Raw genomic sequence first — 57,453 nt, forward strand, 5'->3', positions numbered from 1 at the left:
CTCGGCGCCAATCCGCCGTCGCTGTCCGCGGAAGCGATCAAGCTCGCGGTGGACATTCTCGATACCGGCAAGAAGCCGACCGACACGACCGTGCTGTTCAACTCGCCCGGCCTGACCACGGATATGGTCGACGCTAAATACGCGCCGAATTCCTCGGCGGTGAAGATCGAGCTCGGCAAGACCGTGTTCCCCGACCTGGCGCCGGGCCTTTCGCTGCCGGTATCGCCGAGCTGGGTGGAGATCACGCCCAAGGAGGCCTCGGGAACCTGATTTGAGGAGTGCGGGGGCGCCGCAGTGGGCGCCACGATTTCGAAACTAAAAAACGGGAGGAGAAAATCATGAAATTATTGAGCCGTTACACCGGCCTCGCAGCGCTTGCCGCCACGATGATGGCGGTTGGCATGCAGGCGGGCCATGCCGAGGACAAGAAGCCTTACACCATCTATCTCTCCAACAATTTCGTCGGCAACGACTGGCGCCAGCAGATGGAGCGCGTCGCCACGGTGTCGGTCAACAAGGGGCCGCTGAAAGGCCGCGTCGACCTCAAGATCGAGAATGTCGAGAACACCGTCCAGGCGCAGATCAACTCGCTGAACAACATCATCCGCCAGAAGCCGGACGCGATCCTGGTCGATGCCGGTTCGGATTCGGCGCTCAACCCCACGATCAAGAAGGCCTGCGACGCCGGTATCGTCGTCATCAGCTTCGACCAGGTGGTGACCGAGCCTTGCGCCTATGCCGTCGCTTCCGATTGGGACCGCATTCCCGCCGTCATGGCCGAGTGGATGGCCACGCAGCTTGGCGGCAAGGGCAACATCATCCTCGACCGCGGCCTCGCCGGCGCGCCGATCTCGGCGCAATTGCAAGGCGGTTATGAGAAGGTGCTGGCGAAATATCCCGACATCAAGGTTGTCGGCTATTACAACGGCAACTATGCGCTCGGTCCGGAACAGTCCGGCGTGGCGGCACTGCTTGCCGCCAATCCGAAGATCGACGGCATCATGACGCAAGGCTACGGCTCAGGCGCCATCCAGGCGCTGAAGGACGCCGGCCGGCCGATCGTCCCGGTCGTCGGCTTCTCCTACAATGTCGCGGCCGTCACTTGCGCGCAGACGCAGGGCGCCAAGTGCATCCTCGGCTCGAATCCGGCCTATCTGTCCTCGGAAGCGATAAAGCTGGCGGTGGATATCCTGGACACCGGCAAGAAGCCGGCCGAACGTTCGGTGTCGGTCAAGGGCGATTTCGTGACGACCGATCCTTTCGAGTCGAAGCTCTATCCGGGCACCAAGATGATCAAGATCGCGGTCGGCGAGAATGCCTTTCCCGACCAGGCGCCCGGCCTGACCCTGCCGATCACGCCCGACTGGGTCGAGATCACCGCCGCGGAAGCGGCCGGCAGCAAGTAACATCCTGTTCCACGATCCTGTCTCCCGGCATCGAGCGGTGCCGGGAGACCTTTTCGAGCAATTCCAGGAAAAGTGTGAGCGGTTTTCCGTCCGGAATTGCGTAAAAACAGGGAGATAGAGCGTTTCGCCGTTTCCGTGAAACGGTGAAACGCTCCAGAAGGCGGCCCATGGATCTCATCACCGTCAATGGTTTGTCAAAACGCTATGGCGGCATCGTCGCGCTGAGCGAAGCCGCATTCAGCGCCCGGGCCGGCGAAGTGCACGCGCTGCTCGGTGAGAATGGCGCTGGCAAAAGCACCTTCATCCAGATCCTGTCCGGTGCCGTGCAGCATGACGGCGGTTCGATCCTCATCGACGGGCAGGACTATCGCCCCGCCAATCCGGATGCCGCGCGGGCGCGCGGCATTGCCGCCGTCTTCCAGGAACTGTCGCTCATTCCCGATCTCAGCGTCGAGCAGAACATCTGGTTTCGCCACGAACCCCGGACCCCGCTTGGCACCGTCAATCGCGGCGAGATGCGCCGCAGGACGCTGGCGCTGCTCGAAGAATACGATTTCCCGGCGCTGCGCCCCGAGCAGGAATTGCGGCGGCTGACGCTGGCGGAGCGACAGATCGTCGAGATCGCCAAAGGGCTCGCCAAGGATCCGCGCATCCTGATCCTCGACGAGGCGACCTCGGCGCTGCCGGCGCGTGAAGCCGAATGGCTGTTGAAGCTGACCCGCCAACTAGCCGCCGAAGGCAGGCTGGTCATCTTCATTTCGCACCGCATGGCCGAGGTGCGCGCCATCGCCGACCGGCTGACCATCTTCCGCAATGGCAGCACCGTCGCCGCGCATGAGGCCAATGCCGTCTCCGACGACGAGATCGTCACCCAGATGATCGGCCGGCATCTCGACCGGCTCTATCCCGAGCGCGTGCCGACCATGACCGATCGCATCGCGCTCAAGGTCGCGAACCTCGCCAGCGGCAGCCGGCTTTCGGGCGTGGACTTTTCGCTCCGCGAGGGCGAGGTGCTCGGCGTTGGCGGTCTGCAGGGCCACGGCCAGCGCGAGCTGTTCCAGGCGCTGTTCGGCGCCACGAAAGCAAACGGCACGATCGAACTTTGGGGCAAGCCCACCGCGATCGGCAATCCGCGCCAGGCCCTGACCGGCAAGGACGGCATCGCGCTGGTGCCGGAAGACCGGCGCGGCCAGGGTCTGCTCCTGACCAAGAGCGTGCGCGAGAACCTGACGCTGTCGGTGATCAAGCGTTTCACCGAAAACGGCCTGCTCAGCCGGCAGAAAGAAGCGGCCCTCGTCAAGGAGATGGTCGATTTCCTGCGTATCAAGGCCGGCACCCCGGAACAGCTCGCCGGCACGCTGTCCGGCGGCAACCAACAGAAGGTGATCTTCGGCAAGATGCTTCTGACGCAAGCGCGCGTGCTGCTGCTCTACGATCCGACGCGCGGTGTCGATGTCGGCACCAAGGGCGAGATCTTCCAGCTGATGCGCGACCTCGCCGCCAAGGGCTACGCGATCCTGTTCCATTCGAGCGACATGCCGGAGCTCGTCCATGTCGCAGACCGCGTGTTGGTCATGCGCAACGGCCGTGTCGCCGCGACGCTCGAGGGCGATCATATTTCGGAGGAGGGAATCCTGCGCGCCGCCATGCTTGAAACCAGGGCTGCCTGAGGCATGGTGATGTCCGCGGAGCAAACTGTGGAGACGGCGCAGATGCCGGCGCAAACGAAGGACACCAGGCCGGGCGTCGATTGGCGCGGCCGCGCGCTCGACCGCGCGCCGCTCCTGGTCGCCTGCCTGATGCTGGCCTTGATTGTCGTCATCTATGGCAGCCTGCAGTCCGGCGTGTTCACGCTGGACGAACTCAATCTCGACACGGCGGCGGCGATGACGCTGATGCTGGCGGCGACAGGACAGACCATCGTTCTGCTGCGCGGCGGCATCGACCTGTCGATCGGCGGCATGATCAGCCTCGGCACGGTGATCGCGGCGACGCGCTTCACCGACGATCCTTCGACCACGGCGTTCTGGGCGCTGACAATACTGGCGCTCGGTTTCCTCATCGGCGCGCTCAACGGCTTGCTGATCTCGCTGCTCAAGCTGCAGCCTTTCCTGGTGACGCTCGCCACCTGGTCGATCCTCAACGGCGTCGCCATGATCATCCTGCCGACCGATGGCGGCAGCGTTCCCGGTTGGTGGGTTGGCTTCGCTTCCGCGCAGCTCCTCGGCCTGACCAGTCCTGTCTGGATGCTGCTGGGGCTGCTCGTGTTCTGGTGGTGGTTCCGCGCGACGCGCGTCGGCATCACCATCCAGGCCTCCGGCTCCAACGAGAAATCGGCCTTCCTGTCGGGTGTTTCCATCACCCGCGTCAACATCGTCACCTACGGTCTGTCCGGCCTGTTCGCCGCGGGCGCCGCGCTGTTCCTGATAACGCAGACCGGCGCCGGCTCGCCGACCATCGGCAAGGACTATATCCTGCCTTCGGTGGCGGCCGCGGTGATCGGCGGCGTCAGCCTGTTCGGCGGCCGCGGCCATCTCGCCGGCACGCTGATCGGCGCTTTCGTGCTCACCCTCATCGGCAACCTGGTCTTCGTCCTGCACGTGTCGAGCTATTGGCAACCGGTCGCGTCCGGCGTAATCCTGCTGCTCTCGGTGCTCGCCAGCTCGGTCGCCGAGAAAGCCGCGCGGAGCCGCGTGCAATGAGCGCTTTCCTCGCCCGCAATCGCCTCATCGTGCTTGCCTATGCCGGCATGGTCGTGCTGCTCCTGGTCACGGCGATTTTCTCGCCAGGTTTCCTCTCGGTCTCCAACATGCGCTCGACCGTCGTGCTGGCGGCTTTCGTCGGCATCGTCGCGCTCGGCCAGACTTTCGTCATCATCGGCGGCGGCATCGACCTGTCGGTGCCCTGGGTTCTGAATTCTGCCGCGATCGTCATGGCGCTGCTCTGCGGCGGGCAGGATTTGCCGCTGGTCTGGGTGATGCCGCTTTTGCTCGCCGGCGGCGCCTTCATCGGGCTTGTCAATGGCGTCGGCGTCGCCCAGTTCGGCGTGCCGCCGATCATCATGACCTTGGCCACCAACGTCATCCTGCAGGGCCTGATCCTGGTTTTGACCGGCGGCTCGCCGACGCCGTCGGCGCCGGCGCTGATCCAGTTCCTGTCGGTCGGGCGACTCGGTGGCTTTCCAGTCATCGCGCTGATCTGGCTCGCGCTGACGTTGATCGCCACGCTGCTGCTTTCCAAGGCGGCATTCGGGCGCCACCTCTATGCGCTCGGCACCAGCGCCACCGTCGCCGAATTCTCCGGCGTGCCGACGGCGCGCACCACCATCCTGACCTATGTCGTCTCGGGCCTCACCGCCGCTTTCGCCGGCATGCTTTTGACAGGCTATTCTGGCCAGGCCTATCTCGGCATGGGCGACGCCTATCTGTTCACCTCGATCGCCGCGGTCGCCATCGGCGGCGCCTCGATCCTCGGCGGCAGCGGGCATTATCTCGGCACCGTCGCGGGCGCCATGGTGCTCACCATCCTCACCGGGCTCTTGCCGGCGCTCAACCTGTCGAGCGGCGCGCTGCTCGTCGTCTATGGCGCGGTGATCCTGATCACGGTGTCGATCGGCAGCGAGACCTTCGCCGGGCTCGGCGGCAGAATTCGCGGCAGAAGGGCTTGAACATGGTCGAAATCACTTGCGTCGTCGATGCGGGGGCAGAGCTTGGCGAAGGCACGCTCTGGGATCCGAAGGCCGGCGTGCTGTGGTGGATCGACATCTGGAAGAAACTGATCCACCGCTACGATCCCGCTACCGGCAAGGACGAGGTGTTCGAGACGCCGGAATATCTCGGCTGCCTCGGCCTGCGCGAGAAGGGCGGCCTGGTTCTGACCATGGCCGACGGCTTCCATTTCTTCGATCCTGCGACCGGCAAGTTCGAGGCAATCGTCGACCCGGAAGCGCATATGCCGAAGACCCGCTTCAATGACGGCAAGCCGGACCGGCAGGGACGGTTCTGGTCGGGCTCGATGTTCGAAGCCCCGGGCCAGCTCGAATTCATCGGCGCGCTTTACCGGCTCGACGCCGATCTTTCCGTGCACAAGATGATCGACGGCATCGGCTGCTCCAACGGGCTCGCCTGGAGCCCGGATTCGAAGACCATGTATTTCTCCGACAGCCATGCCGGCGCGGTGTGGGCCTATGATTTCGATCCCGCCACCGGCGGTATCGAGAACCGCCGCACCTTCATCGACATGACGGTCACCGGCGGCGTCGCCGATGGCGCCACGGTCGATGCCGAGGGCTGCTACTGGGTGACCGTCCCGGTGACCAGCAAGGTCTGCCGCTACGATCCGAAGGGTAGGCTGATGCAGACGGTGCTGCTGCCGACCGACCTGCCGACCTGCTGCGAGTTCGGCGGCAAGGACCTCGACATCCTCTATGTCACCTCTGCCGTGCTCAAGCGTCCTGCAAGCCATTTCGTCGGCCAGAAGCAGCCGGGCGGCCTGTTCGCGCTCGACGTCGGCGTCAAGGGCCTGACGCTGCCGGCATTCAAGGGATAACGCCGGCAATCGAGGCCGACGATATCACGGGCGGTGTCTCGACCTTTCGTAACGAGGCAGTCCCGTCGCCATCGAAGCTGCCGCCATTGCATCAAGCAAAATGCGATCGAAGGCCGGCGATGGTTTCGTTGATCACGGCCACCACTTTGGCCTTTTCGCTGTCTTCGATCGGCAGGCGGGGCCTGCGGACGTGCTCCGGGGCGCCGTAGACGAGGTGCTCGGCCATCTTGATGTACTGGACCAGCTTGACATCGGTATCGAGGTGGAAAGCAGGGGTCATCAGGCGGTACAACGGCAGCGCGGTCTTCAGGTCGGCCGCGCGGCCTGCGTTGAACAGTTTCACGCATTCGTCCGGCCAGGCGTTGGTCATGCCGGATACCCACCCGACAACGCCCAGCGCAAGGCTCTCCAGGATCAGGTCATCGACGCCGCAAAAGATGTCGAAGCGGTCGCCAAAGGCATTGAAAAGATCGGTGACGCGGCGGATGTCGCCGGTCTCTTCCTTGATCGCCACGATGCCGGGAACGTCGGCCAGGCCTTTCAAGGTCTCGACATCGACATCGACCTTGTAGGCGATCGGATTGTTGTAGATCATCACCGGCAGGTCGCTGGCTTCGGCGACTGCCTTGTACCAGGCTACGGTCTCGCGGCGATCGGTACGGTAGGCAAGGCTCGGGAAGGTCATCAATCCCTGCGCGCCGAGCTTCTGGTAGTTGCGCGCGGCCCAGACGGCGTTGTCGGTGGACAATTCCGCAAGGCCGGAAAGCAGCGGCACTCGTGCGGCCACCACTTCCCTGGCGGCCGAGACCACCGAATCGCGCTCCGGCTGGGTCAGCGTGGCATTCTCGCCAAGCATGGGCAGGACGATCACGCCCGACACGCCGTTGTTGATCAGCCGGTCGATACTGGCTTGCGTGGCTTTCAGGTCGATGGCGCCGGAAGCATCCATCTTGGTGGTCACCGCGGGAAATACGCCGCTCCAGGTCATGAGGTCTTCTCCTTGGTTGGGATGCGGCTGTCGAGCGGCATCGAAGATGAATCGGTAGTTCGCATCGCGCCAGGCGCCGACGGAACGTTCGGCGGAACTGCGTCATCGTTGCCGTAGTCGGTTTTGGCCCGTTCGGGCGAAACCTTGCCGTTGACCAGATCGGCGAGAAGGGCGGCGCGGTCGCGCAGGCCTGGATCGCCCCATCCGCCGCCACCGGCTTGCTCGTGACGCAGCACCGTGTCCTTGCCTATTTCGAGCGTGACCTTGGCCGGCAGCTCCCGCCAGTCGCCACCCTGCTTGATGCTATTGCGCGACAAAGCGCCGGGCGCTCCGCCGAAGAGGCCGTAGGGCGGGTGCTCGTGGCGATCCGCGCGCAGCTGGAGAACGGCGTGGTCGGCCATCAGCCGGTACTGGCGGTTGAGCCCCAGACCGCCGCGAAACTGCCCGGCGCCGCCCGAGTCCGGCCGCAGCGAGTATTCCTCCATCAGCAGGGGATAGCGGGCCTCGATCGTTTCGATCGGCAGGTTCGACATGTTCTGGCTGGGATTGGTGACGCCTTCGATGCCATCCTTGTCGGCGCGGCCGCCCCATGCTCCGTTGATCATGTCGACCAACACGAAGGGACGTCTGGCATCGCCATGATAGCCGCCGATGGCCACGACCGTGTTGCCGCCTTCGCCAGCCGCCATCAGTTTCGCGGGCGCGATCCGGGCCAGCGCACCGAGCACCGTATCCACTACCCTGTAGCCGGTCAGGGCGCGCGCCGCGACCGGCGCCGGCATGGTCGGGTTGAGGATGGAACCCTCGGGCGCCGTCACCGTGATGCAGCGGTAGACGCCGGCGTTGTTCGGCACGTCATGGTCGAGCGCGCAGCGTATGCTGAGATAGGTGGACGATTTGGTGAAGGACAGCGTCGCGTTGATCGCGCCCTTGACCTGCGGCGACGAGCCGGCGAAATCGACCCACAGATGGTCGCCCTTCACCGTGATCTTGCAGGCGATCGGGATCGGTTCGGTCGAGAAGCCATCGCCGTCGATATAGTCGGTGAAGGTGTAATCACCGTCCGGCCAGGACGAAATGGCCTTGCGGGTCAGCGCTTCGCCATAGTCGATCAGCCGGTCGAAATAGATCTCCAGGTCGTCGCCGTAGCGTGCGAACAGGCGCAGCATCTCCCGCTCGCCGATGTTGCAGGTGGCGTATTGCGCATCGAGATCGCCGAGCACCAGATCGGGCAGCCGCACATTCCTCTCGATGATGGTCAGCAGCGTCCGGTTGGGCGCGCCGCGCTCATAGAGCTTCATCGGCGCGATGCGGATTCCTTCCTGGAAGATTTCGGTGGAATCCGACGCGTTCGAGCCCGGCACGCGACCGCCGACGTCGCAATGGTGGGCGATGACCACCGAAAACCCGAGCAGCCGCTCGGAGGCGAAGATCGGCTTGAACATGAATATGTCGGGCAGGTGCATGCCGCCGTCGTAAGGATCGTTGAGGACGATCACATCGCCGGGGAAGAGATCGCCTTGGAACCGTTCCAGCACGACGGCCATCGCGTCGGGAACCGCGCCGAGATGCAGCGCCACGGTCTTCGCCTGCGACAGGATACGTCCCTGGCGGTCGCAGATGGTGACCGAATAGTCGAGGACGTCGCGCACGATGGGAGAGCGGGCCGTGCGCATCACGGCATAGGCCATGTCATCGACGATGGTGTCGAGACCCGACTTGATGACGGCGAAGGTGATGGGGTCGACGGTGTTCATCGCGTCGCCCCCGATGTCGCCACGAGGCTGCCCGTATTATCCGGTCCGACGGTGAAGCCGGGCGGAATGACGATGGTCGTGTCCGGGCAGTCGATGACGAGCGGCCCGCTTGATTTGCCTAGCACTGCGTCGCGGCGCACGACCGGCGTATCGAGCGCCATGGCTGGACCAAAATGGATGAGGCGCGAGGATGGCGCACCGGAGGCGGTCGCCTCTACTGGCCGCACGGTCCGGAAGTCGAATGGCACGCCGCTTCGTGCATGCGCATGCAGCCGCAGCACGACGGCCTCGATCGTGTCGGTCGGCGTGTAGCCATAGGTGTCACGATAGGCGGCAAGGAAGAGCGGCCGCAGGGCGGCCGGGTCGAAGGGGCCGTCGAGCGGGATCGTAAGCGCCGCGTCCTGTCCCTGCAGCCGCAGGTCCATCATGGCGGCGAAGGTGATCGTTTCGGGGCTGTAGCCCTGTGCCGTCAACGCGGCGGTCGCGGCATGGCGCATCTCTTGTGCCGCGGCTTCGACCTGCGCGGCGCCCAACGATTGCAATATCCCTTGCAATGGCCCCAATTCGTGGTGCTCGACGCTGCCGGCCAACATGCCCGTCGCGGTGAACACGCCCGGCGATGGCGGGAAGACGACCCGCCCGATGTCAAGCATCGCAGCCAGGTCGCAAGCATGGACAGGCCCGGATCCGCCGTAAGCGAGCAGCGTCAGCCCACGCGGATCAAGACCGCGCTCGACGGTGACTGCGCGGATGGCGCGCATCATGTTGGCGTTGGCGATCTCGCGGATGCCGCGCGCGGCGGCCTCGACCGACAGGCCGAGTGGCCTGCCTATGGCCTGTTCGATCGCCTGCCGTGCCGCCTCGATATCAAGCACGACACTGCCGCCGGCAAGCTTCCCCGGTAGGAAGCCAAGCACCACATTGGCGTCCGTCACGGTCGGTCTCGCGCCGCCAAGGCCGTAGCAGACCGGACCCGGATTTGCCCCGGCAGAGATCGGGCCGACGGTGATGAGCCCGGCGGCATCGATCGCAGCGATCGAACCGGCGCCGTTGCCGACCTCCGCCACATCGACCGTCGGCACACGCATCATGTATCCGCCGGCCTTGATGAAACGCGAGGGCACGGACATTCCGGCCCGGAACTCATACTCGTGGGTGCGGCTCAAGACACCGCGGCTGACGAGCGCCGCGGAAGCCGTCGTGCCTCCCATGTCGAAGGCAACCAGATCCGGTTCGCCGATCGCCGCGCCGAGGCGCGCCGCTCCGACAGCGCCGGAGGAACGGCCGGAAGAGATGAAGAACACCGGTTTTTGCCGCGCCGTGGTCGAAGAGGAGAGGCCGCCGTTGGAATTGCCGATCAGGAGAGGCGCGGTTACGCCCGCCTCGCGCAGGCCTTGCTCGAGCCGGACCAGATATGCGCTCAGCGACGGCAGCACATAGGCGTTCACCGCGACGGTCGATGTGCGTTCGTACTCACCCGCCTCCGGCAGGACGTCAACCGAAGCGGTGACGGGAATGCCCGGAAAGGCAGTGGCGAATGCCTGCAGGGCCGCCCGCTCGTTGGTCGGGTTCTTGTAGGAATTCAGGAAGCAGATCGCGACGGATTGCACGCCTTCGGCGATGAAGAAGCGGCCTGCCTCGATCACGTCCGTTTCCCTGAGCGGCGTCATGATCGTGCCGTCGGCCAGCGTGCGCTCCTCAGCCTCCAGCCGGTAGCGGCGCGCCACTAAAGGTTCGGGCTTGTCCCAGGTGAGGTCGAACATGCCGGGCGTGCGAAGCCTGCCGATTTCCAGCACGTCGCGGAAGCCGCGCGTCGTGATCAGGCCCGTTCGCGCGCCTGCCTTCTGCAAGAGCGTGTTCGATCCGACGGTGGTTCCGTGCACGACTTCGGCGAGTTGACCCGGGCGCGTACCGCTTTCTTCGAACAACTGCCGCATGCCGGCAAGAACGGCCTGTTCGGGCGCGGCCGGGGTGGAGCTCACCTTGGCCGAAAACACCGCTCCGTCGTCTCGCGACAGGACGAGATCGGTGAAGGTGCCTCCGATGTCGACACCGAGCCGGGCGGTTGCAGGCATCGCTGGTTTACTTGTCGCTGGCGAGCGCGCCGCCGACGGCCCAGTCGTGCTTCTCGACATCCTCGAAGATGATATCGATCGCTTCCGGCGCGCATTTGAGGATGCGGCTCGCCTCCTGCGTCACGACGCGGGCGAACTCACGCTTTTGCTCTATCGTGCGCCCCTTCAGCAGCTTCACATTGATGGCCGGCACAATCCCCTCGTTTCTTTTCCTTGAGCGGTTCGCCGTTTCACGGCAACGGCGAACCGCTCTATCTCTTTGTTTCGAGGCAATTCCGGACGGAAAACAGCTCACACTTTTCCTGGAATTGCTCTCTAGATCAGGATGACGTTCGTTGAATCGCCATCCTGATCTAACTCTTTGTTGGAGCATGATCTTCTCCGAAAACCGGTTCCCACTTTTCGGGATCATGCTCTAAAGCCATGCGTTGACGTGCCATGGCGCGAACTCGTCCTCGCCATAGCCCAGCAGTTCGCTCTTGGTGGGCCTGCCGGAGGCGGTCGCCAGCATGGCCCGGAAAATCTCCTCGCCCATCTCCTCGACGGATTTCTCGCCGTCGAGGATCGCGCCGCAATTGATGTCCATGTCCTCTTCCATGCGGGCGTACATGGCGGTGTTGGTGGCAAGCTTGATCGACGGTGCCGGCCGGCAGCCGAAGCAGGACCCGCGTCCGGTGGTGAAGGCGATCAGATTGGCGCCGCCCGCCACTTGCCCGGTCGCCGACATCGGGTCGAAGCCGGGCGAATCCATGAAGACCAGGCCGCGCTTTTCCACCGGCTGGCCGTAGCCATAGACTTCGACAAGGTTCGTCGAGCCGCCCTTGGCGACCGCGCCCAGCGACTTTTCGAGGATCGTGGTGAGGCCGCCGGCCTTGTTGCCGGGGGAGGGATTGTTGTCGAAACCCTGGGGCTCGTTTTTGGTGTAGTCTTCCCACCAGTCGAGCAGGCCGATCAGCCGCTGGCCGACCTCGGGGCTGACAGCGCGTTCGAGCAAGAGATTTTCGGCGCCGTAGATCTCGGGCGTTTCGGCGAGGATCGCCGTGCCGCCGCAGGCCACCAACCGGTCGACCGCCGCGCCCAGCGCCGGATTGGCGGTGATGCCGGAAAAGGAGTCGGAGCCGCCGCATTGCAGGCCGACCATGAGTTCGCTGGCGGGAATGGGCCGGCGCTCGGTCTTTGCCGCGCGCTCGAGCATTGCCTCGACGATCTCGATGCCGTGCGCCACGCTGGAGCGCGTGCCGCCCGTTTCCTGCATGACCAGCCTGGCGAGGCCGTCGCCGAGCTCAAGATTTTCTTCCTCGACCAACTGGTCGATCTGGTTGTCCTCGCAGCCGAGCCCGACCAGAAGCACTCCAGCAAAGTTGGGGTGCCGGGCATAGCCGGCAAGCGTCCTGCGCAGCATGCCCATCGACATCGAGCCGTCGGCGACGCTGCAGCCGGACTTATGCGTCAGGGCGACCACGCCGTCGATGCCGGGATAAGGGGCGAGCGCCGCCGGATGGCGGAAATGATCGGCAATCATCCGCGCCACGAGCGCCGAACAATTCACCGACGTCAGCACGCCGACGTAGTTTCGGGTGGCAGCCTTCCCGTCGGCCCGCAGATATCCATCGAAGGCAGGAACCTGAGACGGAGCGAGGCGCACGGCGTTGGAGAGCCTGGTGCCGACAGCGTGGGCCGCCATCGACTGCTCGAAGCCCATATTGTCGAGATGGACATGAGCGCCGGCCGGGATGGCCGCGGTGGCAATGCCGATCGGCTGGCCGAGGCGATGAATGACGTCACTAGGGCCAAGCGGCCGCAGCGAGACCTTGTGTCCGAAGGGAACGGCCGTCGCCGCGACGAGCCCGAACGGCGACAGCGGCTCGCCGGCCGCGATATCGCGCAGGGCGATGGCGATCTCGTCACCCGCTTTCAACTGCAGCGCAACGGCTGAAGGAACCGTCATCAATCATTTCCTCGGCTGGAGCATATAGTCGCTTGATTGTCAGCAATCAGCAAGCGTAAATTGCGGATAGCAGAGAGCTTTTGTAAGGCCAGGGCCGAACGAGACGGGCTTCCCAGCCGAAAGGGTTTTTGGGCGCGGTCGTTGCGAAGGCGGATTGGCCCGAATATGTACGTTTGCGATGGGTGTGAGTCGCGCTGATGGCGAAGCTGGCAAGTCTCAAGTCGGAAAAACGGCTGCTCGACCGGCGAGCGGCCGATCAGATCCGGTCGCATATACTGGAGGGCGTCCTGCCGGCCGGCGAGAGGTTGCTGGAGACGCAACTGTCGGAAGAGCTCGAGGTGAGCCGCGGCACCGTGCGTTCCGCGCTGGCCCAACTGGCCAATGAGGGGCTGGTCAAGCAGGTGGCTTTCACCCGCTGGGAAGTATCGGGTGCTTCCGTCTCCGATGCCTGGGAAATCTATACGCTGCGCGGCGCGCTGGAAGGCCTTGGCGCCCGGCTGGCGGCGGCCAATGTCCAGGCCGCCGACGGCAAGCGCCTGCGCGCAATTGCCGAAGAACTCGTGCAGGCGGTCCGGCAAAAGCGGTTCCAGGATGCGATCGGAATCGATTTCGACCTTCATACCGCCATCGTCGGGCTTGCCCATCACAAGCGGCTCGCCGAACAGCACCGTTTCATCCTGCAGCAGGTGCGGTTCCACATGGTGCAGTCGGGCTTCCTGCCCGACGACTACGAAGCATTGATCGCCGAGCACCAGAAACTGATCGAGACGGTCATCGCCGGAGACGCGGATCACGCCGAGACGCTGGCGCGCAACCACAACGAAGCCGAGGTCAAGCTCCTGGCGAAACTGCTGAAGCAGGGCGCCTCGTCGGCCGGGGCCGCGCGCGAAGCAGCGTCATGATCCGGCGCCAATAGCGGTCAAAGCCCCGCGAAGATTGTCGCTGAGGATATGCAGGTCGCCGCGGAAACCCCGCAGCGCGCTTGCGATCAGCCCGAGGTCGACAGCTTCGCCATGTCGGGTGGTGTAGCCCTCGGCATTGTCGGCCGGTCCGGGATATTTGCCGCGCGGGTCGCGGTAAAGGTCGATCCCCGCGACCACAAGCCGGCTGGGCCGCAGAAGCGCGGCGACCGCAACCATCAGCGCGCCGTTGGTGGGTATCCGGGCGGCTGTCAGGTCGGCGACGCTCGGTTCAAAACGGTCGAGAAAGGCGTAGCCAGCCAGGCGTGCAGCCGCGCCATAGCTTTGCAGGATCGGCTTTCCCTCGGCCTCCGTCGGGAAGATCACGATCGGCGCCCGCGCCAGCCGCACCACATCGGGGTCGCCGGTGAAGACCACGTCGGGGGAGGCCATCCAACCGCGTTCCAGCCAGATCCAGTTGACGCGGAACAGGGCCGCACCGCCATAGTTGGCGATACGCGCGTCCTCCGACGAGGGCCCGTTGCCGAGGCAGACGATCGTGCCGGGCGCGCCGAGCCGCGACTTCAGATCGGCCAGCGCGGCGATGCGTTGGCCTGACAAGGCGTCGTCGATGTCTTTTTCGTCAGCCATGATGCCGCCAGCCTCACAGGCGCGCCGGCCCGAAGTCAGGCATAATTGACGTAGATCGTCTTCTTCTGGAAGTAGGCGTCGAGACCGTACTTGCCGTCCTCGCCGCCGATGCCGCTGTCACGGATGCCGGCATGGTGCGCGTGAACGGCGTCGCCGCCGGGGCGGTTGACGTAGATCTCGCCGAACTTCAACTCGCGGATCAGCCGCATCATGCGCCGCATGTCCTTGGTGAAGACATAGGCCGACAGCCCGTAACGGGATTCGTTGGCGAGCCGCAGCCCCTCGTCGAAGTCCGTGACCGTCATCACCGGAACCACCGGACCGAACACTTCGTCCTGCATGATGCGCATCTGGTTGTCGGCGACGGTCATCACGGTAGGCTCGTACCAGTGGCCGCGCGAAAACTCGCCCTCGGTCAGACGCCGGCCGCCCGTCAGGATCTTCGCGCCGGCCTTGCGGGCCTCGTCCACCATCCGGTCGACCTTGTCCAACTCGATGCCGCTGACCTTCGGGCCGACATCGACCATCGTGGTCGGGTCGCCAACCTTCAGCGCCTTCACGGCGCGGGTGAATTTGTCGAGGAACTCGTCCGCGATCTTGCGATGGACATACATGCGCTCGTTGCAGATGCAGATCTGGCCGCAATTCTCGAAGCGCGACAGCACCGCCGCGCGCACCGCCGCGCCGATATCGGCGTCCTCCGCCACGACGAACGGCGCCTTGCCGCCGAGTTCGAGGCGCAGCAGCTTAAGGTCGTCGGCCGCTGCGCGGAAGATTTCCTTGCCGGCGCGTACCGATCCCGTGAGCGTGATCAGCCGCGGGATCGGGTGGCGCACAAGCGCCGCGCCGATGCCTTCGCCGGTGCCGGAAACCACGTTGATGACGCCGGGCGGAAAGTCGAGCTGCGAGGAAAGCTGCGCGATTTCCAGCGCCGAGACGGGGGTCGCTTCATGCGACTTGATGACGATCGTGTTGCCGGCCAGCAGCGCCGGACCCATCTTGCGGCACATCAGCGCCGCCGGATAGTTCCAGGCCGTCAAGCCGACGACAACGCCATGCGCCACGCGCTGGATCCAAATCTGCTCGTCAGGCACGTCCGACGGCAGGATGTCGCCGGTGATGCGGCGGGCCTCTTCCGCGGCATAAGTCAGGTAGAGGGCCGCGCCTTCGATCTCGCCGCGCGCCTCCTGGATCGGCTTGCCCTGTTCGGCGACGACGATGCGGGCGAGCCGCTCGCGGTTTTCCAGGATGAGCCGGGCGAGATCCTTCAGCAGCTGGCCACGGCTTGCCGGCGGCATCGCCTCCCAGGCGGGTTGCGCGGCGCGTGCCGCGACCAGGGCGCGATCGGCGTCGTCCTCCCCGCCTTTCGGCACCGAGGCGATCACCGTTCCCGTCGCGGGGTTCTCGACCTCGATCCATTCCTTGATCGTCGAATCCACCCACTGGCCGCCGATATAGTGGCGGTAGCGGTCCGTCCCTTTGACAAGTTCTTTCATGGCCAGCATGGGCAAAATTCCAAGGTGAGAGAAGCCTAGTGAAAGCCGCCTGCAGGCACGTAGCCCGCCATCTTGGGCAGCCAGAGCGTGATCTGCGGAATGAAGACGAGGACGAAGAGCGAGATCACCATCAGGGCCAGCAGCACCCAGATCTCGCGCAGGATCGCACCGACCTTGATGCCGGTGATGCCCGAGATCAGATAGAGCACCTGGCCCATCGGCGGATGGATCAGCCCGATCATCATGTTCACGGTCGAGACGACCCCGAAATAGACCGGGTCGATGCCGAGGTCGCGCACCGTCGGCATCAGGATCGGGATGACGATGAGGAGCAGCAGAAGCGTGTCGAAGAGCGCCCCCAGCAGGATGAAGAGCAGGGTGACGACGAACATGAACATGCGCGGGCCCATGTCCATCTCGGCGATCCAGACGCCAAGCACCGCAGGCAGCCGTTCGGCAGCCACGATATAGTTCATCACCACCGCTCCAGCGATCGTGATACCCACGATAGCGGTGGATTTGGAAGAGTTGAGCAGCACCTCGAAAAGCTTCTTCGGCGACATGGTGCGGTACCAGAAGATCGCCAGCACAAGCGCGACAAAGGCCGCGACAGCGGCCGCTTCGGTCGGCGTGACCGCGCCAGTGTAGATCCCGCCCAGCAGGATGGCAGGCAGCAGCAGCGTCGGCCCGGCGTCGCGGGTCACGACGATGGCTTCCTTCAGCGTCGGCTTCGGCTGTGTGGGGAAATCCTGGATGCGCGCCTGGATGGCGACGAGCCCCATCATGACGGCGGCAAGGAAGAGGCCAGGGCCGACGCCGCCGAGGAAGAGGTAACCGATCGAGGTGTTGGTGACGACGCCGTAGAGCACCATCGGGATCGATGGCGGGATGATCGGACCCAGGATCGCCGAGGTGGAGGTCAATGCCGCCGCGAAGCCGGGCCGGTAGCCGGCTTTGATCATCATGTCGATGGAGATCTTGCCAGGCCCCGCCGCGTCGGCAAGCGCGCTGCCGCTCATGCCGGCGAAGATGACGCTGGCGATGATGTTGACATAGGCCAGCCCGCCGCGGAACCGCCCGACGATCAGGCTGGCGAAGCCGAAGAGCTTGTCGGTCATCTCGCCGGCATTCATCAATTCAGCCGAGAAGATGAAGAGCGGCACGGCGAGCATGACGAAGTTGCCGTAGACGCCGTTGAGGCTCTGGCTGGCGACAAGGCCGAGATCGCCCCCGCTGACCAGGAAATAAACGATGCCGGCGGCAAGCATGGCATGGCCGAGCGGCATGCCGAGGAACGTCCAGACGAAGAACAGGACGAACATGGTGATGGCTGCGAACGACATGCGGTCTTCCTAGAGATGCTGTTCCCAGCCCGGACGAAGGAGCTGCCAGATGCGGATGAAGGAGTTCACCACCACGGCGATCACGAAGGCCAGGAAGCATCCGAAGACGAGTGGCATAGGCACCCTCAGCAGCATCGAATGGCGGCTTCGGAGAAACCAGATGTAGTCGGCGATCGCCACCAGCGTGGCGAGGAAAAGCAGCGCAAGGGACAGCGTGATGAAGAGCGCCAGAATGCGTCTCGCCGGTGGCGGGAACACGCCGTAGATCACGTCGAAGACGATGTGCTGGCGCTCCTTGAGGAGGATGTCGCTCGTCCAGAAGACGATCCAGACGAAGCCGATCGCGCAAAGCTCGTTCGACCACGCGACCGGTGTGTTGAAGACGTAGCGTCCCCCGACGCCGATCACGAAGCCGGCGAACATCAGGGCGAATGCCACGACGCTCACCGACTCCGAGAAGCGCTTCCAGAAAACCAGGAATTTCCGCATCGGCCCAGGCTTATGCGGCGCCGATGCGATCGAGCAGGCCCTTCGGCCAGTTCTTCGAGAAATCCGAATTCACGAAAGCATCGAGCACATGTTTGCGGAATGCGTCGACATCCGGCTTGGTGACGGTGTTGCCATGCGCCTCGAAGAAAGCCTTGCCGTCGGCTTCGGTTGCCTTGACGCCGTCGTCATTGACTTTCTTGGCGGCATCCTCGGCATCGAGGATCGCTTTCTTCTCGTCGTCCGTCAGACCGTCCCAGAAGGCCTTCGGCATGGTGAAGAAGACGTTGGCCACCTGGTGCCCGGTCAGGACTACCTGCTTCGAGACTTCGTAGAATTTCGACGCGATCGCATCCGGCAACGGATTTTCGAGGCCGTCGATCGTACCGGTCTGCATGGCGAGATAGACTTCCTCGAACGCAAGCGGCGTGGCGGCGGCGCCAAGCGCATTGCCGAGGAACTGCCACGACGCGGAGCCGGGCATGCGCAGCTTCACGCCCTTGAGGTCGTCGGGGACGTTGACGGTGCGCGCCTGCCGAAGGATGACGTGGCGCGTGCCGAGATACTGGCTCCTGACGATCTGCAGCTGCAGGTCGCCGGCCACCTTCTCCTTGAATTCCTTGCCGACGTCGCCGTCATAAACGGCATCGAGGTGGGCGGCGTCGCGGAACAGATATCCAGTTGTGAAGATGGAATATTCGGGGATGAGTTCCGCGATATCGGACGGCGATGTCAGCGCGATCTCCAGGTTGCCGCGCTGCATGGCTTCGATCTCGCTGCCTTGCGCGAACAGAGTACCGTTATAATGAAGCTGCACGTCGAAGGCGCCGGGCATCGACTTGTCGAGCGCCGCCTTGAAGGCCTGCAGTCCCTTGGACTGCCACTCGGTGTCAGGCCCAGGCGTCGAGGCGCGGATGACCTTGCCGGCGGCATGCGCCAGGCGTGACACGAACGGCGTGGCCAACACGCCGAGGGTTCCCTTCAGGACAGTGCGGCGGCCGACGTTCTGCTTGAGGAAAGACTGCTCCATGCTCCCAACCCCTTCCATCTCTTGTCTTTGTTCCCTGCTCGACGCTGACGGCCAAGCCACTGAATGTTTCCACTATGTCGGGAACCGGTCAAGCTGAATGTTGACAATAGGCAATTAATCATCATTTCTTGAGAAGACAGACGACCATCCAGGCAGGACCGAGTTGCGACCCGCATGAAATCCGACACCTCGGCTTTGCCAAAATCAGATTGCCTGATGGTCGCCGCGGCCACGCCGCTGACGGCTGATTTCCATCCCAACCTGCCGCTTCTGATCAGTCACATTTCCATGTTGCTGCGGTCCGGCTGCGATGGCGTCGCGCTGTTTGGAACGACCGGCGAAGGAACTGAATTTTCTGTCCAGGACAGAACCGCCACGCTGGACGCGCTGGTCGGAGCGGGAACAAACCCGCGCCGTCTGATCGTGTCCGCGGGGGCATTGTCGATACCCGACGTCGTGGAACTGGCGACCAATGCGCTCGACCATGGGGTCGACAGCCTGTTGCTGATGCCTCCTTGCGTCTATCGGGGCGGCATCACGGAAGACGGCACGTTTCGTTTCTACGCCACCGTCATCGATCGGATCAGGCGAGACGATCTCCGGCTATGCCTCTATCATTTCCCCGATATATGCGGCGTCCCCATCACTCCGCGCCTTGTGCGCCGCCTCGATGAGGCCTATCCGGGGCTGATCAGCGGGGTGAAGGACAGTGGCGGCGATCTCGACTTCACCGAAGCCCTGATCCGTCGATTTTCTCATCTGGCAATCTACACCGGCTCGGAAACCCATTTGCCGCAGGCGCTCGCGGCGGGCGCGCGAGGCACGATATGTGGCCTTGGCAATGCGATGCCGCGCCTGATGCGAGCGATATTTGACGCGCCAACGGCTTTCGATCGTCGCCAACTGGTCCCCGCTCTTCTGGCTGGCGACACCATCTTGTCGCGAAGTCCGTTCCCGGCCGCCGTGAAGGCGCTCCTGGCCGCGTCGACGGGCGAAAATGACTGGGGCCTCGTGCTTCCTCCCATGGCGGAGGTTCATATGCCTGAGCGCGATTGGCTGCTTCGGGATTTCAAGCGCTGGGAATCGAGACTGCCGGCCGAGTTGCGAAGCCTGTTCCAATAGCGCGGTGTCCCCTGGAAGGCCTGTCGCCTTCGGTAACAACGAGGCAGACGATGCCGGCGGATGCCCGCATCGTCTGCACTTCCTGGGCTGCCGAACCGCTCCAAGCGGCGGGAAAAGCGTTGGCGGTCAGGATTCTCCTTGAGGCTGGCGCGCGGATTGATCAGTTTGTCTCCGAAGCAGGGTCACTTGCCAGTCGGACAGCCGCGGCGGACAGGGAGAAAAAAGCAATGCGCACCAAAACCAGCATCCGCGTCGTCGGCTGCCATGCCGAGGGCGAGATCGGCGACGTCATCGTCGGCGGCGTGCTGCCGCCCGCTGGCCGCACGATGATGGAAAAGATGATCACGATGGAACGCGATCACGACCATATAAGGCGCATGCTGATCTGCGAGCCGCGCGGCAGCGTTGCCCGGCATGTCAATCTCCTGGTGCCCGCGACGCGCGAAGATTGCGCCGCCGGCGCCATCATCATGGAGCCAACCGAATATCCGCCGATGTCCGGCTCCAACACGATCTGCGTCGCCACGGTGCTGCTCGAGACCGGTATGGTGCCGATGCAGGAGCCCGAGGCCCGCTTCAAGCTCGACATGCCTGGCGGCGTCATCGAGGTGCGCGCCGAATGCCGCGACGGCAAATGCCTGTCGATCACGCTGCGCAATGCCCCGGCCTTCGCCGAGCGCCTCGATGCCAATATCGAGGTCGAGGGGTTGGGAACGCTGAAGGTCGACGTCGCTTACGGCGGCATGTTCTACGCCATCGTCGATGCCAAGGCGCTCGGCTTCTCGGTCGTTCCGGATGAGGCCCGCGAGCTGGCCGTGGTCGGCGAGAGGGTCCGCCGCGCGGCGCGCGAGCAGCTCGATGTCGTGCATCCGCAATTCGATAATGTGCGCGGTGTGTCCATCGTCCAGTTCGCCATGCCGTTCCAGGGACCGGGCAAGGTCACACGCAACACCTGCATCGTCTCGCCCGGACGCTCCGACCGCAGCCCGACGGGAACCGGCACCTCGGCCCGCATGGCGGTGCTGCAGGCGCGGGGCCAGATGAAGGAAGGCGAGGTGCTGATCCACGAATCCATCATCGGCTCGCGCTTCACCGGCAAGATCCTCGAGCTCACCGAAGTCGCCGGGCGCAAGGCGATCGTGCCGCAGATAACCGGCAGAGCCTGGATCACAGGAGAGCACAATTATTATCTCGACCCGACGGATCCGTACCCGCAAGGCTACGTGCTGTCGGACACCTGGGGCACCTCGACTTCGGTGACGCAATAGAATTTTGCCGCAACGGTTCCGGCTCGGATCCCTCGTTCGGCAGATGCCTTCCAGCTCTCGGCCGCGGCATCTGCACCTGTGCAGAATGTCAGCGGACCTTGCAGGGAGGCGCCTGCTCTGATTCCCTGCACTTGGTGGGGGTCGCCTGATTCGCGTGCTTGTTGTTCCGGTCCCGCATGGTCGCGGGGCAGGGCAGCAGGTGCTTTTGGTAGAAAGATGAAAAAATGAGCGCCAAGCCGGAAATCCTGGAGATGAGGCCCAAGATCACCGTCGTCGGGGTCGGCGGCGCCGGCGGCAACGCCGTCAACAACATGATCGCCGAAGGGCTGGAGGGCGTCGAGTTCGTCGTCGCCAACACCGACGCCCAGGCGCTCACCATGTCGAAGTCGTCGCGGCTGATCCAGTTGGGCGCGCATGTGACGGAGGGCCTGGGCGCCGGGTCGCTGCCCCAGGTCGGCAGCGCCGCCGCGGAGGAATCCATCGACGAGATCATGGATCATCTGGCGGGAACGCATATGTGCTTCATCACCGCCGGCATGGGCGGCGGCACGGGAACCGGTGCGGCGCCCGTGATCGCGCGGGCCGCGCGCGATGCCGGCATCCTGACGGTGGCCGTCGTCACCAAGCCTTTCGTCTTCGAAGGCAAGCGCAGGACCCAGGCGGCGGAGGAAGGCATCGAACGGCTTCGCGAGAGCGCCGACACCGTGATCGTCATTCCGAACCAGAACCTCTTCAGGGTCGCCGACGCCAGGACCACCTTCGCCGATGCCTTCGCCATGGCGGACCGCGTTCTCTACGCGGGTGTCGGCTGCATCACGGACCTCATCGTCAAGGAAGGCCTGATCAACCTCGATTTCGCAGACGTGAAGTCGGTGATGCGGGACATGGGCCGGGCGATGATGGGAACCGGCGAGGCCTCCGGGGAGGGGCGCGCCAAGATCGCGGCCGAGGCGGCGATCGCCAATCCGCTCCTCGATGAAGCATCGATGTCCGGCGCCAGGGGGCTGCTCGTGTCGATCTGCGGCGGCATGGACATGACGCTGTTCGAGGTCGACGAAGCCGCGACGCGGATCAGGGAAGAAGTCGACGCCGATGCCGACATCATCGTCGGCGCCATCTTCGACCAGGCATTGGCGGGAAAATTCCGCGTGTCGGTCGTCGCGACCGGTTTGCGCAAGAGCGCAGAGATCGCCCAGTTCGAGCAGCGGATCGCCTGACGATCGCGATCTCGCGGCCGCGTTTGTCCGCGACCGCACGATGCAATTGGCCGATATTCGTTTCCGGCGGCGAGGAATCACAAGCCGCGCGCGCTGCCGGTCAGCGCCTTGCGCGCTTCGTCGTCGCAAGTCCTCACGATCGCATCGGCCGCATCTGTCCATTTTGGACCAATTCACCGGCCTGCTCGATAGGCGCCGGTTTAAGTTCCGGCAGGGAGGAGTAGAATTTAGCGACGATCGATGATGCGTCGCGCCTACCCGGGAGGACTATCTTGCTCTTTGCCGTCCACTGTCTCGACCATGCCGATGCGCTTCAGCGCCGGCTTGCCAATTACGATGCCCACAAGGCCTATCTTGCCGCCGGCCCGGTCGCGACCGTGATCTCGGGGCCGCTGGTCGCGGCGGACGGCGCAACCATGATCGGCTCGCTCTTCGTCTTTTCCGCGGACAACATCGAGGATGTGAAGGCGTTCAACGCGGGCGACCCGTTCAACGCCGCCAATGTCTGGCAAAGCGTCAGCATCAATCCCTTCCTCTTGCGTGTCGACAACCGGGCCTGAGGGGAGCGCTCGATGAAAAGCTTCGTCTACAATGGCCAGCCGGCGCGCGTCGTCTTCGGATCGGGCACGATCGCAAGGCTGCCGGAGGAGATCGACCGTCTGGGGCTGAAACGCGTGCTCGTGCTGGCAACGCCGCCGCAAGAGGCCGACGCACGGCGTCTTGCCGGATCGCTCGGCGGCACGGCAGCCGGGGTCTATGCCAGGGCGACAATGCATACGCCCCTATCGGTGACCGAGGACGCGCTGCGCGTCGTGGCGGAGCTTCAGGCCGACGGGCTGGTCGCGGTCGGCGGCGGCTCCACGACGGGCCTCGCCAAGGCGATCGCGTTGCGCACCGACCTGCCGCAGATCGTGATGCCGACGACCTATGCCGGCTCGGAAATGACGCCCATCCTCGGCGAGACCAAGGATGGCGTGAAGGTCACCCAATCGAACCCGAAGGTGCTGCCTGAAGTGGTGATCTATGACGTCGACCTGACGATGACGCTTCCCGCTTCCTTGTCGGGAACAAGCGGCATGAACGCCATCGCCCATGCGGTCGAGGCGCTCTATGCCAGGGAAAGCAACCCGGTGATAAACCTGATGGCCGCCGAGGCCATCGGCGCATTGGTGAGTGCCTTGCCGGTCATCGCCGAGAGCCCGCACGATCGCGACGCGCGCTCCCAGGCGCTTTACGGCGCCTGGCTCTGCGGCATCTGCCTCGGCTCGGTCGGCATGGCGCTGCACCACAAGCTTTGCCACACGCTTGGCGGCAGTTTCGATCTGCCGCATGCGGAGACCCATACGATCGTCCTGCCGCATGCGCTGGCCTATAACGCCCCCGCCGTCCCGGCCGTCATGGAAACCCTGCGGGCGGTGCTGAAGACGGACGATCCGGCGATGGCTCTCTACGATCTCGCCGGCCGGATCGGCGCCAGGCGAGCACTCTCCGAGATCGGCATGCCGGACGACGGGATCGACATCGCGACGGACCGTGCGCTGGCCAATCCCTATTGGAACCCGCGGGCGCTGGAGCGGGAACGGATCCGGGCCCTTATCGCGCGTGCCTATGCCGGCGAGCCGCCGCAGGCCTGACAAACCGAACGTCCCTGGAGGAGTTATCGCCATGACAGGCACCGCAGACGCCGCTCGACCGAAATATCCCTATTTCGAGGAAGAGACCTCGGTCGACGTGGTCAACGCGCGCATGGGGCCGGATGTGGACCCGCGGCTGCGCGAGGTGATGGGCGTGCTGGTGAAACATCTGCATGCCGCCATCAAGGAGATCGAGCCGACGCATGAGGAGTGGCTGCAAGGCATCAAGTTCCTCACCGATGTCGGAAAGATGTGCTCCGACTGGCGGCAGGAATTCATCCTGCTTTCCGACACGCTTGGCGTTTCGATGCTGGTCGACGCCATCAACCACCGGCGTCCGAGCGGCGCCACGGAAAACACCATCCTTGGGCCGTTCTATGTGCCCGAGGCCCCGCGCTACGCGCATGGCGCCAACATCTGCCTCGACGGCAAGGGCGAGCCGATGGTGGTGCGCGGGCGTGTCCTCGACACGCAAGGCAAACCGATCGCCGGGGCGCTGATCGATGTCTGGCAGACCAATGACGACGGCTTCTACGACGTCCAGCAGAAGGACGTGCAGCCCGACTGGAATCTGCGCGGGGTCTTCACCACCGACGAAAAGGGCGAATACTGGTACCGTTCCGTCAAGCCGCGCTACTACCCGATCCCCGACGACGGACCGGTCGGAAAGATGCTCGCCGCGCTCGGACGTCATCCGAACCGCGCGGCGCATGTGCACTACATCGTCAGCGCCCCGGGCTACGATCCCGTCATCACCCACATCTTCGCGCCCGATTGCCGCTACCTCGCCGAGGATGCCGTCTTTGGGGTGAAGGACTCGCTGATCGCCGATTTCACCCGAGTCGCCGACCCGAAAGAGGCAGGTGCGCTCGGTTTCGAGGCTCCGTTCTGGTCCGTCGAGTGGGATTTCGTCCTGGCTCCCAAGACTGCCGGAACTTGACGCTGGGCAGTTTCGTCCAAATTGGACAAAAGCTGGCGCCGCGCCAATTGATCGGCGTATCCTTCCTGCCTGGAAGGAGGATGTCCGGATGAACGATCACGAGTTCCTGCGCGTCTATGATTTCGTGGATCGCCTGCGCCGACCTTTCCTCGGCGTCTCGGATATCGAGGACGAGGCCGCCTGGCGCATCATCCATTATCTCATGCGCTCGGAGCTCGAGGGCTATCCGGTTACGATCAGCAAGCTCGCGCTGGTCTCGAACCTTCCTCACGGCACCGCGATCCGGCGCATCCAAGGCATGATCGATGGCGGGTTGATCGAAAGGCGGGCGGCTTCCGAAACGGCCAAGCGCTTCACGCTCCACCCGACGGCGCGGCTGTCGAACCTCGCCATCAACTATGCGGCGGAGACCAAGGCGCTGATCGCCGAGATCGTCGGCGGTCGCAACAATGAGGAGCACGAGGCCGACTATTATTTCGGCGCGCCGCAGCGCGGCAATCCGATCATCCCGCCGATCAACCTTTTGACCAACAGGGTCACGAAGGGCGTCGAGCTGCAGTTCCTGCTGAACGACGACAATTACTTCGCCGCCATGCGCAACATGTGGTCGGACTTCCGCAACAATCTGGCGAGCGCCAAGAGCTTCAAGCTGGTGCATCAGAACGATCTCTATCGGGAGGGGCTCGCGAACGGCGCGCGTTCCGTCTCGGCCTACGACATGATCGCGATCGACATGCCCTGGCTCGGAGAATTCGCGAGCAAGGGGCTTATCCTGCCGATCGGCGAGATGATCCGCGAATCCGGCATCAACCCGATGGATTTTCATCCCTCGATCTGGTCGACAACGACCTGGCAGCGCGTGGAATACGGCGTGCCGATCTACTGCACGATCGAGGTCCTGGCCTGCCGGTCGGACCTCTTCGAAAGCGGGGGGTTGGCGCTGCCACGCACTTTCGACGACGTCATCAGCGCCGGGCGGGCGTTCCACAATCCGGCGGCGGAACGCTACGGCATCGCCTGGAACGCGGCGCACAGGCCGCTGGCGTCGAGCTTCATGTTCTTCCTCGGCTGCTGCGGCCAGAGCGTGCTGTCGATCCGCCGCACGCCGACCGGCTACTCCACCGAAAACCTCGATGCGCAGCATATGCGGCCGCAGATCGACAGCGAAGCCGGCCTGCTGGCGCTCGACTATATGCACCGTATGCTGGAAATCGCCCAGCCCGGCGCGCTCGAGGCGCATTGGGATGATTCCTGCGCGGTCTTCCTGCGCGGCCAGAGCGCGATGGGCTATGTTTGGACGATGCGCGCCGCGCAGTTCGAGGCCGAAGTCCGGTCCGCCGTCAAGCGGCGCGTCGCCTATGTTCCGCAGCCTTCCGGGCCGGGCGGCACCAACACCTCGCCGATCGGCGGGTTCCTGTTGTGCATTCCCTCCAACATCGACCCGAAGCGCCTGCCGCTCGCGGCCGAAGCGCTAGCATGGATGGCCTCGCGAGAGGCGATGAAGGAGCATGTCAAGAACGGCTTTCCCGTCGCGCCGCGTTTCTCGGTGAGCGCGGATCCGGAGGCGATCGGCAGCTCGCAGCTCGTGCGCTTCGTCGGCAGCCTCGCCAACCGCAATCTGCTGCGCAACTGGCAGCGCCCGCCGGTGCCGTTCTACACCGGCATGGAGCGCATCATCGGCGAGGAGGTCCACGACGCGCTTTCCGGCCGCAAATCCGACCGCGCGGCCCTGAAGGACGCCCAGGACCGCATCGAGCGGATCGTCGACCGCGCCGGCTGAATCTGGCTCGTTGCGGCGCGCCTTGAAGCAGTTCAGCGTTTGATCGAATCGCCTGCTGCAACTCTTTGTTTTTGCGCTATTTCAAAAAAAGGAGAACCGCGGCGCGGTCCTCCCAGAATCTCTTTGTTTTGACGCAATTCCGGACGGAAAACCGCTCACACTTTTCCTGGAATTGCTTTAGGCGATCGCCCGTATCGAGCCGCCGTCCACGCCCCAGACGGAGGAGGTGACGAAGGAGGCGAGATCGGAGGCTAGGAAGACGATGACGTTGGCCACTTCCTCCGGCTTGCCGAGGCGGCCGAGCGGCAGCTGGCGCAGCGACATCTCGTGCTCGACGGCCTTCTGCGGCTCCATGTTGTGGAACTTGCCCATGGTTTCGGCAAAGCCGCCGGGCTGGGTCCAGAACGGCGTCCAGACCGGGCCGGGAGCCACTGCGTTGATGCGGATGTTGTTGGCGCCTTCGGTGCGCGCCAGCCCCTTGGTCAGGGCGAGCACTGCCGCCTTGGACGCCGAGTAGTCGATCGGAACGCCTTCCGGCTGGCGCGCGAGATCCGAGCCGTTGTTGACGATCGCGCCATGCCCCTGCTTGCGCATCACCGGTAGAACGACCCGCGTCGTGCGGACATAGCTCATGAAGTTGAGCGAGAAGGTCTTGTCCCATTCGGCATCGGTCAACTGGTCGAACGTGCGCACCGCGCCGGCGCCGACATTGTTCACAAGAACGTCCACCGAGCCGCCGAAATGGGCGATCGCAGCCGTGACCTTCTTCTCGATGTCATCCGCCGACGACAGGTCGGCCTTGAACGTCGCTGCCGTGCCGCCAGCCGCCGTGACCGCGGCCGAAGACTCGGCGAGCGCCGCTTCGTCGATGTCGAAAAGCGCCACGCGGCTACCTTCGCGGCCGAACGCGACCGCCGTCTCGCGGCCGATGCCCTTCGCCGCCCCGGTGATCAGCACCACCTTGCCCTTGAGATTGGTTTCCATTTGATCCTCCCTATCTTGCAGCGAATTGCGCCATGGTGGTTTCGAACGAACGCCGGGCCGCCTCTTCGAGCGGCAGCACGCGGTGCCTCTTTGAGATCACTTCGACCGAATAGAAGCCGTCGAAGCCGGTCTTGCGGATCGCGTCGATGAAGGCGGGCGGATCGAGCACGCCCTCGCCACAGAGCCTGCGTTCGTAGATCGTGTCTTCCCAGAGCGTACCGACGATTTTTCCGTCCGCGTCGTCGAGCTCGACCGAGACGACATATTGCTTAGGAACAGCGGCGACGGCTTCGTAGGGGATGCCGCCGCGGCCAACATGCCAGATGTCGAGCAGCAGTCCGCCATTGGCCTTGGCCGCGCCTTCGACGATGGCGCGCGCGGTCTCGAGCGTGCGCACGTTGGAGAACGGCATCACCTCCAGCGCGATCTTGGTGCCGTAGCGGGCGGCGTCGTCGCAGATCGCGGCAAAGCTGTCGGTGACCTGCGCCAGGTCGATGGTGTCGGCATCGAATTCCGGCGCGATCTTGACGTTGCGGGCGCCGAGCGCTTCCGCCGCCTCGAAGAGCTCGCGGCGAACCTTGTCCGATGCGGCGCGCAGGGCGCCGGACGCGAACCAGTGGGTGATGAACTCCAGCTCGACATGCGGCATGCCGTTGGTGTCGAGGATGCGCCGCATCTCCTTCAAGCCGATCTTCTCGCGCGTCGCCTGCAGGTCCGCGTGGATCAGACCGACGCCCTTGTATCCGGCCCTGGCCGCGGCTTCGACGCGCTCCGCGAATGGAAACGGGCTGATCTCGTTCGGTGCGAACGGGTAGACGTCGCCCGAGATTGTCCAGTAGGCGGCGACGAGTTCAATAGGGTTGCTCATCATCTTCTCCTCAGACCGACGCGCCTTCCGACCCGGTGCGGAAATCGAAGCTGGTCGTCAGGCCGCCATCGGCGATGATCTCGGCGCCGTTGAGCGCCGTGGAGGCATCGGAAAGCAGGAAGAGGCCGGCGCGGGCGACCTCGGCCGGATCGAGGATGCGGCCGGCCGGCTGGCGGTTGGCGCGCGCCGCGAGGAAACGGTCCGGATCGCTGGCGGATTTCATGTGCCGCTCGAACAGGCCAGCAAGCATCGGCCCGGGGCTCAGCACGTTGGCGCGTATGCCCTGGCGCGCATGGTCCATGGCGACGGTGCGGGTGAGCTGGCGGACGGCGCCCTTCGAGGCGGCATAGACGGCGAGCTGCTGCTCGGCGAAGGTCGCGTCGATGCTGGCGACCGCCACGATCGGGCCACCGCCGCGCGCGGTCATCAGCGGCAGCATGGCGCGGAAGGCGAGCGCCGTGCCGATGAAATTGACCGACATGGTCTTTTCCATCGCCGCTTTGTCGAATTCGAGGATGGTGCCGACATTGAGCATCGCCGCCGATGTCACGAGGCCGAGCGTTCCGGGGTTCTCGTTGGCGATCATCTCCGCGATGCCGGCCCAGGTCGTCTCGTCGGCGACGTCGCCCCGGACATGCGAATATAGTTCGTTCGCAAGGCTGTCCGGCGCCGGCGCGAGATCGACGCCGATGGTGCGCACGCTGCTTTCGGTCAGCAGCCGGGCAATGTTGGTACCAAGACCAGAAGCCGTTCCCGAGACCACGACAAGGTCCGGCAAGGCGTTGCTAAAGACTGGCTCCGTGGCCATGGGATATTCCTCTTTTCTGACGTCGGGAAAGGTGAGGCACGGCGGCGGCCGCCGTGCCTCGAAAAGGGTTCAGCGGCCCAGCGCGGCGTTGCAGTCGGCGACGTTGGCCTTGGTGATGATCTCGTGCGGCAGGAAGATCTGCTTCTCCACCTTCTTGCCGTCGAGGAGATCGGCGACAGCCTGCGCGGCATATTTGCCGTCGTCGATCGGCGACTGCAGGACGGTGGCGTATTGCGTGCCGTCATTGATCTGGTTGACGCCCTCGATCGAGCAGTTGGAGCCGACCAGGACCAGGCTTGCCGGATCGATGCCGGCGCGCTTGGCGGCGACGATCACGCCGGACATCATGTTGTCGGCCTGCGCGTAAACGCCTTTCACGCCCGAGCCGAGCTGGGTGAAGAGAGCGGCGGCAGCATCCGTCGCCTTGGTCTGGTCCCAGTTGCCGTTCTGTTTGCCGGCCACCTGGATGCCGCTTGCCTTCTTGCCCAGGACATCCTCGAAACCCTGAGAGCGTTGGATCTGCGGCGGCGTTCCGGGAACGCCCTCGACGACGAAGACCTTGCCGTCGCTGCCGAGCTTCTTGTCGGCGAAGCCCTTGATCATGGCTTCGCCGGCGGACTCGCCGTTGCCGATGTCCGACGGGCCGGTGAAGACGTCCCAGAATTGGGAGTATTTCTCGTCCGGCCGCGAGTTGGTGATCACCAGCGGGATGCCGGCCTGCTTGATCTTGCGCAGCGACGGCACGATGGCGCTGGCATCCGCGGGCCAGAGCACGATCGCGTCCGGCTTCTGGGCGATCGCCTGGTCGACCTGCGAGGCCTGTTCGGCGGCGTCGTAATTGTTGATCTTCACCTCGAGGTCGATGCCCGCCGCGGCCGCGACTTCCTTGAAGGCGCGCTGGTGCAGGGCGCAATATTCGCACTCTTCCGTGACCGTCAGCAGGATCACCTTCGCGCCCGTGGCCGCGGCGAAGGCCATTCCGGGCGCCATCAGCCCTCCGACGACCGCGGTCGTCAGCAAAAGTTTGGTGAGTTTTGCGAAGTTCATTTTGGTTACTCCTCCCGTTTCAAGGTTGCACGTCCCCCCGCGCCGCCGATCGCTCGGCGGCGTTGCAAGGATCCGTGGGTTGTTTCCGCTAGGCGGAATTGGCGGCCCGCGACATTGCGAGCCGTTCGCTCATCCATGCGCCCAACTGACCGTCGAGCAGCACGATCCCCATCAGCACGAGGCCGTTGGCGAAGAGAATCCCCGTCGCCCCCATGCCGATCAGACTCAGTCCATTGTTCATCACCGTCAGGATCAGCGATCCGAGCAGCACGTGCGCGGGTGTGCCCGAACCACCGGTCAGCGCGACGCCGCCGACGATCGCCGCCGAGACGGCCTGCAGCATCAGCGTGCTGCCGGTCGTCGCCGCGGCGCTGGCGAGGCTCATCGACAAAAGGCTTCCCGCGAGAGCGGCCGTGACGGCGGAAATCACGAAGACGATCACCAGCGAGCGGCCGACCCTGGCGCCGCTCGCCGCCGCCACCTGGGGCTTGCTGCCGACGACGCGGATGTCACGTCCCATCAGCGTGTAGTGCATGAACAGGCCGACGAGCAGGAAGGCGGCAAGCGTCACCAGGCTGCGCCAGGAAAGGACGGTGAGCAGCGGATCGTCCAGCGCCATGCCGGGGTCGAAATTGTCGGTGCTGATGACCTTGCCGCCGGCGAGCCAGAAGGCGAAGCCGGAGAGCGCCATCATCGAGCCGACCGACACGACGAGCGACGATACCTTGAAGCGGCTGACGACGATCGCATTGACCAGGCCGACAAGCACGGCGAAGGCGAGCGCGGCGAGCATGCCGTGGACGAGATTGCCGGCGCCGATGACGAGCGTGATCAGGCCGCCCACGGCGACCATGGAGCCGACGCTCAGGTCGAACTCGCCGGCAATCATCGTCAGGGACAGGCCGAGCGCGACCATGCCGAGCAGCGCGAAGGACTGCATCAGGGCATAGAGATTGCGGCCGCTGATGAATGCCGGATTCCAGATCGCGAAGGCGGCGACGAGGGCGGCGAGAAGGACAAGGCGCAGCAGTGTTGCGCCGGAGATCATCTTGGGCTTGCGGATCGCGGCCATGGTGTTACCTCCGGAAGCCGAGCGCCAGCGCGCCGAGGATGACCGAGCCGATCACCACCAGGCCCTTGACGATGAGCTGGATTTCCAGCGACAGGCCCTTGAGCAAAAGGATGTTGGAGATCATCGCCAGGAACACGGCGCCGATCGCCGCGTCGAGGACCCGGCCTTGGCCGCCCTTGATTGCCACGCCGCCGACGAGCACGGCGGCAATCGCGTCGAAATCCAGCCCCGCGCCGAGCTTGAGGTTGCCCTGCGCCGCCTGCGAGCCATAGAGCGCGCCGGCGAAGGCCGCGGCCATGGCGGCCAGCATATAGGCGAGTACCAGGGTGCGGCCGACGCGAAGGCCGGTGAAGCTGGCGGCCTTCGGGTTCAGCCCGATCAGGCGGAGCTCCCGCCCGAAGCGGGTCCGCTCGACGAGGAAGCTCAGCACGATCGCCGCAAGCAGGAAGAGTATGATCTGGTTGGGCAGGCCGAGGGTCCGCCCAACTCCGAGCCAGCTCGCATCTCCCTGGCCCACGACCGTCAGGCCGCCGGAATAGAAAGAGCCGGCGCCGGTGATGATCGAGGCCATCGCGATCGTGGTGATGATCGGATTGGTGCGGAACACACCGACGGCGATGCCCTGGGCCAAGCCGAACAGCCCGCCGATCAGGACCACCAGGACCACGCTCGCGAGCAGGCCGAAATGCAGGAAGGATGCGAAGAGGATGGTGGAGACGGCAGCGGTCGCGCCCATCGACAGCATGAAGAGATTGCCGGAGAGCGTGATCAGCGCCATGCCGACCGCGGCAATGCCGACGGCGGAGGTGGAGTACATGATCGCGGACACGTTGGCGCCGGAGGAAAAGCCGGGAATGGTGAATGAAGCCCACAGGGCGAACAGCACCGTTGCCGCCCACACGGCGGTGGACTGGATGCGTTCCGGCCGCATCAGGCTGGCGCCGAGCGCCGTCGCGTCGAATCCGGCCAAGGCCCTGCCTCCGCTCCTTATGTTGCCGTTGATGCTCATGCCGCCCTCCCGATGGCCGGGCCGCGCACGACGTCGCCCAGGATGGAATCCATGGTCGTTTCCTCGACCGGCAGGTCGCGAACGATCTCGCCGCGGAAGACGGTGATGACGCGCTGCGAGAGCTCCCGGATTTCCTCCAGGTCGGTCGAGAAGAAGAGGACGACCAGTCCCTCGCGGGCAAGCGCCTGGATTTCGCGGTAGATCTCGGCCCGGGCGCCGACATCGACGCCGCGGGTCGGCTCGTTCAGCACCAGGATCCTGGGCGAGAGCGCGACCGACTTGGCGATCGCCACCTTCTGCTGGTTGCCGCCCGAAAGCGTCGACGCCGCGGCCGGCAGCCGGCGGACGTCGATCTGGAACCGGCGGGCAAGCTCGCTCGCCTCTCTGCGCGCATCGGCGAGCGTCAGGACGCCGAAGCGGTTGAGGCGGTCGAGGATCGCCGCCGTGAGGTTGACCTCGATGGGAGCTCCGAGGAAGAGGCTCTTGCCGCCACGGTCTTCCGAGACATAGGCGATGCCGGCACGGCTCGCCGCGGCAATCGAGGTGACGTCGACCGCAGAACCGCCGACCTTGATCGTGCCGGCATAGTGTCGCTCCAGGCCGGCCAGCGTTTCGATCAGCGCGTTGGCGCCGGAGCCCAGCTGACCGATGATGCCGACGATCTCGCCGGCGCGGAAGGCAAGATCGACGGGGCGGTATTTTCCGGCGACCCCGAGCCCCGCGAGTTCGATCGCCGTCGCCGCCGTGGCGCTGGCCCTGTTGCGCGTGGCGTGGGCCGAGGTCACCTCGCGGCCGATCATCTCGGCGACGAGTTCGTCATTGGTCCATTGCGCGGTCGGTTTGGTCAGGATGCGCTGTCCGTTCCGGAACACGGTCGTACGATCTGTGAGCGCGAAGATCTCCGGCAGGCGATGGCTGATGTAGACCACGGCCGTTCCCTTGGCGCGCAGCCAGCGCACCGTCGCGAAGACCCGCTGGATTTCGGCGTCGGAAAGGCTCGCCGTCGGTTCGTCGAGGATCAGAACGCGCGCCCCGCGCATCACGGCGCGGCAGATTTCGAGGAGCTGCTGTTCGGCGATCGAGAGCCTGCCGGCCTCGAGGTTGAGCGGCACATCTGACAGACCAAGCTGGTCGAGGGTTTCGCGTGCACGCGTCCTGTAACGGGCGCGGATGTAGAGCTGGGAAATATCGGGGTCGCCCAGAAGCACATTGTCCAGCACGGACAGATGCGGAATGATCGACAGCTCCTGGTAGACGACGGAAACGAGCTTCGGATCGGTGAGCTCGCCGGGCCGCAGCAACTGTCCGTCGACGCGGATCTCGCCTTCGTCCGGCGGCATGAGGCCGGCAATCATGCGCACCAGCGTGCTCTTGCCCGCGCCGTTCTCGCCACAAAGGGCATGGATCTCGCCGGCATGCAGATCGAAGTCGATGCCTTTCAGCGCATGGACCCCGCCGAACGACTTGCGCAGATTCGTGACCGTCAGAACGGCTTGCATAGCTCGTGGAACCTCCCAACGCCGCGCCTCCGAGCGGCAGGAAAGGCTTAAACGACAAGTTCGCCGGGGATCATGGATAAATGGTCCATATTGGACTTCAGGTGGGGTCAGCCATTTCCATTCGCGGATGGAACTCCTCGAAGCTGCCAACCGATTGACGGCAAAAGGGCCCCAAACCGACAAAGTGTCGGAAGTATCCGAGCATCATTGCGCCTACAGTCGACGGACGATCATAGGAGATGTTGTTTCAGATGCGCGGCGCCGACCTGTTGATGGAAATGCTGATCGCCCACGACGTCGACCTGGTGTTCGGCGTGCCGGGCGACACCAATGTCGCGCTTTACGATGCGCTCAGGCAGGCTCAAGGCAAGGTGCGCCATGTGATGGTGCGCGACGAGCGGACCGGCGGTTTCATGGCCGACTGCTTCTCGCGGCTCTCCGGCAAACCGGCGGTGATGGAGGTGCCAAGCGGCGCCGGCGCCATGTATGCGCTGCCGGCGGTTGCAGAAGCGAATTTCTCGTCGCTGCCGATGATCCTCATCACAAGCGACACACCTCTCAAAATGGAGGCGCAAGGCGTCATCACGGAGCTCGAATGCGCAAAGCTGTTCGAGCCGGTGACGAAAGGCTCCTGGCAGGTGAAGTCGGCCGGCAAGATCCCGGAATATGTACGCCGGGCATTCCGCGTCGCCACCACCGGCCGGCCCGGCGCCGTGCATCTCGTGCTGCCGGAGGACGTGCTCGGCGCGGAGGTCGATCCCACCACGGTTTCGCTTCATGCCGATCGGAACTGCACCCGCTTCCCCGCCTATCCGGCAAGCCCGCGCTTAGAGGACGTGAGCCTCCTCGCCAACATGATCGGCGAAGCGAAAAAGCCGCTTCTGATCGCGGGGGGCGGGGTCAATCGCGGTCACGCCGGAACGCTGCTGCGCCGGACCGCCGAGCGCTTCAATGTTCCGGTCGTCAACACCATCACCGGCCAGTCCGCGCTCGCCGACGACCATCCGCTGGCGATCGGCGTGATCGGCGACAACGGGTTTCACCCGCACGCCAACAGGGCCGTCGAAGACGCCGACCTCTTAGTCTATCTCGGGTGCCGGATGGGCTCCGTCGTCACGGTAGGCTGGACCTTTCCCACGCCTCGCGCCGAACGTCTCCTGGTCCAGGTCGACATCGATCCGGTCGCCCTCGGCAACAATTCCGACAATGCGCTCAACATCTGCGCGGATGTGAATGCCGTTCTCGCGGCACTCCTGGCGCTGGAGGCGCCGGGTGGCAACTCGCATCAGGCTTGGATCGACCAGCTGAACGCCTGGCGCGGCGCGTTCTGGCAGCATGTCCAGCCGGAGCTGACGGGCGACAGCGTGCCGCTCAAGCCGCAACGCGTGGTCAAGGCGCTCAACGCGCATCTGGAGAAGAAGCCTTATTCCATCCTGTCGGACCCGGGCACGCCGACCCCGCACATGACGCGGCTTCTGCGGCTGTCCAACCCGGACTCGACGTTCATCATCCCGCGCGCCTTTGGCGGCCTCGGCTATGCCTTGCCCGCCGTGGTCGGCGCCTGGCTGGCGCGGCCGGAGATCCGCCCGGTCGGACTGTTCGGCGACGGTTCCTTCGCCATGTCGATGGGCGAGCTCGAAACGATCGTGCGGCTCGATGTGCCGGCGCTGCTCATCCATTTCAGCAACGGATGCTTCGGCTGGATAAAGGCGCTGCAGCGGCTGCATGGCCACAACGCCACCTATTCGGTGGACTTCAAGCAACTCGACGCCGCCGCGATCGCCGCCGCCTTCGGGCTGCGCGCGTGGCATGTGCGAACGGCGGACGAGCTCGATGCCGCGCTTGGCGAAGCCTTCGCGCATGACGGTCCGGCATTCATCGATATCGAGGTCGAATCGATCGCGGATGTCGCGCCGCCGGTCATGTCCTGGCTGCGCCGCCTGGGCCGCGATCCGCTCGACCTGAAACCCGAGGCCGGGTTGCGCCTGGCCGATCGCGCGGTCCTGCCGGACCATTGATCAGCCGACAGCGATGGCCTGCCCGTTGCCGCGCTGAAAGTTGGTGGCCATGATGATCGAGGTGCGGCAGCGTTCCACGCCGGGCAGGCCGATGATCTCGTCGAGAACGGCGTCGACATCGTCCATCTGCGGCGCCTCGACGAGCAGGATCAGGTCGAACTCGCCGCTGACCGTATAGCAGCTCAACACTTCCGGAAGCATCTTCAGGTGCTCCATCAGCGCTGGCTGCATGCGCTGGACGATGCTCAGCATGACCAGCGCCCGGTTGGAATTGCCTTCGAGGCTCCGCGACAGGATCGTCGAATAGCCGGCGATGACCCGATTGCGTTCAAGCCTCGCCAACCGTTCGTGGACCGTGGTGCGTCCGAGCCCGAGCTTCTTCGCCAGGTCGGTGACGGATTCGCGCGCGTTGGCGACGAGCAGGGCGATCAGCTTGCGATCGACGCTGTCGAGATTGATGTTTTTTCTCGCGCTGAAACCGTTGCTCTTCTCGGTTTGGCGGTGGGCCAGCGTCATCAGTATCCCCCCTGATAGGCATGCCGGCGGCCCGCGGCCTGGAAAAAGTCGATCATGGTCAGGAAATCGAAGACGTGCCGCCCTGTCGCGCGCTGAACGGCGGCGGCGTAAGGCGGCAGGTTGGAGCATTCCAGAAGAATGGCGCCGACCTCCGGGTGCTGGGCGACAAGGCCCTTCGCACGCTCGACGATTTCCGCCTCGACCGCGTCGGTGTCGAGCGTCCCTTCCTCGTCAAGGATGGCGGAGCGGAACGCCGGGGCGTCCTCCATGCCCACAATATGAACGGCGCGCGTCGGGTTTGGATAGGCAAGCGACAGAAGCGGCTGGGTGAGCCGGCTGGAGTTGGCGCAGATGATGCCGATCGATGCGCGAGGTGCCAGTGTGGCGGCGATCAGCGGCAGTTGCAGCAGGCTCGACAGCATGACCGGAACCTTCAGCGCGGTCGCCACCTCGTCCTGGAAATGGAGCATGTAGCCGCAGTCGCTGGTGATCGCCTTCACCCCCATATCCTGCAGCCTGAGCGCGGCCGCGATCACGTCCCGCGCCATCGAGCGGTCGCCCTCGTTGATCAGGCTGTCGATCGTGACCGAGCGTATCGTCTCGTAAAGCACGGGATAGCGGTAGCTCGATGCGTTGCCGACATCTCCGGGCGGGAAGGGGTTCGAACAGGCGATCAGCAGGATGCCTATTTCGTGCCCGTAACTCTGCGCGTCGCCGCGCACGCGATAGATCGCCAATTCAGTTCTCCCATTCGTCCGTCATTTCGTCGGTCGACGGCGCTCGCCTCTTCCATATAAATCCATTATAGTGGAATCAACTGCAATGTCATCCGCAACGACAATCTCCGGAGTATCGATGGCCCACGCATATCGCGAGATCACGCTGATCATCGGAAAGTCCCGCATCGGGGCGGCGGAGCGGCATAGAAGGCTGGTGGTGGATCCGGCGACCGGCGAGACGATCGGCGCGCTGCCGATCGCGACGGCCGACGACATCCGTGCAGCCGCCGAAACGGCCGGCCGCACCTTCGAGCAGTGGCGCAAGACCTCCAGCCATCAGCGGCAGTCGATCCTGCGCGCCGCGGCGGCGGCCCTGCGCGCGCGGCGCGAGGAACTGGCCTGGACCATCACCACGGAGCAGGGCAAACCGCTTGCCGAATCGCGCGGCGAGACCGACGCCTCCGCCGAAACGCTCGAATGGTTTGCCGATGAGGCGCGCCGGTCCTATGGCCGGATCATTCCCTCGCGCTTTCCCGGTAATCGCCAACTCGTGGAGATCGAGCCGGTCGGACCGGTAGCGGCCTTCGCGCCCTGGAATTTTCCGCTCATCAACTCCATCCGCAAGATCGCGCCCGCCCTGGCGGCCGGATGCAGCATCGTGATCAAGCCTGCGGAGGAAACGCCCGGCGCCACATTGATCGCGGTCGAATGCCTGCTCGAGGCCGGGTTGCCCGAAGGCGTCGTCAGCGTCCTCTACGGCAATCCCGCCGAGATATCGGAAGGCCTCATCCGCTCGCCGGAAATCCGCAAGATCTCGTTCACGGGCTCGGTGCCGGTGGGACAGTCGCTCGCGGCCTTGGCAGCAACCCACGGCAAACGCAGCACCATGGAGCTCGGCGGCCATGCGCCCGTCATCGTCCTCGACGATGTCGATGCGGCGCAGGTCGCGACAATGGCTGCCGCGGGGAAATTCCGCAACGCCGGCCAGGTCTGCAACGGCGCGACCCGGTTCTACGTGCAGCGCGGCGTCTACGATGCCTTCCTCGAGGCCTTTGCCGACCATGCGAGGGCGATCGTCGTTGGGGATGGACGCAAGGACGGCGTGCAGATGGGCCCGCTCGCCAACGATCGCCGGGTGGTGGCGATGGAACGCTTCACCGCCGATGCGCAGCGGCGCGGCGGCGGCGTGATCGGCGGCGCTCGCCTCGGCAATGTCGGCAATTTCTTTCAGCCGACCATCTTCCACGACCTCGACCCCGAGGCGGATGCCTATCGTACGGAACCCTTCGGTCCGCTGGCGCTCGTCGCGCCTTTCGAAGAGGAGGCTGAGGCGTTGCAGCGCGCCAACGACATCAATGTGGGCCTGTCGTCCTTCGTGTTCTCCGACAGCGCGAAGCGGCAACGGCGCATGATCGACGGCCTCCAGGCCGGACTTGTCGGCGTCAACACCTTCACGGTGAGCTTTCCCGAAACGCCTTTCGGCGGCATCAAGGAAAGCGGCCATGGCCATGAGGGCGGCAGCGAAGGGCTCGAACCTTACCTGGTCAAGAAGTTCGTGCATGTCGCCTGATCCCACGCAGCAGATGCACGACGTCGCCGTCATCGGCGGCGGCATTGTCGGCCTGTCGGCCGCCCTGGAACTGCAGTCGCGCGGGCGGCTGGTCATCGTCATCGATCCGGACGACGAGTATCGCCGTGCCTCCTACGGCAATGCCGGAGTGCTCAGCCGCGGGTCGATCCTGCCGGTGGCCGGACCTGGCATCTGGAACAACCTATTTCGATATGCGCGCAACGCGGACCCAGCCGTCAGGCTGCGCTATTCATCCTTGCCGGCACTGTGGCCGTGGCTGCGTCGCTTCCTGCGCGCCGCCAACCAACAAGCGCAGCGCGACAGCGCCGCCATTCTCAATCCGCTCGTCGAGGCGGCCTTCGCGCGTCACATCGCGTTGGGGGAGATCGCCGGGACGATCCCGCTCATCCATCGCGACGGATGGCTTCGGCTCTACCGCTCGGACACAAATTTGGCTGGTATTGCTCTGGAGCGCGAAATTCTGGGCGAGCATGGGGTCGAGACGGAGCTTCTCAGCGGCGAGGCGATCTATGAGCTCGAACCGTTTCTGGCGCGCCGCTACGCGCATGGGCTGCTGTTCACGCAGACGGGCTCGGTCCAAAGTCCGGGCGAAGTCGTGCGCCGCTTCACGGCCGCGTTTCGCGCGCGCGGCGGCAAATTCCTGAAGGGCAGCGCGACCGGCCTGCGCCAGACTGCGACGGGCGTCGATGTTCGAACGCGCGACGGCGTCGTCCATGCCGGCCATGCGGTGGTGAGCGCCGGCGCCTGGAGCGGCGGTCTGCTGCGGGAGCTTGGGTATCGGATTCCGCTGGCCTCCGAGCGCGGCTATCACGCGCATTACCGGCTGCGGGAGGGCGCGAGCCTTGGCCGCGCCATCAACGACACGAGCGCCGGCTTCGTCGTGGCGCCGATGAATGGCGAGGTGCGGCTGCTGACGGGCGTCGAGCTTTGCCGGCCCGACGACCCGCCCCGACCGCGTCAGCTCGATCTTGCTGCCATGGAGGCAGCCAGAACCTTGCCGCTTGGCGAAGCGGCAGGCCCGGTCTGGTCGGGCAATCGCCCGTCCACGCCCGATAGCCTGCCGGTGATCGGGCTCGCGCCCAACCACGACCGTGTCGTCTTGGCCTTCGGCCACGGTCATATCGGCTTCTCGACCGGGCCGGTGACGGGTGACATTGTCGCGCGACTCATCTGCAAGGAACGCCAGACGATCCCGATTGCGGGCTTCGATGTCAGACGCTTCTCTCAATCCGCCGCGAAACAGTGAGTCGATGATGAGCCGCAACGGGGAACTGCTTTATCTGTCGCGCGACGATGTGCTGCGCTGCGAGATCGGGCCTTCGGATCTGCTGGCCGCGGTCAGCGATGCCTTCAAGGCCAAGGCGGCGCAGGGAGCGCGGACCGCCAAGCCGATGTCCTTCGAGGCGAACGGCGGATATTTCGACGGCAAGGGCGGATATTTGTCGGGTTTTTCCGGCCTGAAATGGTACGGCTATTTTGCCGCCAATGCCGGGCATGGCCAGCGTGATTTCTGGCCGATGATCATCCTGAACGAGGCACAGACGGGGCTGCCGGTGGCGTTCATCGATGGCACCTGGATTTCCGAGATGCGGACCGCGGCGATCTCGGCGGCCGGCGCCACCCGGCTCGCCGATCCGAACGCGCGAAGCATCGCCTTCATTGCCTGCGGCCAACAGGCAAGAAGCCATCTCCAGGCATTCGGCGCGGCATTTCCCCTGGCGCGTGTTCTTGCCTATGGCCGCCGCAGGGAAACCGCCGAAGCGTTCGCGAACGAGGCCCGCGCGATGGGATATGACGCCGAGGTGATGGAAGCGCCGAGGTCGGCGATCGAGGACGCCGACATCGTCATCAGCAGCGTGCCGCACAGAACCCTGAACGACGGTTTCCTTGATGCGTCGTGGCTCAAACGCGACGCGTTCGTTTCTATGGTGGATTTGGGCTACAGCTGGCAACGTCGATCGTTCGGCGAGATAGAACTGCTGGCCACGGACGACCGCGACCAGGTACCGCCGGGCCGCGGCTACAATACCGACCGGGTGCTGGAGAAGGATCTTGCCGATCTGCTCTCGCAAGCCAGGACCGATCAACCCCTGGCGGGCCGAAGGGCTCTTATCTTCGCCGGCTCCGGCCTTGCCGACGTGGCGGTCGCGCGCCTTGTGGTGGACAGGGCCACGACCATGGGAATCGGACGCAGGCTGCCGCTTTGATCCTGTTGCCGAGACCGCTCACATTCTGATGGTCACGGACAACGCGCGGGCAGGCTTGCCCGTCGGGCTGGTGAAGGCGTGGCCGATGCGCGCATCGAAGCAGATGCTGTCGCCCTTGCCGATCTTCAGCGGCTCGTCGCTGCCTTCCCTGTGGAAGAGGGCCGTTCCCTCCAGGACATAGACAAAGTTTTCATCGTCGTGGCGATCCCATTGCTCGAACTGGGAAATGTCCGTCGCCTCGATCGTGAACTCCGTCACGATCAAGGGCGAGTTGGCATATAGGCCTGCGTCCAGGAACCGCAGCAGGTAAAGCGATGTCGAATGCATCGATCCTTCGTCGCTGCGGGTGAGCTTAACGTCCTCAGATTTTTCGGGGGTCCGACCTTCCATCAACTGCATCATGCCTATGCCAAAGCCCTGCGCGAGCTTGTTGAGGGCGTTGTAGGTCGGCGACATCTGCTGCCGCTCGATCTTGGAGAGAGCCGAGCGCGAAAGACCGGTGTGCTCGCTGGTCACGTCCAGCGTCCATCCCCGTTCGTCCCGCAGCGCCTTTATGCGCTTGGCGAGAAGCATGGATGGCTTCGAAGTGGGGTTGGTTTCAATTTCGGCGGTGCGGGCTGGCGGCATCAGGCCTCGGTCTCGGGAAGAGGAGATAGCGACAATTTAGCGGCAGTTTGACGAATCGTCACGACCCTTCGCACACATCGTCGGGACGCCTGTTGACGTTTCTCCTATCGTGGAATATCATCTTTCCATAGATAAAAAGGGGAAGCTCTCCAGAATCTGTACAACAAAATTGAAGTGCAATCCAGATGAATCGAATATCGATTTACTGATTGCGCTGTATTAGTTGCGCACATGCGGAGAAATTGGCGCGTACTCATGCTGTTTCGAGAATAAAATCTGGAATCGCATCGATTTCGCGCGCCTAAACAACGGAGATGGTTGGAATGACTGTGTCGAAACGTATCTGCAAGCGTGCGTTTGCAGGGGCTGTGGCCTATCTGGCGCTTGTCGGCGCTGCCTTTTCCCAGTCCAGCGAAGTCCGGATCGAGCCGGGCGCGCCGATCGTGATCGGCGGCTACTGGGTCCTGTCCGGAGGCGATGCCGCTCTCGGCAACGACCAGAAGCGGGGCGTCGAACTGGCCATCAAGGACCTGAACGGCACGATCCTCAACCATCCGGTCCGCCTGCTTGCCGAAGACAGTCAGTGCAGCGCCGAAGGCGGCCAGACGGCAGCGACCAAGCTCGCCTCCAATCCGGCGGTCGTCGGCGTGATCGGCCCGTCCTGCTCCAGCGAGGCGACGGCCGCCGCGCCGATCCTATGGAACGCCGGCCTGGTCAGCATCGGCACCTCCGCGACGGCGCCGTCCCTTACCGCGCCGGACCGCAAGGCCGACTACAAGGGTTTCCTGCGGACCGTGTTCAGCGACGCCGACCAGGGGCCGGCCGATGCCAAATGGATCCATGATGGATTGAAGGCCAAGACCGTTGTCACCATTCATGACGGCAGCCCCTATACGCAGCAGCTTACCGCGGAGATGGCCAAGACCTTCACCGGATTGGGCGGCAAGATCGCGTCCCAGGAAGCGGTCGCGCCGACGGATGTCGACATGCGCCCCTTGCTGGCGCGCATCGCCACCGAGAAGCCCGACGCGGTGTATGTGCCGATCTTCGTTCCCGCGACCGCGCAGATCTTGAAACAGGCCAAGCAGACCCCCGGGCTCGAGAAGGTCGCCTTCATCGGCGGCGGCGGCACGATGTCGCCTGACATCATGGATGCCGCGGGCGACGCGGTCATCGGCTTCTACGGCGCGTTCCCGGACGTCACGCCCGAGGCCCAGGGCAAGGATTATCCCAAGCTCCTGCAGAACTACCAGGACGAGTATGGCGAAGCGCCGACATCGGGTTTCGTCGCCAACGCTTATGACGCGCTGACGCTGCTCAGGATGGCGCTGGAGAAATCGGCCAAGACCGAGGCCGACGGCACCGTGGTCGTCGACAAGAAGGCGCTTCACGACGCGCTCTTCACGATCAAGTTCAGCGGCATGAGCGGCGATATCTCCTGCACCGCCGACGGCCAGTGCTCAGCCTTCAAGCCGGGCATCTACCAATACCAGAGCGCGGATCGCTCGAGCTTCGCGATCGGTACGAACCCGAAGAAAATCTACCCCTGAAATTGATTGGACTTGCTCATCGCGGTACGCCAGTCGATCGGCGTGCCGCGCACGAGGGCAGTTGCATCGGACAGTGAATGAGCGAGACAAGCCTTATCACGGCGGCGCCGGGAGCGAGCGCCCGCAAGCGCATCAACGGCATTGACATCTTCATGTGGGTGCTGCGCTGCGCGGTGGCTGCCATCGCGCTGTTCGGCACCGTGGCCACGCTGCTCGAAGGGCGCTACTCGCTCGCCCAGTGGTTCGACTTCGCCATGTTCGGGCTGACGCTGGGAAGCGTCTATGCCTTGATCGCGCTTGGCTACACCATGGTCTACGGCGTGCTCAGGATGATCAATTTCGCGCATGGCGACATCACCATGACGGGAGCGTTCGCGGGCTATTTCGTCGCCACCGGCGCATCGCGAAGCGGGCTGTTGGCGGCGCATCCGATCCTGGCGATCCTCGCCATCTTCACGATCGCAATGGTCACATGCATCGCGGTGGCGCTGGCCACCGAGCGGTTCGCCTATCGGCCGTTTCGCAACAGTCCCGGCCAGGCGCCGTTGATCTGCGCCATCGGCGTGTCGTTCGTGCTGGAACAGACCGTGCGCGGCATGTTCGGCTCCGGCGTCAAGTCCTATCCGGTCACCCCCTGGCAGGATGCCGTCGTCACCCCGCTGGGCATGCGGATCCCGGTCATCAACCTCTTCGTCATGGGCTGCGCGATCTCTGCCATGGTGATCCTCTATCTCATCGTTCATCGCACCCGCATGGGAATGGCGATGCGGGCCGTCTCCGAAGACAAGGCCGCCGCTTCCCTGATGGGTGTCGATGTCGACCGCGTCGTGGTCTTCGCGTTCGCGCTCGGCGGTGCGATGGCAGGTGTCGCCAGCGTCTGCTATGCGCTGATCTACCAGCAGGTCCATTTCTTCATGGGCTTCGCGCCGGGCATCAAGGCGTTCGGCGCCGCCGTTCTCGGCGGCATCGGCAGCATACCGGGCGCTATGGTCGGCGGAATGTTCCTCGGTCTGATCGAGGCCGTCGGGCCGGCATTGTTCCTTGATGGGCTCGGCATAACGGCACCCTATCAACTGCGTGACGCCATTGGCTTCCTGGTGCTTTTGATGGTCCTCATCTTCAGGCCGCAAGGACTGTTCGGTGAAGCCATGGCGAAGAAGCGGGCATGAGCGTGCAGCAGGACGATCTCGACGGGCGGCTGAGCCGCCACTTGCGGCGCGGCATCGTGACCGGAGCCGGCGCGGCGCTGATCGCGATCTATCTGGGGAGCGTCGGGCTGCTGGCGATGATGAACGCCCGCCCCGTCGTCGCCAATGTCCTGACGCTCGCGCAAACCGCGCTGCTGGCGATCGCTTTTCTGGTCGGACTGCTCAGCCAGCGACCATCCGCGAAAGATCGCAGCCCGGTCTTCTGGACTGCTCCGCTCGCCGGCCTCGTTGCCGGCCTTCTGGCGGCCGGGTTCGCCAGCCTGATCCTCAGCATCAATCTGCGCTCGATCTTCATCGCGCTCACGCCGCCGCTGGCGCGGCTGCTGACCTTCGGACAACCGGGCATTTCGGGTGCCGTCCTGCTGGTCGCCGGCTCGGTGGTCGCGGCTTCGGCCGGCGCACTCTATCAACGCCTGCCGCACAAGGTCCGGCGCCTGATCTTCCCCGCCGCGCTCGCCGTGCTTTTGTGCGGCATGTTCCAGGAGTTCATCCAGGTCATCCTGCAAAGCAACGCCCTGTTTCGCTGGTTCGCCCCGTGGTTCTATGGCTGGGACGGATTGACCGCCAGGGGAGGGCTGACGATCTTCGCGATCGCGCTGGCCGTCGCTGCCCTGCCGTTTCTGGTTCGCAGGCCCGGCGGTTTTGCCGGCTCCGCCGGCAGTCATCCATGGCGTCGATCCGCGCCTGCACTGCTGGTGTTGCTGCTGCTGCTCCTGGTTCCGATCGCCGGCGGTCCCTACATCGCGCAGGTCTTCCTGCTGATCGGGCTCTATGTGCTGATGGGCATGGGCCTCAACCTGGAGCTCGGCCTTGCCGGCCTGCTCGACCTGGGCTTCGTCGCCTTCTTCGCGACCGGCGCCTACATCACCGCCATCCTGACGGCGGACAGCCCGCTTGCGCTCGCGCACTACACGGCAGTGCCCAGCTTCCCGTTCTGGGCGGCAATGCCGCTCGCGGTTCTCGGCGCCGTGCTGATGGGCATCCTGTTCGGCATCCCGGTGCTCGGGGTCAAGGGCGACTACCTCGCGGTCGCCACGCTGGGGCTCGGCGAGATCGTGCGGATCGTGGTTCAGTCCGATGCGGCCGCACCCATACTCGGCGGCGCCCAGGGCATCCTGCAGATACCGAAGCCGCAGATCGGCGGCTTCCAGTTCGGCAGCGCGGTGTCGCTGTTCTACTTGACGCTCGCCGCGGCCATTTTCGCCGCCTACTGCGCCTGGCGGCTGGAACGATCGCGGCTCGGCCGGGCCTGGATCGCGCTGCGCGAGGACGAGGATGTCGCGCAGGCGATGGGCATAAACCTCGTGCAGAGCAAGCTGCTCGCCTATGCCTTCGGCGCGGCGTTCGCGGGGTTGGCCGGCTCCATCTTCGCGGTGATGGTGAATTCGGTGTTTCCTTCGAGCTTCCAGCTCCTGATGTCGATCAATGTCCTGGCGCTGATCGTCGTGGGGGGGCTGGGCAGCCTGTCCGGCGTCGTCCTAGGCGCGCTGGTCCTCATCGGCCTGCCGGAGGCGCTGCGCGAATTCGGCGAATTCCGCTACCTGTTCTACGGACTGGCGCTGATCCTCACCATGCGGCTGATGCCTGAAGGCCTGTGGCCGGCAGGTCGCCGGCGGCGCAGGATAGTAGTCCCCGCGACAGGCGCCCGGAGCGCTCAGGCGGCACGGCCATGACGCAAAACGCTGTTCTTCGCGCCGTGCGCATGGGCAAGCGCTTCGGCGGGCTAGTGGCCATAAACGCGCTCGACCTCGAGGTTCGGGAAGGGGCGATCTGCAGCATCATCGGGCCGAACGGAGCGGGCAAGACGACCGCTTTCAATTGCCTGACCCAGATGATCTCGCCAAGCTCGGGAGAAGTGTATTTCGCCGGCACGCGCATCGACGGCATGTTGCCCGACATGGTGGTGGCCACCGGCATTTCCCGCACCTATCAGACGATCCGGCTGTTCCGGAACATGACGGCGCGCGACAACGTGCTCGTCGGCATGCATCTGCACCTCAAGCATTCGAGCTGGTGGGGCTCGCTGCTCAACCTCAGATCCAATCGCGAAGCGGAGCGCGAGGCCGCCATCGAGGCCGATCGACTGCTCGAATTCGTCGGCCTCAAGGGCAAGGGCGAAATGGTCGCCGACCATCTCTCCTATGGCGAGCAGCGGCGCCTCGAAATCGCGCGCGCGCTCGCGACGCGCCCGCGCCTACTCATGCTCGACGAACCTGTTGCCGGCATGAACCCGAGCGAGACCTCCGAAATGGCCGTCTTCATCCGAAGGCTGCGCGACGAGCTCGGCATCACCATTCTTCTGATCGAGCATCAGATCAAGATGGTGATGGAACTGTCCGACCAGGTCGTCGTGCTGGATCATGGCGTCAAGATCGCGGACGGAGTTCCCGTCGACGTCCAACGCAACCCCGACGTCATCAAAGCCTATCTCGGATCGGGCGGCAGTCGTGGCGCCAAGCGCGTGGCGAGCGGCATCGAGCACGCGCTGGCTTCCGCCGCGAAGGAAGGCCATCCATGATCCTCGAAATCGAGAACATGTCGCTTGCCTATGGCAACATCGAAGCCGTGCGCGGCGTTTCGATCAAGATCGTGGATGGCGGCATCGTCGCGCTGGTGGGGGCCAACGGCGCCGGCAAGAGCTCCACGCTCAACGCCATCAGCGGGCTGATCCCGATCAAGAACGGCAGCATAAGGATAGACGGGCAATCGTCGGCGGCGCTCAAGCCGCACGAGATCACGCGCCGCGGCATCGTCCAGGTGCCGGAAGGGCGGCGGATTTTCGGACGCCTCTCGGTCGAGGAAAATCTGCTGATGGGCGCATTTTCGAGAACCGATCATGCGGCGATCGCGGAAGACCGCGACCGCATGTTCGAATTGTTCCCCAGGCTGAAGGAGCGGCGCCGTCAGGTCGCGGGCACGCTCTCGGGTGGCGAGCAGCAGATGGTGGCAACAGCGCGCGGGCTGATGGCGCGGCCAAGGGTGCTGCTCATGGACGAGCCGTCGATGGGCCTCGCGCCCCTGGTGGTGGAGCAGGTGTTCGACACGATCCAGGCCATCAACGCGGCCGGCACGACCGTCCTCCTGGTCGAGCAGAACGCGCTCATGGCATTGGAAATCGCCCACCACGCCTATGTCATGGAGCATGGCGAGATCGTGCTCGAGGGGCCGGGGGCGGAACTGGCCGTCGACGAGCGCGTGGTCTCGATCTATCTCGGTTGAACCGTATCCGGCCTGGGCGCGAAGATCGCCGCCGTGGCCGGCATACCTATGCGCCTAAGATGCTGTCCGCGATCTTCTCGCCGATCATCATCGTGGTCAGATTGATGTTCGCGCTCGGTATGGAGGGCATGATCGAGGCGTCCGCGACGCGCAGCCGCTCGACGCCATAGACCAGGCCTTTCGGATCGACGACGGCGTAGGGGTCGTCCGGGGCGCCGATCCTGCAGGTGCCGCAGGGGTGCCAGTCGCCCTGCACGCCGGCGCGGATCCACGCCTCCATCGTCGCATCGTCGGCAAGCGTGCGCTCCAGCGGAAAGCGCTGGTCGACGGCCGCGCCGAGCACCATGCGCCGTGCCGGGCCGCCGAGATCGAGCAGGCTCGCGGCGACGTTGGTGACGAGCCTGTTCCAGGGTGTCGGCGCTGAGAGATTGCGCAGCGACTCGGCATAGATGCCTGGCCAGAAGCCGCTGACGAAGCCGCTCACCGGATCCGTGGACAGGAAACCGGCGACCCGCCTGGCGGTCGACTTGAACCGCGCAAGGTCCCGTTCATCAGACAGGTAATTGAAGGCGACGAACGGCTCGGCTTCCGGCGACGCGGCGTTGAGCCGGACAATGCCTTTCGAGTAAGCCTTGTTGGGCCCGAAATTGACCGTGGCCAGTCGCTGGCCAAGGCGGGTTGCCGCGAAGCGCCCGGACACGGTCAGCTTCATGTCGACCGGCGCGCAATCCGGATGGCCGGAGCTCCAGCGCATATGCATCAGGAAGCCATTTCGCGCGGCGGGCGAGAGCCGGCCATGGTCGCGAAGGTGGACGCCGAAGCCTATCAGCGGGTGGTCGAGCAGGTTTTCGCCAACGCCGCGGCGATCGCATAGAACCGGAACGTTCACCTCGCCAAGATGCTCCGCGCGGCCAATTCCGGCACGCATCAGCAGGGCAGGTGTGTGCAGCGCGCCGGCCGAGAGAATGATTTCTCCGGCCTCGATCCACTGTTCCTGTCCCTTGGTGACGACATTGACGCCGGTCGCCCTGCGTCCTTCGAATGTCAGCGAGCGGACGGTGGAACCAGCGAGAATCCGGAGATTGGGGCGGCGGCGGGTCGATTCATCGAGATAGCCGGCGGCCGCGGAGACGCGATGATTGTAGGCGTTGTTGCGGCCGAAGGGGAAACAGGCGTCCCCGGTCTGCTGGTGGCTGTCATCGAGATAGGGGATGCCGACTTTCCCGACAGCGTCGCGAAAGGCCAGCGCGAACGGGCTCCAGTGCTCCGGGAATGTCCGGCGGATCGGGATGCGTCCCTGCGTGCCGCTCAGCGGCGTGGCGAAATCCAGGTCGCGCTCGATCCGCTTGAAGAGAGGCAGGCAATCGTTCCAGGACCAGCCGGAAGCGCCAAGCTCCTGCCATTCGTCGTAGTCCGCGGCGAGACCGCGGATGAGCACCTGGCCGTTGACCGACGAGCCGCCGCCCATCACGCGGGCCTGTTCGTAGCGCCGGGGTTTCATGTCGGCCTTGACCTGCGCCTGGCACTTGTTGCCGAGCGCGCCGGTATAGGCTTCGAGGTCGGTCCAGTAGCGATATGGCTGGAAATAGTCCGGCAGGAAGGCGTCGGAATAGATCGCGTCCGGAACGGCTTCCGGCGGCGTGTCCGGCCCCGCTTCGACAAGGCAGACGCTGCGCCTGGGGTCCGCGGACAACCTGTTGGCAAGCACGCAACCCGCGGAGCCGCCACCCACAATCACATGATCGAAAAGCATGCGATCTCCATAATTCCACTATAGGAGAACGTCAATGGCGCGATCGGCGATCCACCGATTTAGAAGGCGTTGGAGCACGGTCGTGGCGGAGGAACGGGCGCTGGCGGGTCGTCGCGTAGTGCAACCGGCAGGTCGGCTTGCCACCGCCGCATCATGCCGTGCCTGCCACTTGTCCTATCAGCCAGGCGGTGAAGCGCTGCGCAAGCTCGTTCGTCCGGCCCGATTCCGGCACGACGGCGTAATAGCTGTTTTCGGTCGTGATCGGCTTGTCGACCATCACGGCAAGCTTGCCGGAAGCGAGTTCCCGATCGATCAGGTAACGAGGCAGGAGCGCATATCCCATGCCGGCGATGGTGGCTTCGATGATCATCGAGAACTGATCGAACCGGTGTCCCCTGTAGGCCCTTTCGGTCGGCAGGCCGACATGTTCGAACCATCGCGACCACAGCTTTGGGCGGGTCGCCAAGTGGAGCAGGGGCTTTTCGAGCAGGTCCGCGGGAGCCATATCGCCCGCCCCCTTCGCCAGCGCGCCGCTTGCCACCGGCAGGATCGACTCGCTGCACAGATAGGTGCATGTGCCGCGCGCCCAGACCGGCTGGCCATAGTGGATCGCCATGTCGAAGTTTTCGTCCTCGAAGTCGAACGGCGTCGAGCGCGATCCCACATTGAGGATCACGCCCGGGTTCCGGCGCAAGAAATCGGGCAAGCGGGGGCTCAGCCAGCGGCTGCCGAATGTCGGCAAGGTGGCGATGCTCAGGCTCGACGCGGCATCCGCCGACGACATCGCGCGCAGCATCGTCTCCTCGGTCTGCTGCAAGAGCTTGCGCGCTTCCGGCAGGAAGCGCCGACCGTCTTCGGAAAGCACCACGCGCTGCCGGATCCGCTCGAACAGCAGGGTTCCAAGGAAACGCTCGAGCTCCTTGACCTGCCGGCTGACCGCGCTCTGCGTCAGATTGAGCTCACGCCCGGCGCGCGTGAAGCTCGCGTGCCTCGCCGCGCATTCGAAGGCCTGGACCGCGACCAGGTCCGGTATCAGCTTTCTGCTCAGTGTCATGCGTATCTCGCATCAACCCAGTCGAATTTATCAAAAACAACCTCTAAAGAAAGCAGATATCACTCCTATCTGGAATGATCTTTCCTTTTCTTCGAAGTGAGGCGCACCGATGCGAGACGCTGGTTTCGTTTCCCGCGACGATATCCGGGCCGACTTTTCGGCGGCGATGTCGGCAATGTACAAGGTCGAGGTCCCGGCCTACGGCATGCTGATGGAGCTGGTCGCCGAGGCGAACGCGGAAGTGCTGGCCGGCGATCCGGAGCTGCGGACCAGCCTGGAAGCCACGGATTCGCTCGATCGCATCTCGCAGGAGCGGCATGGGGCGATCCGCCTTGGGACGCCCGCCGAACTGTCGATGATGCGGCGCGTCTTCGCTGTCATGGGCATGTATCCGGTAGGCTACTACGACCTCAGCGCCGCCGGCGTGCCGGTCCATGCTACGGCGTTCCGGCCGGTCGACGCCAGGACGCTCAGCCGTAACCCTTTTCGCGTCTTCACGTCCCTGCTTCGTCTCGACCTGATCGGCGACGAGACGCTGCGGGCCGAGGCGCAGCAGGTTCTCGCGGCCCGGCGGATTTTCAGCGACGGCGCGATCGCGCTCACCGAAAAGGCCGAGAGGCAGGGTGGCCTTGATCGGCGTGACGCCGACCGCTTCGTCGACGAGATCCTCGAGACATTCCGCTGGCACGATCGGGCCTGCGTAAGCGCGGATATGTACCAAAGACTGCACCGTCAGCATCGGCTGGTTGCCGATGTCGTGTCCTTCAAGGGGCCGCACATCAATCACCTCACGCCGCGCACGCTCGATATCGACGCGGTGCAGGCGCGCATGCCGTTGCGAGGCATCGAACCCAAGGCGGTCGTCGAAGGTCCGCCGACCCGCCGGTGCCCGGTCCTGCTCAGACAAACATCCTTCAAGGCACTCGAAGAGCCGGTGTCGTTCCAATCGGATGACGGCGCCTGGACGACCGGTTCGCACACGGCGCGCTTCGGCGAGATCGAGCAGCGCGGCATCGCGCTGACGCCGAAGGGCAGGGCACTCTACGACAGGTTGCTCGACGAGGCCCGCAAGATCGCCACGCCGTCGGCGGATGGTTCGAATGCGGCAGACTACGGCGCGGCGCTGGCCGGGCGGTTCAAGTCGTTTCCGGACAGCTGGGAGGAAATCCGAGCCGCTGGACTTGGCTATTTCACCTATTCGCTGACCGAGCTCGGGCGCACAGCCCGCGGCGGGCGCGATGACGATGTCGAAAGGCTGTTGGCCGAAGGGCTGCTGCGTTTCGATCCGATCGTCTACGAGGATTTCCTTCCCGTCAGCGCGGCCGGCATCTTCCAGTCGAATCTCGGCGATGAGGCGACAGAGGCTTTTGCCGCCAGCCCCAACCAGCAAGTTTTCGAAGCCGCTCTCGGCGCCAGCGTTGTCGACGAGTTCGCGCACTATGCAGCCATCGAAAGGCGGTCGATCGAGAATTGCCGGAGCGCGCTGCGCGGCCTGCAGGCGGCGGAATAGGCAGGATGGTCGAAACCCGAGCACGGCATCTGCCGCAAAGGCCTATTGCGAGCTCTATGCCGGACAGAAAAGCAAAGACCTCGCCGCTGGACTGAAACGGCAGACGCCGCCCGGCAAATCGGTGCCGCGCGTTTCGGTCAGCGCGAACAAACAGGAGTTTGGAATGAACATCGCACATAAATCCATAAGCTTAGCCAAGGAAACGGCCTCACTTCTTGAGAAACTGGGCGTGGCCAGGGATGCGCTTGTCGGCGGCGACCTTGTCGTGCGCAGCCCGGTGACGGGCGAAGAGATCGCGGCGCTCAAGTCGATCTCGGCAGCGGACGCCGGCAAGGCCATCGATGCCGCGCACAAGGCCTTCCAGGCCTGGCGGCTGGTGCCTGGACCGAAGCGCGGCGAGCTGGTGCGGCTGCTCGGCGAGGAATTGCGCGCGCATAAGGACGAGCTCGGCCGGCTGGTGTCGATCGAGGTCGGCAAGATCCCGTCCGAGGGTCTGGGCGAAGTCCAGGAAATGATCGACATCTGCGACTTCGCCGTCGGCCTTTCCCGCCAGCTCTACGGCCTCACCATCGCCACCGAGCGCCCCGGACACCGCATGATGGAGACCTGGCATCCGCTGGGCGTGGTCGGCGTGATCTCGGCCTTCAACTTCCCGGTCGCGGTGTGGTCGTGGAATTCGGCGCTCGCCTTCGTCTGCGGCGATGCGGTGGTGTGGAAGCCGTCGGAAAAGACGCCGCTGACCGCGCTTGCCTGCGAGGCGATCTTCAAGCGCGCCGCAAAGCGCTTCGGCACCGATGCGCCGGCAGGCCTGCTGCAGGTGCTGATCGGCGACCGCGTCGCCGGCGAGGTGCTGGTCGACCATCCGAAGGTGCCGCTGGTCTCGGCCACCGGCTCGACGCGCATGGGCCGCGAGGTCGGTCCGAGGCTTGCCAAGCGCTTTGCCCGCGCCGTGCTCGAGCTCGGCGGCAACAATGCCGGCATCGTCACGCCCACCGCCGATCTCGACATGGCGCTCAGGGCCATCGCCTTCGGCGCGATGGGCACTGCCGGCCAGCGCTGCACGACGCTGCGGCGCCTGTTCGTGCATGACAGCGTCTATGACGCGCTCTTGCCGCGGCTGAAGAAGGCCTATCAGTCCGTCTCGGTCGGCAATCCGCTGGAAGGCAAGGTGCTGGTCGGTCCGCTGATCGACAAGGGCGCCTTCGACAACATGCAGAAGGCGCTGAAGGAAGCGCAAGCGCATGGCGGCAAGGTGACGGGCGGCGCGCGCCTCGAGAACGGCCATCCGGACGCCTATTACGTGCATCCGGCGCTGGTCGAGATGCCGAAGCAGGTTTCGCCGGTGACGGAAGAGACCTTCGCGCCGATCCTCTATGTGATGCGATACACCGATTTCGACGAGGCGCTCGAGCAGCACAATGCGGTGGGCGCCGGCCTGTCGTCGTCGATCTTCACGCGCGACCTGCAGGAATCGGAACGGTTCCTCGGCGTCGACGGCTCGGATTGCGGCATCGCCAACGTCAACATCGGCACCTCGGGCGCCGAGATCGGGGGGGCGTTCGGCGGCGAGAAGGAGACGGGCGGCGGCCGCGAGAGCGGCTCGGATGCCTGGAAGGCCTATATGCGCCGCGCCACCAACACGGTGAACTTCTCCAAGGCACTGCCGCTGGCCCAGGGTGTCTCGTTCGACATCGATTGAATCCGAAACGGCCCCCAGCGGCCACGAGGTGTCGCTTGCGAGAACCCGTGGCCGCGAACTCCTTTATCCACGGCACCGGAGGCAAACTGCACAGCGTATCAGAAAAACGAAATTGTCCGCCGACGCTCCAGTCGTAATTGTCCGAGCCAGGCGACGGCTCGGTGCCTTGGGAGGATTCCGGAGCAGCTGATCGCCTGAGGAAGGCGCCAGCCATAGGCTGCCTGGGAGGAGGAAAATGCCTGGTTCGGGCAAGTCGGACGGCAGGCGCCTTGGCTTCAAGGCGTCCCAGGAAGTCGTCGTCGTCGCGATCTCGGTCATGCTGTTCGTCGTCTTCTCGGCGACGCTCAACAATTTCCTGAGCCGGGGCAACGTCATCGCCATCCTCAAGAACGTGTCGATCCTCGGCACGCTTGCCGTCGGCATGGGCTTCGTCGTCGTTGGCCGCGGCATCGACCTCACCATGGTGGCGGTGATGGTCGTCGGCGTCGCCTTCAGCATCTGGATTTCCACCTGGGGCATCGATTTCACGCTTGCCGTGATCTGCGGCGCTATCCTGGTCGCGGTCATCGGCCTGTTCACCGGCGTCATGGTGGCGGTCGCGGAAGTGCCGCCGATCTTCGCCACTCTAGCCATCGCCTCTTCGGTTTACGGCTCGGGGCGCATCGTCTTCGCCTCGGACGTGCTCTATGCGCCGCCGGACATCGCCTGGCTGAAATTCGTCGGCAATGGCAGCGTGCTCGGCATACCGATGTCCGTCGTCATCTTTGGAGCGGTGGCTGCTCTGATGGGGCTTTTCCTGAGGAAGACTCGCTTCGGCCGGCTGGTCTACGCAACCGGCGACAATCCGAACGCGGCCCGCACCACCGGATTGCCGACGCGCCCGATCATCGTGACGCAATATGTCATCAGCGCGCTCATAGCCTTCACCGCCGGCATCATCATGACTGGCCTGGTCACCGGCATCGACACGCGCCTCTACAATTCGAGCCTGATCTACGACGTGCTCCTTGTGGTCGTGCTGGGCGGCATTGGCCTGTCGGGCGGGCAGGGCGGCGTGCGCAACGTGATCGCCGGCACCATCCTGGTCGGCATCCTGACCAACGGCATGACAATCCTCAACTTCAGCTACACCAGCCAGAACCTGATCAAGAGCGTGATCCTGCTCGGCGCCCTTGCCATCGACGCCATCATCAATCCGCGCGACGAGCAGACCTCGCAGAGCGGCGACATCTGAAACAAGAACCCGAACCATCAAATCAGGGAGGAAAACCATGAAGATATTCAAGAAATGCCTGTTGGCGGGCATGACCGCGCTTGCGCTCATGGGCGCAGCGCAGGTCGCAAGCGCGCAGGAAACCGACCAGGTCGGCCGCGCGCCCTATCTGGAATCGCTCAAGGGCAAGAAGGTCATCTTCGTGCCGATCTCGCAGGGCATGGACCTCAACCAAGCCTGGGTGATGGTGTGGCAGCGTCATGCCGCCCGCTACGGCTTCACCCTCGAGGTGCGCGATCCCAACGGCGACACCAATGCCGGCATCCGCGCCATGCAAGGCGCTATCGCCGAGAAGCCGGACCTGATCATCGTGCAGAACCCGGATGTGCAGACCTATGCACGGCTCTTGAAACAGGCGCAGGCCGCCGGCATCAAGGTGCTGCAGGTCAACATGCAGTCGGCGACGCAGACCGACTCCTATGTCGGCAATGACTGGATCGAGATGGGCCGCCTGGAGATGGGCGAACTGGCCAAGCATTGCACCGGGCCGAACGCCGTCTCGCACAAGGTGGTCTGGCTTGCCGGCGTCCAGACGGGCGCCGCCAACATCTACATGCGCACCGGCATCGACGAGGTGCTGAAGGCCAATCCTGAACTGCAACTCGTCTCCGACCAGCCGGCCGACTACATCAGCGAAAAGGCCCGCCAGATCACCGAGACGGTGCTGCAGCAGCATCCGGATCTCTGCGGCATCATGGGCATCTGGGACAATGCCGAAGTCGGCGCGGGCGCCGCCGTCGCGGCCGCCGGCAAGCAGGACCAGGTCACCATCGTCACCAACGGCGCGGGTGCCGCCACGGGCTGCGAGAGCATCAAGAACGGGCTGCTCGACGTGATCTTCAACTTCAATGCCCCGATCCAGGGCGAAATCGCCGCGCAGCAGATCTCGGAACTGCTGCAGCATCCCGACCGGCAGGCGGGCAGCGAGAAGACCATCTTCTTCGGCCCGATCACCCATGTCGACAGGACCAACGCGACCGGCCGGAACTGCTGGAAGCCCGAAGACATCAAGTAAACGGACTTTCCGATGAGCATGGCCGAAAGCCTTGTACGCTGGCGTTATCGTCTGCTCCCCGACCACGTGGTCGGGGAGATCCTGACCAAGAAGTGGATCGACAGCGTCATCCCCTTCACGGCGCTGGTTATCCTGTGCGCGATCTTCGGCTCGATCGTGCCGGGCTTCTTCGATGTGACGACGTTGACCAATCTCAGCGGCCAGACCGCCGAGCTCGGCCTGGTCGTGCTCGGCATGACCATCGTCATGGTATCCGGCGGCATCGACCTGTCGGTCGGCTCGACCTTCGCGCTGGCCGTGCTGGTCACGCTCTACGGCATGAATGTCGGGCAGTGGAGTTTTGGAACCGGCCTGGCGGCGTGCCTCGGGCTCGGCGTCGTCTGCGGCGCCGTCAACGGCTTCCTGGTCGGCTTCCTGCGCATGCGGGCGTTCCTCACCACGCTTGTCACCCTCATCATCTACCGGTCCACCTTCGACATCGTCTTCCCGCATGTTTCGACGGCGATCGTCACCAGCGGGCCGGATTCGCCGACCTATGATTTTCTCGGCTTCGGCACGGTCTGGGGCGTGCCCACATCTTTCGTCGTCTTCGTGGTCATTGCGATCGTGATCCACCTGGTGCTGTCGCGCGCCCGCTATGGCTGGCGGCTGTTCGCGGTCGGCGGCGCGCGTCGTTCGGCCTACAATGCCGGCATCAATGTGCGTTTCACCTTGTTCAGCGCCTATGTGCTCTGTTCGGTGCTGGTCGCGCTCTCCGGCTTCTTCTTCTCGGCCCGCATCGGCAGCGCGGCCTCCGACATCGGCACCGGCCTCGAACTGCAGGTGCTGACCGCGACCGTGCTCGGCGGCATCTCGCTCGGCGGCGGGCGCGGCTCGGTCGCCAAGGCGCTGATGGGCACGCTGTTCGTGCTCGTCCTGTCGAACAGCCTGCTTGCTTTGGCCGTGCCCGGCCCGGTCAACTATCTGATCCTCGGCCTCGTGCTGCTCTTGTCAGTGCTTCTCGACGTGCGCTGGGTGAAGAACCGCCACAAGATCCTGCGCAGCGTCTATATCTCGCCGACCTTCGCCAAGATGCCGCAGGCGATCTCGACCGCGCCCGGCGCGCCGATGGCGGTGAACGATCGGCTGAAGGATGTCGGCGTCATCGGCCTAGGCTTCCTCGACGGCGCCGAGGACGTCATCTTCGACCGGCAAGACCGGCTCTACACCGGCAGCCGCCAGGGCGACATATTGCGCTTCCAGCCGCCGCACTACACCGAGAGCGAGGTGTTCGCCCATATCGGCGGTTCGCCGCTCGGCATGGCCTTCGACCGCGAGGACAATCTGGTGATCTGCGTCGCCGGAATGGGCCTCTACCAGGTCTCGCCGGCAGGCGCGGTGAAGCTGCTCACCGCCGAGACCAACCGCTCGCTGACATCGGTCGTCGACGATTCGACCATGAAGCTCGCCGACGATTGCGACATCCTCCCCGACGGCCGCATCGTGTTTTCCGAGGCCACGGTGCGTTTCGAGATGCATGACTGGTATGCGGATGCGCTGGAGAGCCGCGGCAACGGCCGCATCATCGTCCACGATCCCAAGTCGGGTTCGACCCGCACGCTGTTGTCGAACCTTGTCTT

At 64.6% G+C, this 57,453-nt stretch carries 49 protein-coding genes and 1 pseudogene (1 of these 50 only partly in view); 28 read left to right on the forward strand and 22 right to left on the reverse strand.

All coding sequences use genetic code 11. The annotated features are described in order from the left end of the window. The 6 genes and pseudogenes from LB572_RS30880 to LB572_RS30905 form a co-directional block, all read left to right on the forward strand. Window positions 1–270: pseudogene (locus LB572_RS30880) on the forward strand (sugar ABC transporter substrate-binding protein); the annotation flags it as partial. A 68-nt stretch (window positions 271–338) separates the two neighbouring features. Beyond that, complete coding sequence (locus LB572_RS30885; protein ID WP_140807303.1) at window positions 339–1,406, forward strand: sugar ABC transporter substrate-binding protein; 1,068 nt, start codon at window positions 339–341, stop codon at window positions 1,404–1,406. Window positions 1,407–1,573: 167 nt separating this feature from the next. Continuing rightward, window positions 1,574–3,076: a sugar ABC transporter ATP-binding protein gene (locus LB572_RS30890; protein WP_224670434.1), complete on the forward strand. Its 1,503-nt coding sequence runs from the start codon at window positions 1,574–1,576 to the stop codon at window positions 3,074–3,076. A gap of 42 nt (window positions 3,077–3,118) precedes the next feature. Then, entirely contained in the window at window positions 3,119–4,108 is a 990-nt protein-coding gene (locus LB572_RS30895) for an ABC transporter permease (protein ID WP_224670435.1), read from the forward strand. Beyond that, complete coding sequence (locus LB572_RS30900) at window positions 4,105–5,073, forward strand: ABC transporter permease (protein WP_140807300.1); 969 nt, start codon at window positions 4,105–4,107, stop codon at window positions 5,071–5,073. The genes LB572_RS30895 and LB572_RS30900 overlap by 4 nt, the downstream gene beginning before the upstream one ends. A 2-nt stretch (window positions 5,074–5,075) precedes the next feature. Continuing rightward, on the forward strand, window positions 5,076–5,954 hold the full coding sequence (locus tag LB572_RS30905; RefSeq protein ID WP_224670436.1) for an SMP-30/gluconolactonase/LRE family protein: 879 nt from the start codon (window positions 5,076–5,078) through the stop codon (window positions 5,952–5,954). Between the two features lie 91 nt (window positions 5,955–6,045). Here the strand turns inward: LB572_RS30905 and LB572_RS30910 are convergent, their stop codons facing one another. The 5 genes from LB572_RS30910 to LB572_RS30930 form a co-directional block, all read right to left on the reverse strand. Continuing rightward, the gene (locus tag LB572_RS30910; protein ID WP_224670437.1) at window positions 6,046–6,942 is read right to left on the reverse strand and encodes a dihydrodipicolinate synthase family protein; all 897 of its coding nucleotides are present in this window, start codon (window positions 6,940–6,942) and stop codon (window positions 6,046–6,048) included. Further along, entirely contained in the window at window positions 6,939–8,699 is a 1,761-nt protein-coding gene (locus LB572_RS30915) for a hydantoinase B/oxoprolinase family protein (protein ID WP_224670438.1), read from the reverse strand. Before LB572_RS30915 ends, LB572_RS30910 begins: the two co-directional genes overlap by 4 nt. Next, window positions 8,696–10,774 carry a hydantoinase/oxoprolinase family protein gene (locus LB572_RS30920; protein WP_224670439.1) on the reverse strand — a complete coding sequence of 693 codons (2,079 nt, stop codon included), beginning with the start codon at window positions 10,772–10,774 and terminating at the stop codon, window positions 8,696–8,698. The genes LB572_RS30915 and LB572_RS30920 overlap by 4 nt, the downstream gene beginning before the upstream one ends. Before the next feature lie 7 nt (window positions 10,775–10,781). Further along, window positions 10,782–10,967, reverse strand: coding sequence for a 4-oxalocrotonate tautomerase (locus LB572_RS34675; RefSeq protein ID WP_140807295.1), 186 nt, complete (start codon window positions 10,965–10,967; stop codon window positions 10,782–10,784). Between the two features lie 222 nt (window positions 10,968–11,189). Next, complete coding sequence (locus tag LB572_RS30930; RefSeq protein WP_224670440.1) at window positions 11,190–12,722, reverse strand: UxaA family hydrolase; 1,533 nt, start codon at window positions 12,720–12,722, stop codon at window positions 11,190–11,192. 197 nt (window positions 12,723–12,919) lie between these two features. On the opposite strand from LB572_RS30930, the gene LB572_RS30935 reads away from it, so the two are divergent. Then, window positions 12,920–13,624: a GntR family transcriptional regulator gene (locus tag LB572_RS30935; RefSeq protein ID WP_140807293.1), complete on the forward strand. Its 705-nt coding sequence runs from the start codon at window positions 12,920–12,922 to the stop codon at window positions 13,622–13,624. On the opposite strand, the gene LB572_RS30940 is transcribed toward LB572_RS30935, so the two are convergent. From LB572_RS30940 to dctP, 5 genes are read right to left on the reverse strand one after another with little or no spacing between them, the layout of a single operon-like run. Further along, a complete protein-coding gene (locus LB572_RS30940; protein ID WP_224670441.1) occupies window positions 13,619–14,272 on the reverse strand; it encodes a hypothetical protein in 654 nt (217 codons plus the stop codon). The genes LB572_RS30935 and LB572_RS30940 overlap by 6 nt on opposite strands. 35 nt (window positions 14,273–14,307) lie before the next feature. Further along, the gene (gene aldA, locus LB572_RS30945; protein WP_224670442.1) at window positions 14,308–15,777 is read right to left on the reverse strand and encodes an aldehyde dehydrogenase; all 1,470 of its coding nucleotides are present in this window, start codon (window positions 15,775–15,777) and stop codon (window positions 14,308–14,310) included. 26 nt (window positions 15,778–15,803) lie between these two features. Next, window positions 15,804–17,111, reverse strand: coding sequence for a TRAP transporter large permease (locus LB572_RS30950; RefSeq protein ID WP_224670443.1), 1,308 nt, complete (start codon window positions 17,109–17,111; stop codon window positions 15,804–15,806). A 9-nt stretch (window positions 17,112–17,120) separates the two neighbouring features. Beyond that, window positions 17,121–17,600, reverse strand: a complete 480-nt coding sequence (locus tag LB572_RS30955; RefSeq protein ID WP_140807290.1) for a TRAP transporter small permease — start codon at window positions 17,598–17,600, stop codon at window positions 17,121–17,123. Between the two features lie 10 nt (window positions 17,601–17,610). Next, complete coding sequence (gene dctP, locus LB572_RS30960) at window positions 17,611–18,627, reverse strand: TRAP transporter substrate-binding protein DctP (RefSeq protein ID WP_181179694.1); 1,017 nt, start codon at window positions 18,625–18,627, stop codon at window positions 17,611–17,613. A 174-nt stretch (window positions 18,628–18,801) separates the two neighbouring features. On the opposite strand from dctP, the gene LB572_RS30965 reads away from it, so the two are divergent. From LB572_RS30965 to LB572_RS30995, 7 genes are all read left to right on the forward strand, one after another. Beyond that, window positions 18,802–19,749 (forward strand): dihydrodipicolinate synthase family protein, encoded by a 948-nt coding sequence (locus LB572_RS30965; protein ID WP_140807288.1) that lies wholly within the window; start codon window positions 18,802–18,804, stop codon window positions 19,747–19,749. A gap of 227 nt (window positions 19,750–19,976) precedes the next feature. Then, on the forward strand, window positions 19,977–21,017 hold the full coding sequence (locus LB572_RS30970) for a proline racemase family protein (RefSeq protein ID WP_224670444.1): 1,041 nt from the start codon (window positions 19,977–19,979) through the stop codon (window positions 21,015–21,017). A 224-nt stretch (window positions 21,018–21,241) separates the two neighbouring features. Then, the gene (ftsZ, locus tag LB572_RS30975; RefSeq protein ID WP_140807286.1) at window positions 21,242–22,234 is read left to right on the forward strand and encodes a cell division protein FtsZ; all 993 of its coding nucleotides are present in this window, start codon (window positions 21,242–21,244) and stop codon (window positions 22,232–22,234) included. A 272-nt stretch (window positions 22,235–22,506) separates the two neighbouring features. Next, window positions 22,507–22,794 (forward strand): YciI family protein, encoded by a 288-nt coding sequence (locus tag LB572_RS30980; RefSeq protein WP_140807285.1) that lies wholly within the window; start codon window positions 22,507–22,509, stop codon window positions 22,792–22,794. A 12-nt stretch (window positions 22,795–22,806) separates the two neighbouring features. Then, a complete protein-coding gene (locus tag LB572_RS30985) occupies window positions 22,807–23,868 on the forward strand; it encodes a maleylacetate reductase (RefSeq protein ID WP_224670445.1) in 1,062 nt (353 codons plus the stop codon). A 31-nt stretch (window positions 23,869–23,899) separates the two neighbouring features. Continuing rightward, on the forward strand, window positions 23,900–24,808 hold the full coding sequence (locus LB572_RS30990; RefSeq protein ID WP_224670446.1) for an intradiol ring-cleavage dioxygenase: 909 nt from the start codon (window positions 23,900–23,902) through the stop codon (window positions 24,806–24,808). 88 nt (window positions 24,809–24,896) lie between these two features. Further along, a complete protein-coding gene (locus LB572_RS30995) occupies window positions 24,897–26,588 on the forward strand; it encodes an extracellular solute-binding protein (protein ID WP_224670447.1) in 1,692 nt (563 codons plus the stop codon). Window positions 26,589–26,765: 177 nt separating this feature from the next. On the opposite strand, the gene LB572_RS31000 is transcribed toward LB572_RS30995, so the two are convergent. From LB572_RS31000 to LB572_RS31030, 7 genes are all read right to left on the reverse strand, one after another. Beyond that, on the reverse strand, window positions 26,766–27,572 hold the full coding sequence (locus tag LB572_RS31000) for an SDR family NAD(P)-dependent oxidoreductase (protein WP_224670448.1): 807 nt from the start codon (window positions 27,570–27,572) through the stop codon (window positions 26,766–26,768). 10 nt (window positions 27,573–27,582) lie between these two features. After that, a complete protein-coding gene (locus LB572_RS31005; protein ID WP_224670449.1) occupies window positions 27,583–28,440 on the reverse strand; it encodes a sugar phosphate isomerase/epimerase family protein in 858 nt (285 codons plus the stop codon). Between the two features lie 10 nt (window positions 28,441–28,450). Further along, window positions 28,451–29,248: an SDR family NAD(P)-dependent oxidoreductase gene (locus LB572_RS31010; protein WP_224670450.1), complete on the reverse strand. Its 798-nt coding sequence runs from the start codon at window positions 29,246–29,248 to the stop codon at window positions 28,451–28,453. A 69-nt stretch (window positions 29,249–29,317) separates the two neighbouring features. Then, the gene (locus LB572_RS31015) at window positions 29,318–30,295 is read right to left on the reverse strand and encodes a sugar ABC transporter substrate-binding protein (protein ID WP_224670451.1); all 978 of its coding nucleotides are present in this window, start codon (window positions 30,293–30,295) and stop codon (window positions 29,318–29,320) included. Between the two features lie 88 nt (window positions 30,296–30,383). Further along, entirely contained in the window at window positions 30,384–31,367 is a 984-nt protein-coding gene (locus tag LB572_RS31020; RefSeq protein ID WP_224670452.1) for an ABC transporter permease, read from the reverse strand. Between the two features lie 4 nt (window positions 31,368–31,371). Further along, entirely contained in the window at window positions 31,372–32,376 is a 1,005-nt protein-coding gene (locus LB572_RS31025) for an ABC transporter permease (protein WP_224670453.1), read from the reverse strand. Continuing rightward, entirely contained in the window at window positions 32,373–33,875 is a 1,503-nt protein-coding gene (locus LB572_RS31030; protein WP_224670454.1) for a sugar ABC transporter ATP-binding protein, read from the reverse strand. The genes LB572_RS31025 and LB572_RS31030 overlap by 4 nt, the downstream gene beginning before the upstream one ends. A 251-nt stretch (window positions 33,876–34,126) precedes the next feature. Between LB572_RS31030 and LB572_RS31035 the strand changes: the two genes are divergently transcribed. Further along, complete coding sequence (locus LB572_RS31035) at window positions 34,127–35,893, forward strand: thiamine pyrophosphate-binding protein (protein ID WP_224670455.1); 1,767 nt, start codon at window positions 34,127–34,129, stop codon at window positions 35,891–35,893. Here the strand turns inward: LB572_RS31035 and LB572_RS31040 are convergent, their stop codons facing one another. Further along, entirely contained in the window at window positions 35,894–36,409 is a 516-nt protein-coding gene (locus tag LB572_RS31040) for an Lrp/AsnC family transcriptional regulator (protein WP_224670456.1), read from the reverse strand. Continuing rightward, window positions 36,409–37,146 (reverse strand): aspartate/glutamate racemase family protein, encoded by a 738-nt coding sequence (locus LB572_RS31045; protein ID WP_224670457.1) that lies wholly within the window; start codon window positions 37,144–37,146, stop codon window positions 36,409–36,411. Before LB572_RS31045 ends, LB572_RS31040 begins: the two co-directional genes overlap by 1 nt. Before the next feature lie 118 nt (window positions 37,147–37,264). Between LB572_RS31045 and LB572_RS31050 the strand changes: the two genes are divergently transcribed. From LB572_RS31050 to LB572_RS31060, 3 genes are read left to right on the forward strand one after another with little or no spacing between them, the layout of a single operon-like run. Next, the gene (locus LB572_RS31050) at window positions 37,265–38,698 is read left to right on the forward strand and encodes an NAD-dependent succinate-semialdehyde dehydrogenase (RefSeq protein WP_224670458.1); all 1,434 of its coding nucleotides are present in this window, start codon (window positions 37,265–37,267) and stop codon (window positions 38,696–38,698) included. Continuing rightward, complete coding sequence (locus tag LB572_RS31055) at window positions 38,688–39,965, forward strand: NAD(P)/FAD-dependent oxidoreductase (protein ID WP_224670459.1); 1,278 nt, start codon at window positions 38,688–38,690, stop codon at window positions 39,963–39,965. The genes LB572_RS31050 and LB572_RS31055 overlap by 11 nt, the downstream gene beginning before the upstream one ends. Window positions 39,966–39,972: 7 nt before the next feature. Then, window positions 39,973–40,926 (forward strand): ornithine cyclodeaminase family protein, encoded by a 954-nt coding sequence (locus LB572_RS31060; RefSeq protein WP_224670460.1) that lies wholly within the window; start codon window positions 39,973–39,975, stop codon window positions 40,924–40,926. A gap of 18 nt (window positions 40,927–40,944) precedes the next feature. Here LB572_RS31060 and LB572_RS31065 read toward each other — a convergent pair whose 3' ends face one another. After that, entirely contained in the window at window positions 40,945–41,499 is a 555-nt protein-coding gene (locus LB572_RS31065) for a helix-turn-helix domain-containing protein (protein ID WP_224670461.1), read from the reverse strand. Window positions 41,500–41,876: 377 nt separating this feature from the next. On the opposite strand from LB572_RS31065, the gene LB572_RS31070 reads away from it, so the two are divergent. The 5 genes from LB572_RS31070 (at window position 41,877) to LB572_RS31090 (ending at window position 47,530) form a co-directional block, all read left to right on the forward strand. Continuing rightward, window positions 41,877–43,103 carry a branched-chain amino acid ABC transporter substrate-binding protein gene (locus LB572_RS31070; RefSeq protein ID WP_224670462.1) on the forward strand — a complete coding sequence of 409 codons (1,227 nt, stop codon included), beginning with the start codon at window positions 41,877–41,879 and terminating at the stop codon, window positions 43,101–43,103. Between the two features lie 77 nt (window positions 43,104–43,180). Then, window positions 43,181–44,272: a branched-chain amino acid ABC transporter permease gene (locus LB572_RS31075; protein ID WP_140801347.1), complete on the forward strand. Its 1,092-nt coding sequence runs from the start codon at window positions 43,181–43,183 to the stop codon at window positions 44,270–44,272. Then, on the forward strand, window positions 44,269–45,984 hold the full coding sequence (locus tag LB572_RS31080) for a branched-chain amino acid ABC transporter permease (protein ID WP_224670463.1): 1,716 nt from the start codon (window positions 44,269–44,271) through the stop codon (window positions 45,982–45,984). Before LB572_RS31075 ends, LB572_RS31080 begins: the two co-directional genes overlap by 4 nt. Continuing rightward, on the forward strand, window positions 45,981–46,829 hold the full coding sequence (locus LB572_RS31085; protein ID WP_224670464.1) for an ABC transporter ATP-binding protein: 849 nt from the start codon (window positions 45,981–45,983) through the stop codon (window positions 46,827–46,829). The genes LB572_RS31080 and LB572_RS31085 overlap by 4 nt, the downstream gene beginning before the upstream one ends. Continuing rightward, window positions 46,829–47,530 (forward strand): ABC transporter ATP-binding protein, encoded by a 702-nt coding sequence (locus LB572_RS31090; protein WP_224670481.1) that lies wholly within the window; start codon window positions 46,829–46,831, stop codon window positions 47,528–47,530. Before LB572_RS31085 ends, LB572_RS31090 begins: the two co-directional genes overlap by 1 nt. Before the next feature lie 46 nt (window positions 47,531–47,576). On the opposite strand, the gene LB572_RS31095 is transcribed toward LB572_RS31090, so the two are convergent. Further along, window positions 47,577–49,283, reverse strand: a complete 1,707-nt coding sequence (locus tag LB572_RS31095; RefSeq protein ID WP_224670465.1) for a GMC family oxidoreductase — start codon at window positions 49,281–49,283, stop codon at window positions 47,577–47,579. 151 nt (window positions 49,284–49,434) lie between these two features. After that, entirely contained in the window at window positions 49,435–50,337 is a 903-nt protein-coding gene (locus LB572_RS31100; protein WP_224670466.1) for a LysR family transcriptional regulator, read from the reverse strand. Between the two features lie 109 nt (window positions 50,338–50,446). Here LB572_RS31100 and LB572_RS31105 point away from each other — a divergent pair, with 109 nt between their 5' ends. The 5 genes from LB572_RS31105 to LB572_RS31125 all read left to right on the forward strand — a co-directional run. After that, the gene (locus LB572_RS31105) at window positions 50,447–51,847 is read left to right on the forward strand and encodes a VOC family protein (protein WP_224670467.1); all 1,401 of its coding nucleotides are present in this window, start codon (window positions 50,447–50,449) and stop codon (window positions 51,845–51,847) included. 163 nt (window positions 51,848–52,010) lie between these two features. Continuing rightward, entirely contained in the window at window positions 52,011–53,546 is a 1,536-nt protein-coding gene (locus LB572_RS31110) for an aldehyde dehydrogenase family protein (RefSeq protein WP_224670468.1), read from the forward strand. A 235-nt stretch (window positions 53,547–53,781) separates the two neighbouring features. Further along, the gene (locus tag LB572_RS31115) at window positions 53,782–54,780 is read left to right on the forward strand and encodes an ABC transporter permease (RefSeq protein ID WP_140808839.1); all 999 of its coding nucleotides are present in this window, start codon (window positions 53,782–53,784) and stop codon (window positions 54,778–54,780) included. Window positions 54,781–54,817: 37 nt separating this feature from the next. Beyond that, window positions 54,818–55,834, forward strand: coding sequence for a sugar ABC transporter substrate-binding protein (locus tag LB572_RS31120; protein ID WP_224670469.1), 1,017 nt, complete (start codon window positions 54,818–54,820; stop codon window positions 55,832–55,834). 12 nt (window positions 55,835–55,846) lie between these two features. Further along, a protein-coding gene (locus LB572_RS31125) for an ABC transporter permease (protein ID WP_224670470.1) crosses the window boundary here: on the forward strand, window positions 55,847–57,453 show its 5' portion. The gene runs 511 nt beyond the window's last position; 1,607 of the gene's 2,118 nt are visible here — the first part of the coding sequence; its start codon is at window positions 55,847–55,849; its stop codon lies beyond the right edge, outside the window.

Origin of the sequence: Mesorhizobium sp. BH1-1-5 (assembly GCF_020165615.1) — a bacterium.
GTDB lineage: Bacteria > Pseudomonadota > Alphaproteobacteria > Rhizobiales > Rhizobiaceae > Mesorhizobium.

Excerpts from the sequence above, each read along its gene's own strand:
- LB572_RS30885 (WP_140807303.1), top strand. The coding sequence starts at position 339 with ATGAAATTATTGAGCCGTTACACCGGCCTCGCAGCGCTTGCCGCCACG.
- LB572_RS30890 (WP_224670434.1), top strand. The coding sequence starts at position 1,574 with ATGGATCTCATCACCGTCAATGGTTTGTCAAAACGCTATGGCGGCATC.
- LB572_RS30895 (WP_224670435.1), top strand. The coding sequence starts at position 3,119 with ATGCCGGCGCAAACGAAGGACACCAGGCCGGGCGTCGATTGGCGCGGC.
- LB572_RS30900 (WP_140807300.1), top strand. The coding sequence starts at position 4,105 with ATGAGCGCTTTCCTCGCCCGCAATCGCCTCATCGTGCTTGCCTATGCC.
- LB572_RS30905 (WP_224670436.1), top strand. The coding sequence starts at position 5,076 with ATGGTCGAAATCACTTGCGTCGTCGATGCGGGGGCAGAGCTTGGCGAA.
- LB572_RS30910 (WP_224670437.1), bottom strand. The coding sequence starts at position 6,942 with ATGACCTGGAGCGGCGTATTTCCCGCGGTGACCACCAAGATGGATGCT.
- LB572_RS30915 (WP_224670438.1), bottom strand. The coding sequence starts at position 8,699 with ATGAACACCGTCGACCCCATCACCTTCGCCGTCATCAAGTCGGGTCTC.
- LB572_RS30920 (WP_224670439.1), bottom strand. The coding sequence starts at position 10,774 with ATGCCTGCAACCGCCCGGCTCGGTGTCGACATCGGAGGCACCTTCACC.
- LB572_RS30930 (WP_224670440.1), bottom strand. The coding sequence starts at position 12,722 with ATGACGGTTCCTTCAGCCGTTGCGCTGCAGTTGAAAGCGGGTGACGAG.
- LB572_RS30935 (WP_140807293.1), top strand. The coding sequence starts at position 12,920 with ATGGCGAAGCTGGCAAGTCTCAAGTCGGAAAAACGGCTGCTCGACCGG.
- LB572_RS30940 (WP_224670441.1), bottom strand. The coding sequence starts at position 14,272 with ATGGCTGACGAAAAAGACATCGACGACGCCTTGTCAGGCCAACGCATC.
- aldA (WP_224670442.1), bottom strand. The coding sequence starts at position 15,777 with ATGCTGGCCATGAAAGAACTTGTCAAAGGGACGGACCGCTACCGCCAC.
- LB572_RS30950 (WP_224670443.1), bottom strand. The coding sequence starts at position 17,111 with ATGTCGTTCGCAGCCATCACCATGTTCGTCCTGTTCTTCGTCTGGACG.
- LB572_RS30955 (WP_140807290.1), bottom strand. The coding sequence starts at position 17,600 with ATGCGGAAATTCCTGGTTTTCTGGAAGCGCTTCTCGGAGTCGGTGAGC.
- dctP (WP_181179694.1), bottom strand. The coding sequence starts at position 18,627 with ATGGAGCAGTCTTTCCTCAAGCAGAACGTCGGCCGCCGCACTGTCCTG.
- LB572_RS30965 (WP_140807288.1), top strand. The coding sequence starts at position 18,802 with ATGAAATCCGACACCTCGGCTTTGCCAAAATCAGATTGCCTGATGGTC.
- LB572_RS30970 (WP_224670444.1), top strand. The coding sequence starts at position 19,977 with ATGCGCACCAAAACCAGCATCCGCGTCGTCGGCTGCCATGCCGAGGGC.
- ftsZ (WP_140807286.1), top strand. The coding sequence starts at position 21,242 with ATGAGCGCCAAGCCGGAAATCCTGGAGATGAGGCCCAAGATCACCGTC.
- LB572_RS30985 (WP_224670445.1), top strand. The coding sequence starts at position 22,807 with ATGAAAAGCTTCGTCTACAATGGCCAGCCGGCGCGCGTCGTCTTCGGA.
- LB572_RS30990 (WP_224670446.1), top strand. The coding sequence starts at position 23,900 with ATGACAGGCACCGCAGACGCCGCTCGACCGAAATATCCCTATTTCGAG.
- LB572_RS30995 (WP_224670447.1), top strand. The coding sequence starts at position 24,897 with ATGAACGATCACGAGTTCCTGCGCGTCTATGATTTCGTGGATCGCCTG.
- LB572_RS31000 (WP_224670448.1), bottom strand. The coding sequence starts at position 27,572 with ATGGAAACCAATCTCAAGGGCAAGGTGGTGCTGATCACCGGGGCGGCG.
- LB572_RS31005 (WP_224670449.1), bottom strand. The coding sequence starts at position 28,440 with ATGAGCAACCCTATTGAACTCGTCGCCGCCTACTGGACAATCTCGGGC.
- LB572_RS31010 (WP_224670450.1), bottom strand. The coding sequence starts at position 29,248 with ATGGCCACGGAGCCAGTCTTTAGCAACGCCTTGCCGGACCTTGTCGTG.
- LB572_RS31015 (WP_224670451.1), bottom strand. The coding sequence starts at position 30,295 with ATGAACTTCGCAAAACTCACCAAACTTTTGCTGACGACCGCGGTCGTC.
- LB572_RS31020 (WP_224670452.1), bottom strand. The coding sequence starts at position 31,367 with ATGGCCGCGATCCGCAAGCCCAAGATGATCTCCGGCGCAACACTGCTG.
- LB572_RS31025 (WP_224670453.1), bottom strand. The coding sequence starts at position 32,376 with ATGAGCATCAACGGCAACATAAGGAGCGGAGGCAGGGCCTTGGCCGGA.
- LB572_RS31030 (WP_224670454.1), bottom strand. The coding sequence starts at position 33,875 with ATGCAAGCCGTTCTGACGGTCACGAATCTGCGCAAGTCGTTCGGCGGG.
- LB572_RS31035 (WP_224670455.1), top strand. The coding sequence starts at position 34,127 with ATGCGCGGCGCCGACCTGTTGATGGAAATGCTGATCGCCCACGACGTC.
- LB572_RS31040 (WP_224670456.1), bottom strand. The coding sequence starts at position 36,409 with ATGACGCTGGCCCACCGCCAAACCGAGAAGAGCAACGGTTTCAGCGCG.
- LB572_RS31050 (WP_224670458.1), top strand. The coding sequence starts at position 37,265 with ATGGCCCACGCATATCGCGAGATCACGCTGATCATCGGAAAGTCCCGC.
- LB572_RS31055 (WP_224670459.1), top strand. The coding sequence starts at position 38,688 with ATGTCGCCTGATCCCACGCAGCAGATGCACGACGTCGCCGTCATCGGC.
- LB572_RS31060 (WP_224670460.1), top strand. The coding sequence starts at position 39,973 with ATGAGCCGCAACGGGGAACTGCTTTATCTGTCGCGCGACGATGTGCTG.
- LB572_RS31065 (WP_224670461.1), bottom strand. The coding sequence starts at position 41,499 with ATGCTTCTCGCCAAGCGCATAAAGGCGCTGCGGGACGAACGGGGATGG.
- LB572_RS31070 (WP_224670462.1), top strand. The coding sequence starts at position 41,877 with ATGACTGTGTCGAAACGTATCTGCAAGCGTGCGTTTGCAGGGGCTGTG.
- LB572_RS31075 (WP_140801347.1), top strand. The coding sequence starts at position 43,181 with ATGAGCGAGACAAGCCTTATCACGGCGGCGCCGGGAGCGAGCGCCCGC.
- LB572_RS31080 (WP_224670463.1), top strand. The coding sequence starts at position 44,269 with ATGAGCGTGCAGCAGGACGATCTCGACGGGCGGCTGAGCCGCCACTTG.
- LB572_RS31085 (WP_224670464.1), top strand. The coding sequence starts at position 45,981 with ATGACGCAAAACGCTGTTCTTCGCGCCGTGCGCATGGGCAAGCGCTTC.
- LB572_RS31095 (WP_224670465.1), bottom strand. The coding sequence starts at position 49,283 with ATGCTTTTCGATCATGTGATTGTGGGTGGCGGCTCCGCGGGTTGCGTG.
- LB572_RS31100 (WP_224670466.1), bottom strand. The coding sequence starts at position 50,337 with ATGACACTGAGCAGAAAGCTGATACCGGACCTGGTCGCGGTCCAGGCC.
- LB572_RS31105 (WP_224670467.1), top strand. The coding sequence starts at position 50,447 with ATGCGAGACGCTGGTTTCGTTTCCCGCGACGATATCCGGGCCGACTTT.
- LB572_RS31110 (WP_224670468.1), top strand. The coding sequence starts at position 52,011 with ATGAACATCGCACATAAATCCATAAGCTTAGCCAAGGAAACGGCCTCA.
- LB572_RS31115 (WP_140808839.1), top strand. The coding sequence starts at position 53,782 with ATGCCTGGTTCGGGCAAGTCGGACGGCAGGCGCCTTGGCTTCAAGGCG.
- LB572_RS31120 (WP_224670469.1), top strand. The coding sequence starts at position 54,818 with ATGAAGATATTCAAGAAATGCCTGTTGGCGGGCATGACCGCGCTTGCG.